At 59.3% G+C, this 47,055-nt stretch carries 49 protein-coding genes and 4 pseudogenes; 27 read left to right on the forward strand and 26 right to left on the reverse strand.

Annotation, left to right across the window (positions count from 1 at the left end):
• Positions 1-51 precede the first annotated feature (51 nt).
• The 12 genes and pseudogenes from NO900_RS13735 (at position 52) to NO900_RS13790 (ending at position 13,487) form a co-directional block, all read left to right on the forward strand.
• The gene (locus NO900_RS13735; protein ID WP_256409785.1) at positions 52-1,635 is read left to right on the forward strand and encodes a transposase; all 1,584 of its coding nucleotides are present in this window, start codon (positions 52-54) and stop codon (positions 1,633-1,635) included.
• Between the two features lie 489 nt (positions 1,636-2,124).
• Positions 2,125-2,307: pseudogene (locus NO900_RS13740) on the forward strand (DUF7342 family protein); the annotation flags it as partial.
• Between the two features lie 69 nt (positions 2,308-2,376).
• Entirely contained in the window at positions 2,377-2,688 is a 312-nt protein-coding gene (locus NO900_RS13745; protein ID WP_256409786.1) for a DUF8065 family protein, read from the forward strand.
• Entirely contained in the window at positions 2,689-3,294 is a 606-nt protein-coding gene (locus NO900_RS13750) for a hypothetical protein (RefSeq protein WP_256409787.1), read from the forward strand.
• A gap of 9 nt (positions 3,295-3,303) precedes the next feature.
• Positions 3,304-4,566, forward strand: coding sequence for a tyrosine-type recombinase/integrase (locus NO900_RS13755; RefSeq protein WP_256409788.1), 1,263 nt, complete (start codon positions 3,304-3,306; stop codon positions 4,564-4,566).
• A gap of 1,233 nt (positions 4,567-5,799) precedes the next feature.
• The gene (locus NO900_RS13760) at positions 5,800-7,458 is read left to right on the forward strand and encodes a COG1361 S-layer family protein (RefSeq protein WP_256409789.1); all 1,659 of its coding nucleotides are present in this window, start codon (positions 5,800-5,802) and stop codon (positions 7,456-7,458) included.
• Positions 7,459-9,804 carry an efflux RND transporter permease subunit gene (locus NO900_RS13765; protein ID WP_256409790.1) on the forward strand — a complete coding sequence of 782 codons (2,346 nt, stop codon included), beginning with the start codon at positions 7,459-7,461 and terminating at the stop codon, positions 9,802-9,804. It begins immediately after the preceding gene.
• 89 nt (positions 9,805-9,893) lie between these two features.
• Complete coding sequence (locus tag NO900_RS13770; protein WP_256409791.1) at positions 9,894-10,130, forward strand: sulfurtransferase TusA family protein; 237 nt, start codon at positions 9,894-9,896, stop codon at positions 10,128-10,130.
• Complete coding sequence (locus tag NO900_RS13775) at positions 10,127-11,269, forward strand: NAD(P)/FAD-dependent oxidoreductase (protein ID WP_256409792.1); 1,143 nt, start codon at positions 10,127-10,129, stop codon at positions 11,267-11,269. The genes NO900_RS13770 and NO900_RS13775 overlap by 4 nt, the downstream gene beginning before the upstream one ends.
• Before the next feature lie 2 nt (positions 11,270-11,271).
• A complete protein-coding gene (locus NO900_RS13780; protein ID WP_256409793.1) occupies positions 11,272-11,898 on the forward strand; it encodes a helical membrane plugin domain-containing protein in 627 nt (208 codons plus the stop codon).
• A 116-nt stretch (positions 11,899-12,014) separates the two neighbouring features.
• Complete coding sequence (locus NO900_RS13785; RefSeq protein WP_256409794.1) at positions 12,015-12,353, forward strand: thioredoxin family protein; 339 nt, start codon at positions 12,015-12,017, stop codon at positions 12,351-12,353.
• Between the two features lie 15 nt (positions 12,354-12,368).
• Entirely contained in the window at positions 12,369-13,487 is a 1,119-nt protein-coding gene (locus tag NO900_RS13790) for an aminotransferase class V-fold PLP-dependent enzyme (protein ID WP_256409795.1), read from the forward strand.
• On the opposite strand, the gene NO900_RS17630 is transcribed toward NO900_RS13790, so the two are convergent.
• The 3 genes from NO900_RS17630 to NO900_RS13800 are packed head-to-tail and all read right to left on the reverse strand — an operon-like array spanning position 13,429 to position 14,549.
• The gene (locus NO900_RS17630) at positions 13,429-13,695 is read right to left on the reverse strand and encodes a HalOD1 output domain-containing protein (RefSeq protein ID WP_379791880.1); all 267 of its coding nucleotides are present in this window, start codon (positions 13,693-13,695) and stop codon (positions 13,429-13,431) included. The two genes, NO900_RS13790 and NO900_RS17630, sit on opposite strands and share 59 nt — an antisense overlap.
• 6 nt (positions 13,696-13,701) lie before the next feature.
• Positions 13,702-14,301, reverse strand: coding sequence for a DsrE/DsrF/DrsH-like family protein (locus NO900_RS13795; RefSeq protein ID WP_256409796.1), 600 nt, complete (start codon positions 14,299-14,301; stop codon positions 13,702-13,704).
• Positions 14,302-14,303: 2 nt separating this feature from the next.
• On the reverse strand, positions 14,304-14,549 hold the full coding sequence (locus NO900_RS13800; protein ID WP_256409797.1) for a sulfurtransferase TusA family protein: 246 nt from the start codon (positions 14,547-14,549) through the stop codon (positions 14,304-14,306).
• A 247-nt stretch (positions 14,550-14,796) separates the two neighbouring features.
• Between NO900_RS13800 and NO900_RS13805 the strand changes: the two genes are divergently transcribed.
• Genes NO900_RS13805 through NO900_RS13820 form a run of 4 tightly spaced genes read left to right on the forward strand, consistent with a single transcriptional unit; the run spans position 14,797 to position 18,203 of the window.
• A complete protein-coding gene (locus NO900_RS13805) occupies positions 14,797-15,990 on the forward strand; it encodes an MBL fold metallo-hydrolase (RefSeq protein ID WP_256409798.1) in 1,194 nt (397 codons plus the stop codon).
• Positions 15,991-15,998: 8 nt separating this feature from the next.
• The gene (locus NO900_RS13810) at positions 15,999-16,556 is read left to right on the forward strand and encodes a YeeE/YedE family protein (protein ID WP_256409799.1); all 558 of its coding nucleotides are present in this window, start codon (positions 15,999-16,001) and stop codon (positions 16,554-16,556) included.
• Positions 16,557-17,015 carry a YeeE/YedE family protein gene (locus tag NO900_RS13815; RefSeq protein WP_256409800.1) on the forward strand — a complete coding sequence of 153 codons (459 nt, stop codon included), beginning with the start codon at positions 16,557-16,559 and terminating at the stop codon, positions 17,013-17,015.
• Between the two features lie 12 nt (positions 17,016-17,027).
• Positions 17,028-18,203, forward strand: coding sequence for an inorganic phosphate transporter (locus tag NO900_RS13820; RefSeq protein WP_256409801.1), 1,176 nt, complete (start codon positions 17,028-17,030; stop codon positions 18,201-18,203).
• Positions 18,204-18,390: 187 nt separating this feature from the next.
• Here the strand turns inward: NO900_RS13820 and NO900_RS13825 are convergent, their stop codons facing one another.
• The 8 genes and pseudogenes from NO900_RS13825 to NO900_RS17640 all read right to left on the reverse strand — a co-directional run.
• A complete protein-coding gene (locus tag NO900_RS13825) occupies positions 18,391-19,959 on the reverse strand; it encodes a Mur ligase (RefSeq protein ID WP_256409802.1) in 1,569 nt (522 codons plus the stop codon).
• Positions 19,956-21,125, reverse strand: coding sequence for a poly-gamma-glutamate biosynthesis protein PgsC/CapC (locus NO900_RS13830; protein WP_256409803.1), 1,170 nt, complete (start codon positions 21,123-21,125; stop codon positions 19,956-19,958). The genes NO900_RS13825 and NO900_RS13830 overlap by 4 nt, the downstream gene beginning before the upstream one ends.
• A gap of 394 nt (positions 21,126-21,519) precedes the next feature.
• Positions 21,520-22,566, reverse strand: a complete 1,047-nt coding sequence (locus NO900_RS13835) for an ATP-binding protein (RefSeq protein ID WP_256409804.1) — start codon at positions 22,564-22,566, stop codon at positions 21,520-21,522.
• A gap of 308 nt (positions 22,567-22,874) precedes the next feature.
• Positions 22,875-23,444 (reverse strand): hypothetical protein, encoded by a 570-nt coding sequence (locus NO900_RS13840; RefSeq protein WP_256409805.1) that lies wholly within the window; start codon positions 23,442-23,444, stop codon positions 22,875-22,877.
• Entirely contained in the window at positions 23,441-23,809 is a 369-nt protein-coding gene (locus NO900_RS13845) for a ribbon-helix-helix domain-containing protein (RefSeq protein WP_256409806.1), read from the reverse strand. Before NO900_RS13845 ends, NO900_RS13840 begins: the two co-directional genes overlap by 4 nt.
• Before the next feature lie 93 nt (positions 23,810-23,902).
• Positions 23,903-24,052: pseudogene (locus tag NO900_RS17710) on the reverse strand (DUF8158 family protein); the annotation flags it as partial.
• Between the two features lie 206 nt (positions 24,053-24,258).
• Positions 24,259-24,450: pseudogene (locus NO900_RS17635) on the reverse strand (DUF8158 family protein); the annotation flags it as partial.
• A 54-nt stretch (positions 24,451-24,504) separates the two neighbouring features.
• A pseudogene (locus tag NO900_RS17640) lies at positions 24,505-24,869 on the reverse strand (universal stress protein); the annotation flags it as partial.
• A gap of 257 nt (positions 24,870-25,126) precedes the next feature.
• Between NO900_RS17640 and NO900_RS13855 the strand changes: the two are divergent.
• The 3 genes from NO900_RS13855 to NO900_RS13865 all read left to right on the forward strand — a co-directional run bounded on the left by NO900_RS13855 (position 25,127) and on the right by NO900_RS13865 (position 26,962).
• Positions 25,127-25,291, forward strand: coding sequence for a DUF7512 family protein (locus NO900_RS13855; RefSeq protein WP_256409808.1), 165 nt, complete (start codon positions 25,127-25,129; stop codon positions 25,289-25,291).
• The gene (locus NO900_RS13860; protein WP_256409809.1) at positions 25,281-26,339 is read left to right on the forward strand and encodes a sulfite exporter TauE/SafE family protein; all 1,059 of its coding nucleotides are present in this window, start codon (positions 25,281-25,283) and stop codon (positions 26,337-26,339) included. The genes NO900_RS13855 and NO900_RS13860 overlap by 11 nt, the downstream gene beginning before the upstream one ends.
• 218 nt (positions 26,340-26,557) lie before the next feature.
• Positions 26,558-26,962 (forward strand): helix-turn-helix domain-containing protein, encoded by a 405-nt coding sequence (locus tag NO900_RS13865; RefSeq protein ID WP_092566358.1) that lies wholly within the window; start codon positions 26,558-26,560, stop codon positions 26,960-26,962.
• 26 nt (positions 26,963-26,988) lie between these two features.
• Here NO900_RS13865 and NO900_RS13870 read toward each other — a convergent pair whose 3' ends face one another.
• The 8 genes from NO900_RS13870 to NO900_RS13905 all read right to left on the reverse strand — a co-directional run bounded on the left by NO900_RS13870 (position 26,989) and on the right by NO900_RS13905 (position 33,214).
• The gene (locus tag NO900_RS13870; protein ID WP_256409810.1) at positions 26,989-27,204 is read right to left on the reverse strand and encodes a CbaC protein; all 216 of its coding nucleotides are present in this window, start codon (positions 27,202-27,204) and stop codon (positions 26,989-26,991) included.
• On the reverse strand, positions 27,204-28,991 hold the full coding sequence (locus NO900_RS13875; protein WP_256409811.1) for a b(o/a)3-type cytochrome-c oxidase subunit 1: 1,788 nt from the start codon (positions 28,989-28,991) through the stop codon (positions 27,204-27,206). Before NO900_RS13875 ends, NO900_RS13870 begins: the two co-directional genes overlap by 1 nt.
• A complete protein-coding gene (locus tag NO900_RS13880) occupies positions 28,988-29,503 on the reverse strand; it encodes a cytochrome c oxidase subunit II (RefSeq protein ID WP_256409812.1) in 516 nt (171 codons plus the stop codon). Before NO900_RS13880 ends, NO900_RS13875 begins: the two co-directional genes overlap by 4 nt.
• Before the next feature lie 6 nt (positions 29,504-29,509).
• The gene (locus tag NO900_RS13885; RefSeq protein WP_199242130.1) at positions 29,510-29,683 is read right to left on the reverse strand and encodes a hypothetical protein; all 174 of its coding nucleotides are present in this window, start codon (positions 29,681-29,683) and stop codon (positions 29,510-29,512) included.
• A 121-nt stretch (positions 29,684-29,804) separates the two neighbouring features.
• A complete protein-coding gene (locus tag NO900_RS13890) occupies positions 29,805-30,170 on the reverse strand; it encodes a winged helix-turn-helix domain-containing protein (RefSeq protein WP_256409813.1) in 366 nt (121 codons plus the stop codon).
• A 293-nt stretch (positions 30,171-30,463) separates the two neighbouring features.
• Complete coding sequence (locus tag NO900_RS13895; protein WP_256409814.1) at positions 30,464-31,366, reverse strand: ABC transporter substrate-binding protein; 903 nt, start codon at positions 31,364-31,366, stop codon at positions 30,464-30,466.
• 211 nt (positions 31,367-31,577) lie between these two features.
• Positions 31,578-32,498, reverse strand: coding sequence for a sulfurtransferase (locus NO900_RS13900; protein ID WP_256409815.1), 921 nt, complete (start codon positions 32,496-32,498; stop codon positions 31,578-31,580).
• Positions 32,495-33,214 carry a helix-turn-helix domain-containing protein gene (locus tag NO900_RS13905; RefSeq protein ID WP_256409816.1) on the reverse strand — a complete coding sequence of 240 codons (720 nt, stop codon included), beginning with the start codon at positions 33,212-33,214 and terminating at the stop codon, positions 32,495-32,497. The genes NO900_RS13900 and NO900_RS13905 overlap by 4 nt, the downstream gene beginning before the upstream one ends.
• 154 nt (positions 33,215-33,368) lie before the next feature.
• Here NO900_RS13905 and NO900_RS13910 point away from each other — a divergent pair, with 154 nt between their 5' ends.
• Positions 33,369-33,608 (forward strand): hypothetical protein, encoded by a 240-nt coding sequence (locus tag NO900_RS13910; protein WP_256409818.1) that lies wholly within the window; start codon positions 33,369-33,371, stop codon positions 33,606-33,608.
• A 118-nt stretch (positions 33,609-33,726) separates the two neighbouring features.
• Here the strand turns inward: NO900_RS13910 and NO900_RS13915 are convergent, their stop codons facing one another.
• From NO900_RS13915 to NO900_RS13925, 3 genes are read right to left on the reverse strand one after another with little or no spacing between them, the layout of a single operon-like run.
• A complete protein-coding gene (locus NO900_RS13915; RefSeq protein WP_256409819.1) occupies positions 33,727-33,972 on the reverse strand; it encodes a hypothetical protein in 246 nt (81 codons plus the stop codon).
• 1 nt (position 33,973) lies between these two features.
• Positions 33,974-34,981 carry a cytochrome d ubiquinol oxidase subunit II gene (locus tag NO900_RS13920; protein ID WP_256409820.1) on the reverse strand — a complete coding sequence of 336 codons (1,008 nt, stop codon included), beginning with the start codon at positions 34,979-34,981 and terminating at the stop codon, positions 33,974-33,976.
• Positions 34,974-36,398 (reverse strand): cytochrome ubiquinol oxidase subunit I, encoded by a 1,425-nt coding sequence (locus NO900_RS13925; RefSeq protein ID WP_256409821.1) that lies wholly within the window; start codon positions 36,396-36,398, stop codon positions 34,974-34,976. The genes NO900_RS13920 and NO900_RS13925 overlap by 8 nt, the downstream gene beginning before the upstream one ends.
• Positions 36,399-36,689: 291 nt before the next feature.
• Between NO900_RS13925 and NO900_RS13930 the strand changes: the two genes are divergently transcribed.
• Positions 36,690-36,869 carry a DUF8073 family membrane protein gene (locus NO900_RS13930; protein ID WP_256409822.1) on the forward strand — a complete coding sequence of 60 codons (180 nt, stop codon included), beginning with the start codon at positions 36,690-36,692 and terminating at the stop codon, positions 36,867-36,869.
• 353 nt (positions 36,870-37,222) lie between these two features.
• Here NO900_RS13930 and NO900_RS13935 read toward each other — a convergent pair whose 3' ends face one another.
• Complete coding sequence (locus NO900_RS13935) at positions 37,223-37,453, reverse strand: hypothetical protein (protein WP_256409823.1); 231 nt, start codon at positions 37,451-37,453, stop codon at positions 37,223-37,225.
• 299 nt (positions 37,454-37,752) lie between these two features.
• Here NO900_RS13935 and NO900_RS13940 point away from each other — a divergent pair, with 299 nt between their 5' ends.
• Positions 37,753-38,004: a hypothetical protein gene (locus tag NO900_RS13940; RefSeq protein WP_256409824.1), complete on the forward strand. Its 252-nt coding sequence runs from the start codon at positions 37,753-37,755 to the stop codon at positions 38,002-38,004.
• A 341-nt stretch (positions 38,005-38,345) separates the two neighbouring features.
• Here the strand turns inward: NO900_RS13940 and feoB are convergent, their stop codons facing one another.
• The 3 genes from feoB to NO900_RS13955 all read right to left on the reverse strand — a co-directional run bounded on the left by feoB (position 38,346) and on the right by NO900_RS13955 (position 41,613).
• Entirely contained in the window at positions 38,346-40,244 is a 1,899-nt protein-coding gene (feoB, locus tag NO900_RS13945; RefSeq protein WP_256409825.1) for a ferrous iron transport protein B, read from the reverse strand.
• Entirely contained in the window at positions 40,241-40,483 is a 243-nt protein-coding gene (locus NO900_RS13950) for a FeoA domain-containing protein (RefSeq protein ID WP_256409826.1), read from the reverse strand. Before NO900_RS13950 ends, feoB begins: the two co-directional genes overlap by 4 nt.
• A 209-nt stretch (positions 40,484-40,692) precedes the next feature.
• Positions 40,693-41,613, reverse strand: coding sequence for an NAD(P)/FAD-dependent oxidoreductase (locus tag NO900_RS13955; RefSeq protein WP_256409827.1), 921 nt, complete (start codon positions 41,611-41,613; stop codon positions 40,693-40,695).
• A gap of 273 nt (positions 41,614-41,886) precedes the next feature.
• On the opposite strand from NO900_RS13955, the gene trxA reads away from it, so the two are divergent.
• From trxA to NO900_RS13980, 5 genes are all read left to right on the forward strand, one after another.
• On the forward strand, positions 41,887-42,294 hold the full coding sequence (trxA, locus tag NO900_RS13960) for a thioredoxin (RefSeq protein WP_256409828.1): 408 nt from the start codon (positions 41,887-41,889) through the stop codon (positions 42,292-42,294).
• Positions 42,295-42,422: 128 nt separating this feature from the next.
• Entirely contained in the window at positions 42,423-44,522 is a 2,100-nt protein-coding gene (locus NO900_RS13965; RefSeq protein ID WP_256409829.1) for a NosD domain-containing protein, read from the forward strand.
• Positions 44,519-45,391: an ABC transporter ATP-binding protein gene (locus NO900_RS13970; RefSeq protein WP_256409830.1), complete on the forward strand. Its 873-nt coding sequence runs from the start codon at positions 44,519-44,521 to the stop codon at positions 45,389-45,391. The genes NO900_RS13965 and NO900_RS13970 overlap by 4 nt, the downstream gene beginning before the upstream one ends.
• A 14-nt stretch (positions 45,392-45,405) precedes the next feature.
• Positions 45,406-46,269 (forward strand): copper ABC transporter permease, encoded by an 864-nt coding sequence (locus tag NO900_RS13975; RefSeq protein WP_379792333.1) that lies wholly within the window; start codon positions 45,406-45,408, stop codon positions 46,267-46,269.
• Positions 46,270-46,404: 135 nt separating this feature from the next.
• Positions 46,405-46,941, forward strand: a complete 537-nt coding sequence (locus NO900_RS13980; RefSeq protein WP_256409833.1) for a nitrous oxide reductase accessory protein NosL — start codon at positions 46,405-46,407, stop codon at positions 46,939-46,941.
• The last annotated feature ends 114 nt before the right edge of the window (positions 46,942-47,055 follow it).

Here is a 47,055-nt window from a genome sequence, read left to right on the forward strand (position 1 = left end):
AGAAATCACATGCACTGTTCTGACGACTCAACTCGCGACGAGCGTCTGTGAATGCGCTCTCTGTGTGAAGCGTACCAACTGGGGATTACTATTCGGAACAAACTCAAAGAAACCGATCTCGTCACCGCGTTCGAGAAGCTCGATCATTCGATAGATGCTATCGAAGACGGGTATCCAGCGTGGCATCCTGCGCCGCTCTCCTTTCGCGCAATGGTTCTCTCGTTCGTGTTCATGGAGATAACGGGTGACTCATACGCCAACTTCACTCGACGACTCACCCGACAACCGGAAGTAGCGACTATCCTCGGCTTCAGTCGAGTGCCCGACGAATCAGCATTCTCTCGTGCGTGGCGAAATCGATTCGACGACGCGACCCACGAATACATCCACGCTGCCGCCCACTTCGTTGTCAAAGAAGTCCATGATCGCAGCATCTCAGCGCCGGAGGTGCGGTCTAAGGCAGAGATCGTCGACAATGAGCAAGAAGATACAGACTCAGTAGAAGACGAATCCTTCTCACAGGAGGGGATTGTTCAGACAACGCGCCTCGCGCGTGATCACGCCTTCGGACACTTCGACTCTGATCGGGCGCCGAACGCCTCGTACGAGGACACGCAATTTTTCGAGTTACAGACATTCATGGGAATGGTTCGGTGCGGAGCCACGCAGGGAGCTACTCGCTTTCAGTACCGGCGTGGCGAGGATTACAGCCCGCATGGCGATACCCACCTTCGCACCGTCAAGCAGTTCGATCCTGACGAGCTCGTCGACGGCTTCAACGAGACAACGGATCGCTTGCTTTCCGTGATTGCTTCTGAAGCATCGTTCCGCCGGCCAGTCACTGCCGCGATCGATATCACGACCATTCCCTACTACGGGGATGTCGAAGGGATGCCGATGGTCAGTGGAACGAAGGACAGAGACGGTCGAGCGTTTAAATTTGCGACCCTCTCGATCATCGGACAGAACATCCCGCTGGTCTTAGCTGTCGAGCCGGTTCGAGAGAGTTCTGAGTGGGATGAGAACCCGTCCAATCAGATCCATCGTACTGTTCGGCGACTCGTTCGACGAGCGAAAGAGCATGTTCCAATCGAGACAGTGCTGTGTGATCGGGAGTTCGATTCGATACGCGTGTTTCAGACGCTCTCAAACCTCGATGTGAACTACCTCATTCCGAAGCGAGTCTCCAGCTCTGAACGGGATGTACTCAAACAAATGGGGGAAGACGACCAAGAGGTGGCTGTTGAGTCGGCTTCTGTCCATGTGGAATCTGGATCGCATCCAATGCGGCTGCTGTACGTGCCGTCAACGAGTGGGGAGGGAACGGCCGTCTTCGCGACGAGTCTCCGAGTCGGTCCGGAGGAGGCCGAGACCTTTTGTCAGCGCTACAGCCGCCGGTGGCAGATCGAGAGTGAGTACAAATCGATCAAAGGTGACTTTCTCGCCAAGACCTCCTCGAAAGACTACCGCGTTCGCTTGTTCTACTTCGTGTTCGCGGTCCTCTTGTACAATATCTGGCGGCTGACCGACTTCCTGCTGAAAGCAGGTGTCGACGGAGAGATGGACTACGCACCCGTGTTGACTGCGGGTGAGTGTGTTGAGCTCGTTGCCTCGGCGTTGATCCCGCACGACTAATCGGCTGAGCTCTCGCTGGGTCCGCCGCTCAAGAGTGACAACCGTATTCAGCAGCGCCAAAATTCACGCAATTTCGTACGCTCGTCCGGTAGTTCGAGAGTAAGGATTCAAAATCGATCTCCGACCGCTGAGAATCACCACGACTTGATGCTAATTCGACCTGAAACTGGCCTATCCTCCGAAACTGTGGAACTACAGACCTGGAAAATTATATAGCGATATACAATTTATGATATATTCTATCGTAGGATCTCACCGCTAGAAGGTCCCACGCTGTCGAATACAGGAGTTGAGTTCCTCAAAGCAGTTGGTCGTGATTATCCTCGTAATCACGACCACTTTGAAGTACCCCGCCGCCGTCGGTGAACCACGAATGCTGCAACCGGCTCAGAAAGGCGCTTCCCCCAGGTAGAGCCGCCGAGACCGGGTTCCGTGTTTGCTCCGGCTCCGCTTGACTGTGTCAGTAGAGAGCGTAAGGTGGAGTTCAGTACACCGAACCAGCTTCGTGGGACACTTGCAGAGGAAGCCCTGGACGCTGACGAAGAAGACCGTCGCCGTGAGATCGTACGCGAGTGGGAGCACCTCCAGCGCCGTATCCGAATCATCGGATTCGTCATTCGCGAGTGGGACTTCTTGGCCCCAAAGACAGATTCCGTCGAGGTCAGCAGGTAGTTCACCCAATACCCCAATTGTTCACACATGGGGGAACAACTTATCCCCCTGGCACGCGTGGTACATGTTATGAGTCAGGAATCGCTCGACGATACGATCAAATTCCGCGCTGGTCCGCTCAAAGAGGCGGCGACCGAACTCGATTCCGTCCATCTTGGCGGAATCAACATCAGCGAACTCGCACGCGAGGGGCTCACCCAGATGCTACGGCGAACAATGACGGACGACGACAAGATCGCGATTTATGAACGCTATTCGGCGGGGGATCTCTCGGAGGACGCCGCTCGGGTGCTCCTCGGGGAGGAGTTCGATCTGCTTCAGGAGGACATTGACGCCTTCCGCGAGGCTGTTGAGGACGACACCAGCGACTACCTCGTCTAAATGGCCAGCGGCACCGAGCGGTATCCAATTCTGGTCGATACCGACGCGCTGATCGCCGCCGCGAACAGCTCCTTGTGGCCCCGAATCACCGAACACATTGGGCTCACGACGACGAACATCTGCAAACAGGAACTACAGCGGCACGTTGAGAACACGCGCGAGACAGCTCCGGAGGGAAGCCGGCCGTACCGGCTCCATCACGGGAGTGGTGCCGCGCTCGATGCACTCGAGGACTCCGAGACGCCGCTTACTCAGGTAACGAGCGTGCCCCGGCCCCACGGTGCAGACGCCGGCGAGGAATCGCTCCGCCAGGAAGTGATACAGAGTCCGGAGGCCGTCGACTACGTCATCTTGATGGACGCGGCCGGCCGCCGGTCGATTCGCCGCGCTGTCGACGACCGAGACGGCGATATCCAGGTCGTAGCACCGCCATTTCTGTTCTATATCCTCTATGACAACGACCTCATTTCGCGTCGTGAGTTCTGCGAAGCGTGCGGAGAGCTGTTGGAACGTGAGGGCTGGACCGGATACAACGCGGTTAAAGCTGCGTGGGAGGGGATTCCGATTGATTGTAGCGATATTCTGGACGACCACCTGCTCCCGTGACAAACCCGTATGAACCAGAACACCCCATCGGCACGTGATGGTACGACACCGCTCACAAGTTCCTTCGAGCGCTATCTCCAAGACAAGGGGAAGGGCCGCGGCGGCGACGGCGGGAACTACCGCAGGAACGCAGCCCGTGAGCTCGAGCGGTTCGCCGAGTGGGCTACTGGCGACCGCGGTGACGACGACTGGACCGGGATCGTCCCCGACGACGTCAACCGCGAGCCGACCTTCGACGATCTCGACGAACGCGTCTTCCGGGAGTACGCTCGGTATCTCGGAGGAGACCGGGGACTCAAGCAGAACACGGTACAAACCTATTACCGCTATATCTCTGCGTGGTGTGGCTGGTGTGTTAACGAGGGGTATCTCGAAGCGCATTACGCGCAGCGGGCGAGTGCGATGGCGCCGCTACCGGAGGACGACGGCCGCAAGCCCGGCGACCAGCAGGCCTGGACGTCCGAACAGCGCCATGCCCTCACCCGTCACGTCAGCGAGCAGGCGCGCGACGCCGTCGAGGCGTACACGACACTCCCGGAGGATAATGACCCCGTTGGTAGGCAGCGAGCACGCTACGCGGCGCTGAAGGCGGCTCGTGACCGGGCGCTGGTGTTCGTTCTCGCGTACACCGCCGTTCGGGTCGGGGAGCTACTCCGGGATCCGAACGACCCGCGCCGACGCGGCGTCCGCTGGGAGGACCTGTCGCTCAATGACGGGAGTATGGACGTCTACCGCAAGAAACAGCAGTGGGACGCCGCGAGCCTCCCCGACCCGGTGATCTCGCCGCTGCAGAGCTACCGCCAGCTGATGGACCCACCGACCGAGCGCTGGCCGGTGTTTCCAACGTTCGACCAACGGACACTCGCAGAGCTCGTTCAGGATGAGCTCGAAGACCGCGGAGAACCCCCGGAAGCAATCACCGAGCGCCGTGACGAATACGCTCGCGATCTACTACTGGCGCTTGATGAGGATATTCGGCCGCCGTCGATTACAACGGACGGCGCACGGTCGATTCTCCAACGGCTCTCGGAGGTCGCAGAGATCGATATCGACCATCCCAAACATGATTATCTTGCTCCACACGGTGGTCGACGTGGGATGGGGGAGGTACTTGTCCGCGCATTTGGGTATACGGTGGCTGCACGGTACCTTGACAATTCAGAGGAGATGGTTCGAGAGCGGTACTCACATATTGAGGCCGGGGAACTGGGTGATGTTGCAACGGAAGCACTCTCAGAGGTTGACGGCCCGGTAAACAACAGCCACATGTAGCCAACGAAAACAGGCTGTCGGATGTCATAGTACTGAAAAAACCTGGCTTCAGGCGCCCCAGATGAGGGCAATGCCGCCGTGGTGACGACCGCGAGCAGTACCTGAAGCAGACGGCCGACCCACAGAAAACCTGTGAACTTGTAGTTGTCAAACCGTATACCATGTGACTCGTCCGGTAGCTCCCGGCGTCGTGATCGATGTCCGAAATAAAACAGCACCGTGATCAGAAACGCAAGCTTGTTGGCGCTCAGCCGGACGGCCGCATCGACGTCAGCAGGGATCACCAGCAATGCCGCTGACTTAGGTGATGACGCTCGCCAGCACACCGGTGATGGTGTACAGCACGAACGGGACACCGACCGTTGGAAGGACGGCGTGGGTGGCGACGATGGACTCCCCGACGATGGCTGCGTCACCCGTGGACTAAAGAGCGATGCACAGCGGGATAACGCTCATCAGCAGGAAAATCACGTTCGTGAGACGGCGTCGCAGGCGTCAGCGGTTTGAGACAGCTCGCGACCACCATCGCGACGACGCTTCCGAGCGCTGCGATCACGATTGAGAAAATATTCAGTGAGATAAGGCTGACCACACTCGCGAGGATATCAACAGTGAGGAGTGTTTTTAGAGAGAAGAGATTGCCCTCGTTGATGTTTGTGTTACGTATATTCGCTGTCGCACTTGCCGTATCCTCTCCCCTCGCGAACCACACAAATGAACACAGGAGCACAATTTTATATTATACACAATATGGCTCTGACGAATCTTGGCTCACCGAGCGCATATATCCGTTTGTTTTGCCTGTTGAATCCGGTGATGCTATGGAGGTCATACTATTTGATGAAGCGATTTTTCCTCTCCGTTGTCGCTGTATTGGATCGATCTTTCTGGTGATTCCGGCCCCTCTCCTTCTGTGTAAAGGACCCTTCTCAAAACTGTTTTGACAGCGCCACTGAATGTAGCAGAGAAATCTGATACCGCCGATTTCTGCGGAGTTATCCGAGCAGTCGCTTGCTTCGTATCTGGCTATGGTTGCGATCCACTCAGAATCAAACTCCGAGGCATTTGTATTAGAAATTTAAGATATTCCATGAAAATGTGGCTATGCGCATGCCTACAATGCAGCATCGACTCCGAAGGCTGGTAAGCCGGAGATCTACCTCAATATAGCACTAACTATTGACAACCAGATCCAAACGCTTTTGAGATAGAATTGTGTAATTTGCACACGACATGAAATACAGTTCAGCTGGGTTGATTCGAAAGCTAGCCGTCGTGGGAATCGTACTGCTACTCATCAGCTCATTGGGAGTCGGTATCTCAGGAACTGCCGCAGAGCGATTCAGTGAGGAGTCCGTTCCAGAACTCGACGCGACAGTTGCTGGAAGTAACACCGTAACGCCGGGCGAGACCACGACGTTGACGATTGCAGTTCAGAACCGCCACGATGGAGTTACTGACTCCGATCGGGCGATAGAGGACGTCTCACGAGTCGTTCAGGCACACGGAGTCCAAATCGGAGCTGCGACTGGGACGACCGTTGCGTACGACGACGAGGGGATCCCCCTTGACCTGAAGATGGGAAAACAGAGTGTCGGAACGGTGCGAACTGGCAGTACCACGCGGGTTCCACTCACCATCGAGGTGGATGAGTCGGCTGAGCCGGGGACGTACACGGTGCCAATGGATCTCGAGTTTTCGTACATCCGTGATATCTTCGTCGACAGAGACGACTATACCGTCAACCGGAACACCGGAACTGAAGAGACAAGCGTTACAATTCGCGTTGAGCCGCACGGCCAACTGACGGTCGTCGATGTGCGCGGCGACGGCCTCTACAAAAATGCCGAGGGCGATGTTGCGGTGACTGTGCGTAATACCGGCAGCGAGGCGATGTCCGATGCGACGCTCTCGCTCGTCGGCTCACACCACTTCGAACCGCAGAGTAACCGGGCCGCACTCGGTACCGTCGCCCCCGGTGACACGCGCAACGCCACTTTCCAGACCGTAGTCCGTGGAGTTGAATCTGCCGGGTCGTACGCCGTCGGGTTCCGTGCGGCATACGAGGACGCGAATGGACAGCCAAGTGAATCCTCGATCCGATACGGGAGCGTCGGCGTGGCAGAGGGCCCGCAGTACAACGTGTCAGTCGAATCGCGTTCGCTCTACGTCGATTCGACCGGGGCAGCGCGCGTTACTGTGACGAATACGGGCGATGTCGCCGCGACGAACGCACGCGTGTTCGCCGAGCCGAATCAACCGTTTGCTCCGCTGTCGAATGGTGGACAGCTCGGGACGCTTGAACCCGGCGAGTCGGCGACTACCGAGGTCAAAATGGAGGTGTCTGACCGCGCACTCGCGCAGTCGTACTCGCTCCCGATTACCGTCGCGCACGATGACGACTACGGAAACACCATCCGCAGCGACCCGTTGACTGCAGATGTCTCGGTCGGCCCTGAGCGGCAGTTCACCGTGGTCGACACCGCCCAAATCGAGGCGGGCGCGACCGAGCGGATTGAATTAACCGTCGAGAATACTGGCGAGAGTGGCTTCAAAGATGCAGTCGTTCGAATCAACGCAGACTCACCGTTTGAGACCGATGACGATACGGCGTACATCGGCGAGCTGTCACCGGGCGAGCGGGCGACAGTCTCGTACACGCTCACGGCGGGTGAGGCGGCAACGCCGAAATCCTACACCCTTGATACCACGATCAAGTACGACAACCCGTTCGATGAGACGGTCGTCTCCGATATCCGGCCAGCTACGGTCGAAGTGACTGAGCCGAGCGGGCCCTCAACTCCACTCGTCCTGACAGCAATCGGCGTGCCGGTCCTGCTCGGGGCTGGGATCGTGTTCAAGCGCGACCGACTGCGGCAGTACCTCGGGTAAATGAACGCGGGAGAACGGATCCAAGATGGATTAGAACACGCGGGGCGGTACGCTGCGCGAAATCAGCTCAAGACGATCGTCGTCGTGCTTGTGACAGCGCTCATCGCGGTCAGTGTCGGGGTTGCGGGGATCCAGATGAGCATGGGAATGACCCTGTACGTTGAGGACGACTCCCAGACGGCAACCGACTGGGAGACGCTCAAAGAGGACTTCGAAACGGGCAACAACGTGTTCGTCATCGTGGAGTCCGGCGAGCTTCACGACCCCGAGACGATCCGAGCGATCAACAGGCTCGACAGGCGATACACCGAAAACATCGACGAGACGACCACGGTCACTTCATTGGCAGATGTCGTTCGTCAAGGGAACGGCGGCGAGATCCCACAGACCGAAGCGGGAGTCGAACGGGCGATCACGAGGGTGCGCGGACAGGGTCCAGAGTCGGCCGCAATGGTTGATCGGCTGGAGCCTGAGTCCGGCACGACGATCATCCTCGCGAGCTACGGTAATGTCGATACGTTCGACAGGGGTGCGTTCCTCCCACAGCGGGACTCTGACATCATTTACAACAGGGTACAGACAGAGACCGATCTCGCACCGTTACCGCCCGGCATGACGACCACTATCACCGGACAACCTGTCTTCGAGAACGCCGCGTTTGGACTCATGTTGCCTGAGATGATCACTCTGTTCGCCGGGGCGTTCGCGCTCATTTTCACTGTAGTCTACCTGGTGATGCGCGCGAAAGTGGAGCGGGGCTGGCATGTGTTCCTTCCACTTGGTACGGCGATGATCGCGCTGTTGTACATGATCGGTGCGATGGGTGTGTTCGGATTCAATTTCAACGCGATTATGCTCGGCGTTATGCCCATCGCGCTCGGGCTAGGAATCGACTATGGGCTGCAGATCCACTCGCGGTACGTCGAGGAGCGCGAGGCTGGGTGTTCGCCGGAAACTGCTGCAGCGGTCGCCACGCGAACTACAGGCCGTGCCCTACTTATTGCCATGGGTGCGACTGTAATCGGACTGGGGTCTCTCCTAGTGTCAAGCGTGCCTCCTGTCCGACAGTTTGGGATAACGAGCGCGACCGCTGTGTTGGCGTCAATGGCGCTGTCGGTTACGCTCCTCCCTGCGCTCCTCGTCCGCTTCGATCGCGATGGGTATTCTCAACAGAGCTCGGACGACGCGACCTCAACCTCGAACGATTGGCTAGAGACCGGCTCCGAACGGTTTACCAGCATCGTCACCGGGGGACGACCGCTTCTGACGCTGTTCGTCGCCCTCCTGTTGGTCACCGGTGGCGCGTATGCGTACCCACAGGTGGAACCGAACCAGGAGATGATGGACTTCTGGCCTCAGGACCTTGACGCGAAGAACGATATGGATCGGCTGTCTGACACCGTCGACAGTCCGAAGGTAATGTATGTCAGTATTAGTGCCGAGAAGGCATATTCACCGGAAACATTCCGTGAGTTGGCTAGATATCAACAGCTCATGCTGGCAAACAACCAGGTGAATGCGGTTCAAAGTCCAGTGTTGGCTGTCCAGATGGCCAATGATGGCTCGATCCCAAAAACTCGCAACCAACTCGACACGACGTTGGCACAACAAACTGGGTCGGGGATGATGGCCGTTCGAGATCCAACGGAGACGCCGTCACGCGTCCTCCTGACTTTCTACGTTGATGACGTGGAAGGCGAGGAGGTCCGAACGCTAATCGACGAGTTTGACGGGAATGCAGATCTTGCGCTGACCGGTGCCCATGACGTTCGCATCACTGGGAAACCAGTTCTTAATCGGAACGTAATCGAGAACGTTACGGCAGGTCTGACACCGATGACCATTATCTCGTTCGCGCTCGGATTCGTGTTCCTTTCGTTTGCGTTCCGGTCAGTTCGAGTGTCCGCGATCATTGTCATCAGTGTCGCTGGCAGTGCGGCGCTCCTTGTCGCCGGAGGAATGTACCTGCTCTCTGTCCCGTGGAATCCCCTCACTATCACGATGTCGTCACTCACGCTCGGAATCGGCGTGACATATGGAATCCACATTTACGAGCGGTTTGTCTTCGAAACGGAGACTCATGACCGACCGCCGCTTGGGGCTGCGGCCACATCGGTCGCCAAGCTCTCTAGGCCGATTATTGGGTCTAGTTTCACCACGATCTTTGGATTCGGTATCCTAATCGTCTCGCGATTCCCGGTGCTTGCAAACTTCGGGGTGACAACCGTGTTGGCGATTGGGCTGTCGCTCGCGACCGCCTTCGGTATCCTCCCCGCCGTATTGACGCTCAGATCGTCTGTCTCTGAGAATAAAGATGCCACCGAGCAAATTCCGACTGCCGAATAACCTATCTTAGCCGACCGTATTTTTAGAATCTTGGAATTTACACACAATATCAATACACAGTAGTTCCAAATACCACTTGTGAGACATCTATGACCAATATTGAGCTCGACTACGCCGTCGACGCGAGAGGTGCAGCATGTCCTGGCCCACTAATGGGCCTCATTGGTAAAATTCGGAATTCCGAGTTAGGAGACATGATCCGCTTGCTAAGTGACAGCAATCAGTCACTCACCGATGTCTCTGAGTGGATCGGTGAAACGGACAACGAGCTGTTGACTGTTGAAGAGCATGCTGACCACAATGCATTTTACGTGGAGAAAGCATGACGGACCGTATTGTCATTGTCGGCGGCGGAACCGGCGGATCGGTACTCGCGAACGATCTCGCTGATCGTCTCAAGCCCGAACTCGAGGCTGGGAATGTCCAGATCACTCTCGTCAACGACGGCCCTGAGCAGGTGTATAAGCCGGTCTGGCTATATGTCCCGTTTGGCCAGCGAGAGCCGGCTGATGGACGCCGTCGCCTCGACACCCTCGTTGACGGTACCATTGACATACAGATTGACCGCGTGACCGATATCGATACGGATTCCAAGCGGCTCAGGTTTGCAGATGGGTCGTCAACAGAGTACGACTATCTCGTGCTGGCGACCGGATCGACGATAGAGCCGGAACAGATTCCTGGCCTTGTGGAGGGAGGACACGACTACTACAGCGAGTCTGGCGCGATTAATCTCAGAGAGCAATTACTTTCATTCACACAGGGAGAACTTGTGCTGAGCGTCATCGGCACGCCGCACATGTGTCCGGCGGCACCACTAGAGTTCGTGTTCATGGCCGACGACTGGCTCCGCGAGCGCGGCCTCCGCGAAGACATCGATATCACGTATACGTATCCGATCCACCGCGTCCACGGCAACCCGCATATCGCCGAGTGGGCCCGTCCCATCATGGAGGAACGTGATATCAAGATGGAGACATCCTTCAACGCCGAGTCGATCGATCCCGGGGCGGAGACTATCACGTCGGTGGAAGGGGTTAAACTCGACTACGACCTCCTCGTGACGATCCCACCCCACGGCGGCGTCGACCTGATTAAGAAGGCGGGGCTCGGTGACGACGGCTGGGTTGAGGTCGACAAGCACACTCTAGAAGCCGAGGCCGCTGAGAACGTCTACGCACTCGGTGATACCGCCGACACCGGTGTCCCAAACGCGGGCAGCGTCGCCCACTACCAGGCCGGCGTCGTCGGGCAGCGCCTCGCTAGCGAGATCCGCGGCCGTCCGGCGACCGCAACCTACGACGGAAAGACGCTGTGTTTCATCGAGACGGGGATGGACGCGGCGTCGTTCGTCGAGTTCGATTACGAGAATCCGCCGGCACCGGCGCCGCCCTCGGAGAAACTCCACTGGTCGAAGCTGGCGTACAACGAGTCCTACTGGCTGACTGCACGAGGACTGCTCTGATTATGTCTGAACCACAGAACCCTGCACCGTCCGAGCTGGAAGCGGCAATTGAACGGAATCCCGAGGCCGTCGCCGAGTTAGTGGAGCACCTCGACGCCGTCAACGAGCTACTGGACGTGCTCTCGCTGGGCGAGAGCGCCCTTGACGACGAGATGGTCCGGGAGCTCTCGGCCACGGGGTCGATGCTGGCGGAATCCGCCGACGGGCTGGCGACCGACGAGACCGTGGCGCTGGCCGAAACGGTCGGGGAAAACGGTAATGAACTGCAGGAGGCACTCGACACGGTGCTCACGCTCCAGCGGAGCGGGACGCTCGACGAACTGGCTGAGCTCGCGGAAGTTGGTTCGCTGGTGACCGCAGCACTCGACGATGAGATGGTCACGTCGCTGGCCGGTACCGGCGCCGTGCTCGGCGAGTTCACGCAGGCGGCGTCCGATGACGACACCCGTGACGGCATTGAGACGCTACTAGAGAGTGTCGGTGAAGCGGAACGGGAATCGCCCGAGCAGGTCGGTGCTGTCGGCCTGGTTCGCGGATTGCGGAATCCGGATGTTCAATACGGGTTGGGCTATCTGCTGGCACTTGCAGGCGCGCTTGGCCGTGCGCAATCTACGGAGAAGTCACACTAACCGCTCTTCCCGAGTCGGGCCACTCTCTCAGTCGATGTAGACGGGGAGTGACCGCACTGTATTGTATTGTGTAGTAGACCCAAGAATATTAAACATCCGATGCGTAGAGTCTCGTAATGGCAACACAGACAGCGGAGACGGACCGCGTGATCTCGCTCGATGACGACGACCTCGAAACGGTCGTCGAAGACAGCAGCGTCGCGCTTGTGGAATTCTACACTGAGTGGTGTGGCACCTGCAAACGAATGAAGCCGGTCCTCAAAGCACTCGCCGAAGACACCGACGCAACGATCCTGACGATCAACATCGAATCGAATCTCGAAACGGCCATCGAGTTCGGTGCCCAGAGCACGCCCACGTTCGTCCTCTTTGTCGACGGGCAACCGGTGAAACAGCTTCGCGGTGGCCAGAACGAACAGACACTCCGGGATCTGATCGCCCAGTACCACGACTAACTCACCGACAACGAGATGAACCCGAGAGAACTTCGCGCCGACACGCCCGCCCTGCATGAGGACGTCTACCTGAACTTCGGTGCCCACGGGCCGAGTCCACAGTACGTCGTCGAGGCTGCTGACGAGTTCGTACGGTCACACGAGTACGAAACGAGCACGCGAAACGACCCGTATGAGGTGGCGTTCGACACCTATGATCGCATGCGGGAGCGCGTCGCCACCTTCGTCGGTGCGGACGACGATGAGATTGCGCTCACGGAGAGCACGACTGCGGGCATCAACGCTGTCGCGACCGCCATCGACTGGGAGCCCGGGGATACCGTGGTTCGAACCGACCTTGAGCACCCGGCCGGGACGCTTCCGTGGCAACGCTTGGAACAGCAGGGCGTCGAGGTTCGCGTCGTCGAGACGGAGAGCGGTCGTGTCGATCTCGACGCATTCGCCGAGGCTGTCGCCGACGCGCGCCTGGCCTGTTTCAGTGCTGTGACGTGGACGCACGGCACCCAGTTGCCCGTCGCCGACCTCGTCGATATCGCTCGCGAGGCCGGCGCGTTCACACTTGTTGACGCTGTCCAAGTGCCTGGACAACTCCCGATGAACGTCGGCGACTGGGGGGCAGACGCCGTCGCGGCGGCCGGCCACAAGTGGCTCCTCGGGCTGTGGGGCGGCGGCTTCCTCTATGTTGACCGGACAGCTGCTGACTCCCTCCTACCCACCACAGTTGGGTACCGAAGCGTCGAGACGCCGACTGCAGATTCCTACGAGTTCGCAGCTGGCGCCCACCGATTCGAGGTCGGCTCGGCGAACCCGGCTCCACACGTCGCCTTGGCGGAAGCCATCGAGGCGATCAACGAAGTTGGAGTCGACCGTATCGCTGCCCGAATTCAGGAATTGGCCGGCCAGTTGGCCAATGAAGTTCCCAACGACCGCCTTCTCAGTCCTGCAGACCCCGAGTCAGGACTCGTGACAATCGACGTGGACGATCCCGAAGCGACCGTCGCTCGACTCGCGTCGGAGGGAATTGTCGTTCGTGCCGTGCCGACGCCGGACGCCGTCCGCGCATCGGTCCACGCGGTTAACACCCATGCTGAGGTCGGGCGGTTGCTGGACGCACTCGAATCGGAGTGGACCTGACGCGACCGCTGTCGTCAACGACTACGTCGTGACCACGATACGCGAATCGAATTTCGAGGTCAGACGCCGTTGAATTCTCGACTAACCGTTCTACTGCATCCGGATCGATGACCTCGGCTAGCGGGGGATCGAGTGTGACCGGCTCGACGCCCTCTGTCTCCGCGACGGCATCAATAATCTGGGGAATTGGACTCCTGAGTTTGTTCATTAGAGTTTAGACGAGGAGCTGGATGTCGGCGTCGGCCATGTCCTGCAGGGCGGTGGCGGCGCCGACGCCGGTCGTGACGCCGTCATAGAAGTCGTCCTCGTTGTAGTCCATCAGGTCGATGGTCATCTGACAGGCCTGGAACTCCACGCCCATGTCGAGGCTCGTCTCGAGGAGCTCCTCGATCGTGGCGGTGTCGTTGTCTGCGATCCGCTTTTCCATCAGCCGCGTCGTCACACGGTCCATTCCGGGGAGCGCGGCGATGGCGTTGGGAACGGGCATGTTGGGGTTGCCGACGGAGCTGAGCTTGAGGTTCTTCGAGCGCTTCTCGTGGAGGATATCGAGCCCCCAGAACGTGTGGAAGACAGTCACCTCGTAGCCGAACGCGGCCGCGGTGCTGGCGAGGATGAGCGGCGGGTACGCCATGTCGAGCGTCCCCTTCGTGGCGATGATGCTCATCTTCTTGCCGCCGTCCTCGTCGGTGGCCTCGGCGAGCGCGTCCTCGAGCTCGTCGACACGCGCGGCCAGCTCTGCGCGGGAGGGGGCGTCGTCGGCCGGCACGTCCTCGGGTGACGTCTCCGCGGCCACGTCGGATGTGTCCGTACCCATCGTTACTCGGTCTTGCGGACGTAGTGTTTGTACACGTCGTCGCCTTCCGTCTGGTCGACGAGCTCGACCCCCGCGGTGCCGTCTGCCCAGCCGTCGATGTCGCTCACGCTGCCGGGATCGGTCGCCAGCACTTCGAGGATCTCACCCGCGTCGAGGCCGTCGATGGCGGACTTCGTCTTCACCACTGGCATGGGACACGATGCGCCTTTCACGTCGAGTGTCTCCGCGATGTCGAATTTGGAACTCATTGTGTATCTGCTCCGGTCGTGTGTATTGGAGCTATCGCACAATACCCTCCAGCAAGATAAAAGATTGTTGGTTCTTGTGAAGGGCGCCAACTACCATATAACGCAAAACGTATTCAGGCACGCTATAAACCGAATAAGATACAGTAGGAGAGTATCTGACACCCACAGCCGACAGTAGTATTGTTTAGAAGAGGAAATACTATGAAAATGCTTTTGTGCGTCGACCCGGTAGAAACGACTGCGAAATATGAATGCCGACGACTTTCCGACTCCGGACGTCGACGTCGACTCCGTCGACCCGGACTCGCTCAACCATCGAATCGACGCCGGTGAGGACGTGACGATCCTCGACGCGCGTATGCAGTCGGACTACGAGGAGTGGCGCATCGACGGCGAGAACGTCACGTCGATCAACGTCCCGTACTTCGAGTTCCTCGACGACGAGATCGACGACGACGTCCTCGATCGGATCCCCGACGACCGCGAGGTGACCGTCCTCTGCGCGAAGGGCGGCGCCAGCGAGTACGTCGCGGGCGCGCTCGCGGAGCGCGGCTACGACGTCGACCACCTCGAAGACGGGATGAACGGCTGGGCAAGCATCTACGAGGCCGTCGAGGTCGAGCGCTACGACGGCGCCGGCACGCTCCTCCAGTACCAGCGCCCCTCCTCGGGCTGCCTCGGCTACCTCCTCTACGATGGCGGCGAGGCCGCGATCATCGACCCGCTGCGCGTGTTCACCGACCGGTACCTCGACGACGCGGACGACTTCGGCGTCGACCTGACGTACGCCATCGACACGCACGTCCACGCCGACCACATCTCGGGCGTGCGCGACCTTGACGAGAAAGGCGTCGAAGGCGTCATCCCCGAGGCCGCCGTCGACCGGGGCGTCACCTACGCCGACGAGCTGACCACGGCTGAAGACGGCGACGCGTTCGAAGTCGGCGACGCCACCATCGAGGCCGTCTACACCCCCGGCCACACGACCGGAATGACATCCTACCTCGTCGACGAGAGCCTGCTCGCGACCGGCGACGGGCTGTTCGTCGAGAGCGTCGCCCGCCCCGACCTCGAAGAGGGCGATGAGGGCGCCCCCGACGCGGCGCGCATGCTGTACGAGTCGCTCCAAGAGCGCGTGCTGACGCTACCCGACGACACCCTGATCGGCGGCGCGCACTTCAGCGACGCGGCTGAACCCGCCACCGACGGCACCTACACGGCACCGGTCGGCGAGCTCGTCGCGGAGATGGACGCACTCACGACCGACGAACAGGAGTTCGTCGACCTGATTCTCTCGGACATGCCGCCGCGACCGGCCAACTACGAGGACATCATCGCGACGAACCTCGGGCAGCACGCCGTCGACGACGAGGAGGCGTTCACCTTAGAGCTCGGGCCGAACAACTGCGCCGCCAGTCAGGACTCGCTCGCGGGTGACTGACGACGCACATGGTTGCTGACCCAGTACTGCTACAGGCTGTCGCCGAACTGTTCCCCAACGGTATCAGCCGGTACGCCGTTGGCGGACTCCTCGTCGGGCTCGGCACCGTCCTGATCTACGTCGGGACGGGAATCCCGGCCGGAGCGAGCACGTTCTTAGAGTCGACGCTGTCGTACGTCTCCGATCAATCCCGCTTCCAGCGGTACGTCGGCTCGCGAGATTGGCGGGTCGTGTTCACGGCCGGGATCGTCCTGGGTGCGCTCGCGTTCGCGGCGACGGTCCAGTCCGGCGTGGTCACGACCTCGCTGTACGAGCCCGGAACGACCGGCCGGCTCTACGAGGTCGCCGGCGTGACGCTGTGGACGACGGAGATCCAGCCGTGGCGGCTGTTCCTCGGCGGTATCCTCGTCGGTATTGGGACCCGCGTCGGGAAGGGGTGTACGTCTGGACACGGCGTCTGTGGTGTCGGTTCGGCGTCGAAGACGTCGCTGGTCGGCGTCGCGACGTTCCTGACCGTGGCGATCGGGACCGCGCAGGTCGTCGCCGCGCTGGGGGTGAGTCCGTAGATGGCGGACCGACATCCCCTGTTCAAGCCGCTGGTGTTCGTCGGGGGGCTGATCTTTGGGTTCGGGCTCGGGTTCAGCCACATGGCGCGGCCGGAGGTCGTGGTGAACTTCCTCCTGTTCGACGACCTCGGCCTCCCGTTCGTCATGTTCGGGGCTGCGATCGTCTCCGGGATCGCGTTCGCGCTGCTGCCCCGGATCCGGGACGCCGCGCCCCTCACGGGGAGCCCGTACGAGCGCCGGCTGAAGCCGTTCGACCGGAACGTCCTCGTCGGCGGTGCCGTCTTCGGCGTCGGCTGGGGGCTCTCCGGCATCTGTCCGGGTGCCGCGTACGCCAGCCTCGGCGTCGGCAACGTCGCGATCCTCTGGGCGCTCGGCGGCATGTTCGTCGGCGCGTACGCGCAGGGGTACTGGCGGAGCCGGAGCCGGGCCCCCAACGCCGCCCCGGCGGGCGCGGACTGACACGCCCGCCGTATGGACCCCGCTCTCCTCGTCCTCTTCGTCGGCGCGGCGCTCGCCAGCCTGTTCATGGCGTGGGTCATCGGCGCCGGATCGAGCGGCGCGACGCCGTTCGCCCCCGCCGTCGGCGCGAACGCCATCGGGACGATGCGCGCCGCCCTGCTGGTGGGCGTCTTCGGCTTCGCCGGCGCCGTCACGCAGGGCGGCAACGTCTCGGAGGCCGTCGGAAGCGGCCTCGTGGGCGGTATCGACCTCCCCGTCGCCGGCGTGATCCTCGTCCTCGTCCTCGGCGCGGGGCTCATGGCGGTCGGTATCACGACCGGGATCCCGATCGCGACCGCGTTCACCGTGACCGGCGCCGTCATCGGCGTCGGCCTGGCGCTCGGCGGGACGCCGGTCTGGCCGAAGTACCGACAGGTCGCCGCGGTCTGGCTGTTGACGCCGGTGGTCGGCGGCGGCGTCGCGTTCGGGATCGCGAGCGTGCTCCCGCGTCCCGACGCGCCGGAGCGGTGCTGCGTTCCGGCGCTCGCCGGACTCGTCGCCGCCGTCCTCGCGAACGTTGAGTTCGGCTTCCTCGGCGCCGGGAGCGCGCCGGGCACCCTCCGCGGTCTCGCACAGCGCGCGCTGGGGGTCGACGGCGTCGCGTGGGGGGTCGCCGTCACCGCCGCCGCGGGGCTGGCGATCGCGGCCGTCGTCTGGTGGGACGTGGGACGCGACGAGGAGCGGGGTCTGCGGCGCGTGCTGCTCGCGCTCGGGTCGCTGGTGGCGTTCTCCGCGGGCGGGAGTCAGGTCGGGCTCGCCGTCGGACCGCTGCTCCCGCTGATCGACGAGCTGCGGGCGGTCTCGGCGTTCGCCGTCCTCGTCGGCGGCGGGCTGGGGATGCTCGTCGGGTCGTGGACGGGCGCGCCGCGCATGATTAAGTCGCTCGCCCAAGACTACTCGTCGCTCGGGCCGCGGCGCTCCATTTCTGCGCTCGTCCCGTCGTTCCTGATCGCCCAGCTGGCGGTGCTGCTCGGCGTGCCGGTCTCGTTCAACGAGATCGTCGTCAGCGCGATCATCGGGAGCGGCGCCGCGGTGGGCGGGCGGGACGCGGTCGACGCGCGGAAGATCCTCGTGACGGTCGGGGCGTGGGCCGGGTCGTTCGGCCTGTCGTTCGCGCTCGCGTACGCCGTCGCGGTCGGGCTCTTATAGCGGCTCATGAGAGGCGCGGTCTCATGTACCCGTCTGTTTAAATTCTCAGGCTGTCGTGTGAACTCTGTACTGGACCTTATTATATTGGAAATTGACTGACATCGATACTACAGCTATTCGCTCCGGTCTGTGACACTCAGTAGCTCATACGTTACCCGAGGATGCAGAACAGGAGTCTCGGAAACGCTCAGTCAGCTTCCTTAATGGCGACTTTCTTCGCTCGCGTCACTATCTGGTCCTCTAAATCACGCATAAAGTCATCAACCGTATTCCCCATCGTCAACACCGGATACCCCTCCTCAAGCATATCGTCGAGCACGTCGCCGGCGTCTTCGTCGCGACTGTGTTCGGTCACGGGGACATCAACATTCGAAGCAAACACGCCAGTGAACGCGCCACCAGCACGCGCTCGTTCGATCAGGTCGCGTTCGGCCAGTGTATTCAGATACTTGGCGAACGAGGCGGTGCGGCTCCGACGGTCGGCACGAAGGTAGACGAACGGCAGGACGTGGCTATCGCCAGCCAGTGACTGTCGAATCGCCTCCGTACTCTCGATGTCGTTGATTTCAGCCCCGTTAAAAATGCGGCCGTTTGGGAGGCGAATCCAGCGTGGCTGGATCGCATCCAGATACGCGTTCAGCTGTTCCTCTGGTACTGGGTCCATATCCAACCACCGCAACACGTCGTTGACTGCGTAGACGGTTTCGGCTCCGATCCGGCCCTGCTGATCGTCCGGGATCGTCACCTGCCGCATCTCACCACCCTGCTGTTCGATCTCGTCGCGCATGTACTCGGCGAGGACGGGATTCTGTTCGCCGTTGACAACCTTCGTTCCGGGTGGGATTGTCCGTGCGAACGCCCGCGCGAGGTCTCGGATGGTCTTGCCCAGCGTGTCCTGATGATCCTGTCGTACGTTCGCGATGACGACGACGTGGGGCTTGATGAACCGCTTGTTGATCAGCCGCGTCGTATACTCAGTGATCCCCTGATTCTCGAAGATGCCGACATCCTCTGGCGTGTACGACTCCAGTTGCGGGCCGAACTCCTGTAAGACGTTGATATTCTCGTACAACGTCGTGTACGCCCCCGTCCGTTCGATTGGGATGACGTTCCCGTTGCGGATCAACAGTGGATGGTTGCCAGTAATCTTCGTTAGGGTGTCGTAGCCTCGCCGCCGGAACACGTCATCGAGACGCTTGACCGTCGACGACTTCCCGCGGATGCCCGACACCACGATCCGCGTGTCGATATTCTGGAGGAACTGACGGTGTTGTCGTCCGCGAGTTAATAATGAGGACGCACCACGGATGGTTGACATCCCGACCTCGAACGGGTCATGTTCGACAGCGTCGTCTTCCGTGCCGACGAAATACACCGGAATCGCTCCCGTTGCGAGATGCCGGAACCGCCGCATCGCTTCGCGAGCGTTCGCTCGCTCGGTGTAGGTGAAGTTCGGAACGGCGAGTGTCTCGCCATCGGCTTCAAGCGTCCAGTCGAAGATCTCGAGTGACTCGTCACCTCGAACCCGAAGCGTCGGTCCCCCGTCGGCCGACGGTGTATCGACGTATTCGAACTCGTCGGTGTCGAGCGATTCGAGTTCTGCCGCCGCGTCGCGAACCCGATCGATTCGCTGCCGTGCCGCTCGTGACATGTCATATCGGTCTGTTCCGATCGCTAAACACACTTCGGCGTCACTAAGCCGCCAGTGCCATCCTTCCTCACTCCGCACCACTTCGAACATCCCCTGTTCGTTCATTCTTGATCACCGCCCGAGAGGATCGACGACTCGAACACGTCGTCGTGCGACGGCTGGTAGACTGTGTAATACTCGACGATCGCCAGACAGACGACTGCGACGAACACACTCGCAGCGAGTTGTGGAACCCCAAACCGCTGAGGGAATCCCCGTGGAAGGATGCGACCCGTCGCTCGGGCGAGCGGCAACATTACGGCGAAGGTGCCGAGCTGTAACGGGATGAAGAGCCTGCGTTTCGGCCCCGGAGCTGTGTGCCAATTATACGCGCCAATGCCCGCGAGAATCGCAACGAAGTACGCTGATAGCCCACGTGTGATCGGGAGCAGCAGCGTGATGGGGATCGCTGCGATGAGCGCGAACGCCGTGGTGGTCGAAATCAGGACACGTCCGTACAGGAGCGTGACGTAATGGACAAGCGAGAGGAAACCGAACGAGAGGCCAAGCATCACTACGTACAGCAGGACAAGCCATTTGCTCGCAAGTGCATAGATCGCTAGGAGTGGGAGAGCGATCAGGCCCATCCGGAGCCCGTAGCGCCCGCGGACGCGTTCAGAAACGAAGAGCCCGAGCACAAAAAGCCCCACCGCAACCGGTCGAGCCAGGATTGTCGGCTCAAGCTCGGTCTGGAGGGCTGCATTCTTGTACACCGCCACGTCGGTCGTCGTTGTGTAGAGCGCTGGCGGTGTCACCTCCCCTACTGTCGTCGCCAGCTCGGGCGTGATGAGCAGCCAGCCACAGGCCACCAGCCCAGCGTAGAGTCCAGCTGCCGTGAGCAGATCGTGGATTCGGTACTCTGGTTTGAGTTGGTGGTAGTTGTACGCTGCAAGGCCGGGCAAAATACTCCCGATGAACACAACCGACCGGAGTGACTCCGGGAACAACGATCCGAACCCCACGAGCAGTAGTAGTGGAACGCCGCTTCCGATCCCCATCGCGACGAGCAGTTCATCCCGACCGTAAAGTAGCGTTCGTTGCTTTACGATCCGCAGACCGAGGTACGCGAGGATGGTACTCAGTACAAAGATCGGAAGCATCCAGGCGTTTTTGAGGGTATAGACTGCCAGCACGGGAATGGCGATCGTGCCGCCCAGTCGGTACCCGAACAGCTGAGAGATGACTCCGACTAACAGGAGCCCAAAGGCAGTGATCCCGGCTGCAACTAACACGGATCACACCTCAGTTCCCGAGTCCCATGATACACACATCTAGATGAGAATTGGAATGTAATATGACTACTCTTTTGAATTACCTTACGGAGACGCGTTCACCGAGTAGTTGTCTTCTATCGCCTTGACTCACACGTGTGTTGCTGAATCCGCTCTAGGATGCCAACTTTCCCACAGACGGGACACTCCCGCAGGGGGTCGGCGGCAGAACGGTCCAGGCGTCCAGCGCAGCCTCTAACTGTGCTTCCTTGAGAGCTACAGACGATACAAACGGATATCGGTAGCAAATCCCAACACCCTGCGCCGACGGCAGCACTAACACGAGCTGTCGAGGCCGCTTGTTCAGTAGTTTCCAAGAACAATCCGTCGTACCGATTGTGTCGTGTAGATGGAGTTACGCTGCGAGTGGGAGTTGGACAACGAAGACGGTACCAGTCGGCTCGTTGTCTTCCACCCAGATTATACCCCCGTATTCAGTGACAAGCGTGTCAACGAGATAGAGCCCGATTCCCGTGCCGGGACTTCCGAGCCCCCGTTCCCCTTTGCCGAACACAGTATCTTTGTGATCGTCTGAGATTCCGGGCCCGTTGTCGGCGATGCGAACTTCAACTTCGTCGCCGAGGACCGCACACGAGATCTCGATCCGAGGGGAATCCGCGTCGTTGTGTTGGACAGCGTTGTTGAGGAGATTCCGAAAGACCGAATTGAGCATACTGTTCGCAGTGACCTCAACATCAGGCGGGGGGTTCTCTAGTATGAACTCTGCCTCCGGGAAGGACTCCTCGCGAAGCGACAGCTCGGTTTCTAGGACCGAACGCAGCGGCACGGGTTCTATGGTGACCGACTCATCCGAGACGACCGTTTCCACGTACTCACGCGCAACCTCGGTCAGTTCAACGACGTGTTCACCGCTGGTAAGGATCTTCTGCAGGTATTCGCGCCCCTCGTCGTCGACGTGGTTGTCGAGCATTTTTGCCCAGCCCAGCACGACCGCCATATCGTTCCGAATATCGTGTCGAACGATCCGATTCAACAGTTCAAGCTCTTGCTCGCGGCGTTTCTGATCCGTGATATCCGTGGAGATGCCGACGATTTCCGAGACATCCCCCGCCTCATCCCGGAGGATAACCTGCCGATTGAGCGTCCACCGGACCGAACCATCCGGACGAACGATGCGTCCCTCATACTCCGTATCACGGAGTTCGCGGGTTGACTCCTCGATGTTTGCGCGAACACGCTCTCGATCGTCGGGATGAATCGTTTCAATCAGTTTTCCGATGTCGTCTTTGATTTCCTCGGGTGAGATTCCCCAGATATCTTCGAAGCCAGCACTGATGTACTCGAATTCCCCCGGTTCGGACGCTGTCCAGAGAGCGATGCCGTCGAGTTCATCAAATAGCGACCGAAAATCACGACGCTCCCCCAGCGATCCGTTGCTCATACGGCTTCCAGAAGACTAAATCGTATAAATTCTGGTTTATAACTCTCGGCTCGCCGAATTCTCCTCAGCTAGTCGTGGCGAGCGGGGCGGGCCGTCACGGACACACCTGTCCAGCCGGCTGTGACACTCAGCGACCCAGTTACCGCCTTGGCGGACTCAGAAAGGGCGAGGCTGTCTCGGCCGTCCCCCGACCCCGCAAGCACCGCAGGCACGAGGCACGCAGCGGCGGTCGTGGGATGCCGAGCGGCCGAGGGCTTTCGGATGTCGTCGCCGGCGCTGGCTGTTCGGCGTCACCACCCGGAGACTGGTTACTCTTCGAGACGGTGGAGTAATTGTGTGACGTACGGACTATTCTCCCAGCTCCGATGTGGGCTGATCGTCGTGATCAGCGTTCGAGCCTTTTCGTGGCTCAGATGCCCGTTTCGAGCGTAGTCGACGATGAGCCGCGGCGTCGGGACGATCCGCGGGCCCTGTAGCACGGCGTGGATGAGCGGGAAGTTCGTTCCGCCGAAATCGTCGGTGAGAAACCCATCGACGTCGAGCGCGTTCGCAAGGACAATCCCGTCGGTTTCGCCGTCGTCGAGCCCGAACGTCGGCCGCGAGTCTGGTGTATCCTCGCGCTCGTAGAGGTCCGCGACCGTGTAGTAGCTGCGGGCCGCGAGGACGTTGTTCGCAGCCGCGGCGTGGATGTCTTGGTACTGCGTGATGTCACGGAGTTCGGCGACCACTTCTGGCGGCACGAACACGTCACACGAGGTGAGCAGATACTGGAACGGGTCCGGAGTGTTAGTGTCGACGGCCGCGTCGGCGCGGGGAACCGTGAGACTGACGAGCGCACTAGTGTCGGCGACGACCGTACGCAGTCGCCGGCCGCTCATCGCTCGTCGTCGGCTGCGGTCTCGACCGCCGTCGCGTCGCCATCGTAGACGTCGACGTCGTTGGGGGCAGCAAGATCGAGTGGTTCATCCTCGAGATCCGCTTTGAGAAGACGGAGGCGTTGGGCAGTCTCGGCGCCGACCAACTGCTTGACCGTCCCGAACTCAAGCTGGTCGTCGTAGTACTTCGTCGCGACCAACTCCTGAAACGTCTCGCTGTCGGCTGTGTCTTCGATGTACTCCCGAATCGCCTCGACAAGCAGATCCGTCCGATCCTTGTCGAAGAGCTCCGCGATCGCATCCAGCCGGTCGACGAGATACTCTGGTGACTGGAAATGGACCCGTCGCGGATCGTCGCTTGAGCTCATTCTATGTGCAAGTTCTGCACATAGAGTGATAACCGTTTCGGCGTTTGTACAGGGCTTGCACATCAGGGGCCTGACGGGCCTGTCCCGCCAGTCTCAGCCGTTGTCCTGTGCGTTCAGCTCCTCGAGGCACCAGCTGGCGGCGGTTCCGATCCGAACGCCGTCGACGTTGCGCATCTCAAGGCCGTACGTGGCGGTCCGAAACGGCTCGTCGTCGACGAGGATGCGGTGGATAATTGCCCGGACCGATTTGCTCTGTTGAATCCGATGACTACACGGGGATCACGATCTCTGAAGAGGAGATTATCTCACTCATCGTCGTCGGGGAGTTGGATTGATCCACCCAGTGGCCTTGGTCCTCACTCTCTGCCAAGATTCCATCTCTGAATTCTCTCGACAGCGCTCTAAAACCGAGTACAGAGTGATCCGTTCCCGGCGCCTTCTGCGGATTCAACAGAGCAGACCGATTCCGTTCCGTACCTGTCGACGAGAGCCGCGATCGCCGTATCGAAATGCGCATCCTCGTGCTCGGCTCGCGGGTTCTGCGCCCGGTGGATCACGAGGTCGACCACATCGTCGACCGATACGTGCTCGGGATTCCTGGTTTGCTCACGAACGTCATAGAGAGGCTCAGCATCAGGCATTGCGAGTCACTCCGTGGCGTCGTCCGTATCGGTGGTCGCCGGGTTGGTTGCTCGTTGCTGGCGGATGTCTGGCCCGTCGACCGCCCGCTCGGCGCGGTTGACTAACAACGGAACGCCGGTAGTCCGCGCGAGGTTGCGCGTGGTTGAGCCGATCACTCGGTTCTCCAGCGGGCTCTGCCCACACGAACTCACAATCAACAGGCTGGGATAATCGATCTCAGTGATACCGTTCAGGCACCAGCGCGGGGCCCTGGACAACATGTGTCTTGACATCGAACCCTGCCGCCTCGATTACCGCTCGATACCTGATCGAGCGCGCGTTGGTGGCGCTTCTTGAATTCGACGCTAGGCATCCCGGCGTGGATGTTTGCTGAGACGACAGTGGCGAGGCGGGTCATTCGGACACCGATGCAGCCTAGGTAAACGGGTTCGCGAGTTGATGACAACTCAACTCATTTGAGAGACAACAGGTCAGGCGGTGACGGCGCAGAGCAACTGGTTGTCGAGGGCACGGCCCGTATCTTCGTCATAAGTTATCGGTACTCTGACCGAGGTTACCGGAATATAGTATTGTGTAGATATCCCAAAACCATTATACGCACGAGGTGGGTAGGAGAAACCGAGCAGAAATGTGTGAAAAGCAAAATACCGAATGCGGAGATCAGAGGGTGAACCGATGGCAGGACTAGAGATACCCACTTGGGATCCACAGACAGCGATGCTTATCGGCGCAATCCTACTAGAGGCGTTCGTGCTGTACGCCGGCTACGGCGGTCTTGAACGACTTGTCGGATCCTACCTCATGAACCTCTTGATAGGGGGTGAATCGAATGCTCAATAGTCTTCTCAGCGGCCCCGGCGTGTTCGGGACAGGCCCAGAGATGCTCGCGCTGTTCGTCGGATTCGGACTTGTCGTCGGGGTCTTGTTCGGCTTCTTCGGCATGGGTGGGTCGTTCCTCGTCACTCCTGCGCTGTTGATGTTGGACTACCCGGCGCCTGTCGCGGTCGGAAGCGGAATGGCGTTTGTATTCGGAACGGCGGTCATCGCGACCCTGAAACATCATGACCTCGGGCAAGTAGATTATAAGCTCGGCGCCATCATGATCACCGGAACGACCATTGGCATCGAAGCAGGGCGTGCCACTGTCTATTATCTTGAATCAATAGGATTAGCCGGTGGAGTCATCAGCGTCGCGTATGTTATTCTGCTCGGCGGCGTCGGCGCGATGGTTACCCGTGATGCTTTGCATGCTGACGGCGGAGGTGGTGTTGATCACAAGCCAGGTAACAAGGATCTTGACGAGTACGAAATCCCCGAGATCGCGAAGAGTATCCAAGAGACCATCCGAATTCCACCGATGGTGACACTCCGCGGCGATGTCCGCGTTTCTGTATGGGTTATTACGGTCGTCGCCTTCGCGACCGGTCTCTTGTCCGGCTTGCTCGGCGTCGGTGGCGGGTTCATCCGAATGCCAGCGATGATCTACGCTATTGGAGTCCCGGTGCCCGTCGCTGTCGGTACTGACCTGTTTGAGATCGTCTTCTCTGGTGGTCTTGGAAGTTACCTCTACGGACAGGGCGGCGGCGTAAACCTTGGCATCGTCGCCCCGCTGTTGTTCGGGAGCGCGCTCGGTGCGCGAATCGGTTCAGCCGCGACCGCCGTTGTCGACGCTGACGGTATCAAGATCTACTTCGGCGGGATGCTCCTGATCGGTGCCGTCGCAGTGGGTATCGGCGAAATCGGATCTTATCTCGGAAACTCGACGCTTGAGCTGCTCGGACTAGTACTGGTTATCGGCGCGGCGGTTGTCGTCGCCTTCGCGATTCTCTACACGACAATTTCGACGCTCCGTCAGACGCATGGTCAGGGAGTCACAATCGCCGACTAATCCGTTTTGTGCTAACCCGCTGCCAGCCGAGCTAACTGTTTTTTACTCTCAGATACCTCGAGCGACGAGTAGCTCCTCACGTCGTATTTATACAAAACCCGAAACTCCCACCGTTCGGGGTTCGATTGCGTTTACTCACCTCCCTCAGTTCGCCGCAAAATTGTGCGAACTATACAAAAGTCTTTTAATATCTCAGTACCAATATAGTCTCGATAACAATGCCAGACTCGATGTCTGAACAGCTCCGCCGGGACATGGAATGCGAGGGGCTACTAGAATGCTTCCACGGCCTCAAAGAACTCGACAAGGAGTGCTTCCAGGCGCTTGTTGAGACCGAAGAACCGTTAACTGTCGACGAGATCGCCGACGCAGTCGATCGTGAGCGATCCACGGCTTACCGTGCTGTCCAACGGCTGCTACAGACCGGCTTCATCGAAAAGGACCAGATCAACTACGATCAGGGTGGCTACTATCACGTCTACTCGCCGTCTGACCCCTCCAAAATCGCCGATGACATGCAGCGTCTGCTCAACGACTGGTATGCGAAGATGGGCCAGCTTATTCAAGAGTTTGAGAATAAGTACGAACAGTCAGAAACTGCGGCCCCTCCCGCCGAAAGCTAGCTGTCGTCTTTTTTATTGCCAGATCTCTACGTAGGGTCCGTCCTCTCATCATCTGTTTGCCATCCTCCTTTGAGAGTAATGATCCATAATAGGACGCCGGCGAGCGCGAAGACAGCGATCATGTAGGGAATAAGCGGGAGTTTGACGCCAACGAAATCGAGGACTGTCCGCAACTCGTAGATGATCACGCCGAAGATCGCAAGTGTCACCAGGAGTCCACCGCGGCTCACGTCCACGGTCATCAGGCCACCTCGACGAGCGCGGAGATCCCGTCGCCGACGGCGCTGATGATGGGTGTCGCGGCGCCGATGATCGCGTCGTATAACGGGATGAGCCACGCCGGATACGTGCCCACGCCGGGACCGAGCAGCCCGCCGCGCCGAACGATCGCCGCCAGCGGGAGGGCGTACGCGAGGACGACGAGGGTCAGCGCGATCCCGACCCAGAGCCGGAGGTCGTCGAGTACGCGCGGGGCATCGTCTGGCCCGGACAGCGCCGGCGGCAGCGACTCGGCGAGCCCGGTGACCCGCGGGTTCCCCATCGTGAGCACGAGGTTCCCGATGAACAGCACCGTCGAGACGAACAGCAGCGTCCCGCCGATCGCGATCTGGACGTTGAGCTCCTCGAACCCGCCGAACATCGTCGGGTAGTCGAAGCCGCTGTACTCGGGCTCTGCGGTCCGGCGCGGCACGCCCATGATCCCCTGGGCGTGCATCGCGTTCGACATCAGCGCCATGCCGACGAACCAGAGGACGACCTGGAACAGCCCGATCGGCCGGCTGTAGATCGGTTTGTTGGAGATCTGTGGCCAGATCCAGTAGGTCGCGGCCATGAACGTGAGCGCGACGGCGGTGCCGACGGTGAGGTGGAAGTGTCCCGGCACCCAGATCGTGTTGTGGATCATGTAGTTGATGTTCATGCCCGCGTTCACCATCCCGGAGAAGCCGCCGGCGGCGAACATCAGCCCCGCGAGCATCATCCCGGTGAACTCGGGCTTCCGCCACGGGAGGTCGGTGAGCCAGCCCAAGAGGCCGGTCCCGCCGCGCTGCCGGGCGCCGTACTCGACGCTCGCGACGACCGTGAACGCCGTGAGCAGGCTCGGCAACAGCAGGAACATCGTGTTCGTCATCGAGATGAACTTGAACCCCTCCGCGATCCCCGGGTCGAGGTACTGGTGGTGGATCCCGACCGGGGTCGACAGCAGGAGGAACAGCACGAAGACGACGCGCGCGAGCGGGTCGCTGAACAGCCGCCCGCCGGCGATCTTCGGGAGGACAGTGTACCACAGCAGGTACGCCGGCATCAGCCAGAAGTACACCACCGGGTGGCCGAAGAACCAGAACAGCGTCCGGGTGAGCGTCGGGTTCACCTGGTCGATGAAGCCGAGCGACCACGGTAAAAGAAAGAGGAGCACCGACGCCGCGACCGCCGACGAGGCGATGTACCACATCGCCATCGTCGTCAGCACCATGAACGTCTGCAGCGGGATTCGTTCGTCGGGGTGGTCGCGCCGCCACGCGAGGAACGTCCGGAACCAGTCGGCGCCGGCGATCCACGAGCCGACGATGAAGACGGCGAGGCCGGCGTAGAACAGGGGATGCGCCTGCAACGGGGCGTAGAAGGTGAACAGGACGTCCGCGCTCATGTCGAGCGCGGGGAAAAAGCCGGCGAGGATCGAGACGCCGGTCATCGTCATCCCGACCGCCATGATCGCGTACCACGTCCACGTGATCCGGATGTCGATGAGTGGTCGGTTGAGGCTGCGCGTCACCGCCCACGTGAATAGCCCGACGAGGAAGAAGATCGTGAAACTGATCACCATGAAGACGCCGTGGGCGGTCAGTACGGTGTAGTAGTCGGTCGACGGAATGATCCGCGCCACGTCAGTCCGGTGGAGCGTCTGGACGATCCCGAAGACCGCGCCGAGCGTCAGCGCGAAGAAGGAACTGAGGAGGGCGGCGCGGACGACGCGCGCCTCGTCGGGGAACTCGTCGACAAAGGAGCGCTCGGCCTCGATAGCCTCGCTCACGCGCCGTCACCCCCGTCGTTCCGCTCGTCGAACTCGGCCTGGCTGACGACGTTCACCTTCCCCTCCATCACGTGGTGGCCGGCGCCGCAGTACTCGTTACAGATGAGCCCGTACTCCTCGGCGCCGTCGACCTCGACGGTGAGCTCGGAGACCTCGCCGGGCACGACCATCGTGTTCGCGTTCGTGCCGACGACCTCGAACCCGTGGATCACGTCTCTGGAAGTGACGTAGAAGGTGACGGTGCTGTCCTCGGGCACGACGATCGGGCTCGGCTCGAACCCGAACTGGTAGGCGACGACGTACGCCGCGTACTCGTTCTCGCCGACCCGCTCGACACGCGGCTCGGAGAACCGCTCGTCCTCGTCGAGCGCCTGGGCGTCGACCGTCGGCTCGTCGGCGGCGACCATCGCGACGCCGGGACCCACGGCGCCGTACGTGACCGAGCCAATGAGCAGCAGTATCAGCAGGATCGACGCCGCGAGCCAGAGCTTCTCGTAGGCGTGAATGTGCATTCGTGGTCACCCCACGACGACGAGGTCCCGCCCGAGGAACTCGATGTAGTAGATGTACACCCACGCCAGCAGCAGGATGACGAAGTAGATCCCGATGAGCGTAAGTGTCCCGATTGGATCAAACTCTTTGTCAGATCCAATGGTCTCTGTGACCCCGTTCTCAACCTCATTTTGGGCCATGAACTCGCTATCACATATGAGGGTAAATATTGTAGATATGTTTGCAGCTAGTGGGAATATTAGTGCTACCTGACATAACTCAAGAAGAACAATTTTCGAAGTGTTCTGTTTAACACACTGCTTACTTCTCATATGGTCTCCATGTTTTCTTTTTATTTTCTCCTCCGCTTGCTTGTTTCACTTGAATCGTAATTCGACCATCACCACTCAGAGAAACCGAAACACGTTCGATATTTCGCTCATATTGACTACACCGTCCATTTTCAGAGTCAACCGCAAGGTGTTCTTTTACCAGACCCGAATTACTGAGTCGGTCTAATTTCCGGTACACGGTTGAGGTTGAGAGATCGCATTCATCAACGAGTTCGGCGGCGGTCATTGGCTTATTGAGCGCAGATAAGATCTTCCGGTTCGTTTCGACGCTCAGTGCGTTGAGGATCTGCTCAATCGACTGTGAGTCTTCAGACTCAGCGTCGAAACTGCTCATTTTGTCCATCTCAACGTGTGTGTGCCAACATCTGTCCTTCCGCTCGCGTCATTACCCCAGTGGCAGGTGTTTCGCATCAACATAAGTTGCGAGCCAATCGGCTAATGTGTCTACTTGTCGTAGGACAACTATCTACCCCGACCCTCCAGACGAAATCTATTATGGCCTGTGACCGAAGTCCAAAACTGTCTCAATCAGATGGCTCTGGCTCTGTTGGAACCCTATTTCTCAGACCGATTTACACCTGAAACAGCCAGTGGATAAGAGCTGCGTACTGTGCAATAAGGATTTGATTATTGAGCGCCGGGTGCTTGCCAGCCACTCGGAACGTACTGTTCAAAACCGGGAGTGTGCGACGGTCCAAATGGTCGGAAAACTCGTTCGTTCGCTATTCTATACCCATCGATAACGTTCTGCCCCGGCCCAGTGACGTAGCCGACAAAGGCCATTGCCAGCGCATATTCAGTATCGTGGCGGGCGGGATTCACGGGGATGATACCGTATTCGTTTCGGAGCAACAGTGGAGGGTCCTCGATACCATAGGAGACGTGGGGCACTAGCGTATCCTTGGCGACATTAAGGAAGGTTCCACGTTCAGTCAACGTGTACGCTCCCGTCTGTCCGGCCATGATGAGTGTGCTTCCCATCCCTTGACCAGTTTCGCTATACCATGTCCCCTCGGGGTCGATTCCCGCTTCGTTCCACAGCTGGCGTTCGCGGAGATGGGTCCCAGAGCGATCACCTCGTGACAAGAACGTGGCCTCGGAATTAGCGATAGCTTCGAACGCCTCAATCGGTCCGTTTCCGGCGATGTTGGCAGGGTCCTCAGCTGGTCCAACGACCAGAAAGTCGTTCATCATAACCGAACGCCGGTTGATACCGTGTCCTTCGCGAAGGAATGTGTCCTCCAGCTGACGAGCGTGAACAAAGACGAGATCACAATCTCCATTTTCGGCGGTTCGAAGCGCTCCGCCGGTACCTTGGACGATTGGTTCGACAGTTGTCCCGAACTGTTCTTCGAACCCCGGGAGTAGCGCATCGATCAATCCGCTATCGTATGTTGTCGTCGTCGTTGCAAGCGTCAACGGTGCTTCGGGCAGGGATTCCCCACTGGGTGACGATACACTCCCGACGCAGCCAGTAAGAGAAAGAGTTCCACCGCCACCGAATAGCTGGATATATCGACGACGGTCCACGGAATATGATACTATCTCAAATTACAAAAATACCTGTGTGTAACTTGTTCTAGTTTCTTTTGGGAGAGTACTGTTTTACCACTGGGATGCGCGATTGGTATCTTGAACTGTCCGAGATTGAGTCAGAATATATCACTTGCTGAGGATTTCAATGGAGCTATGGCTCTTTAAAAACTCTGCAGTGAGTAGCATAGAGAACATTCCCCCTAACTCAGTCTCCAACCTCGATCGGGACCCCAATCATATTCCCCCATTCAGTCCACGAACCATCATAGTTCTGCACGTGCTCATACCCAAGCAGTTCTTCCAGCACGAACCACGTAACTGATGATCGTTCACCAATCCGACAGTAGACGATCACCTCGTCATCAGGATAGATTCCGTGCGACTCGTACACGTTTCTGAGTTCGCTGGGGGGTTTGAATCGGCCATCAGGGCGGATGTTCTTAGCCCAAAAGATGTTCGTTGCTCCAGGAATGTGGCCGCCACGCATTGCCCCCTCGTTAATTCCGGGTGGTTTTGTAATGTCGCCGCGGAATTCCTCTGGTAGACGCACGTCGATAAATGCGGTTTCGGTATTGAGTGCGTCTCGTACCTCTTCACGATAGGCTCGAATTTTTGGATTGGTCGGTGGATTAAGAGTCCTGCCGTACTCCACAGGTGGTGGATCGACCGGCTCTGTTGTGGTTGGATAATCGTAATCTATCCAGTACTCGCGGCCACCATCCATAATTCGAACGTCTGGATGGCCGTAGTAGGAGAGTTGCCAGTAGAGGTGGGTTGCGAACCAGTTCGAGTTATCACCGTAGACGACGATAGTCGTTTCTTCAGTAATCCCGTGTGATCCGAGGAATGAACGCATCTCATCGGGACCGAGAATATCATGTGACTCCGCTGATCGGAGGTCGGTTTGCCAGTCAATGCCAACGGCACCCGGTGCATGGCCCGTGTCGTAGAACGCAGTATTAACATCGACTTCGAGCAGCCGGAGGTCAGAATCGGTAGCACCAAACTGATCGAGTCGTGCGTCAACCCAGTCAGGGCTGACTAGCACGTCTGTTGGGTACTGTGTCGCCGTCGATGCGTCGGTCTGCGTGTGCTCACCGCTCTCTGATGGGTTTTCAGGCGTCATGGTTGCTGCTCTGCGAATCGCTTCGCCAGTTCTGCGGTCGCTCGTCGGAGCCGATACGACACGGTGGATCGGGGCAACCCGAGCTCGTCGGCGAGTTCGTCGAGTGTCACTTCCCGCGGCGTCTCGAAGTAGCCACGCTCGACGGCCACGTTCAGAATCTCCCGCTGTTCCGCGCGGATGTCCGCTCGTGAGAGGAGCCCGCTCTCCCAGTGGTCGACCTCAGTCAAGTGCTTGAATGAAAACGATAACCCCTCGCCGAGCTTCGCGGACAGTGTGTCATACAGGAGTCCAATCTTCGAATCGTCCTGTACTAACACGCGCCAACGAACCCTGTCGTCGGTTCGAATCTGCTCGAAGAGGACACCGCCATCGATGTACTTCGCCGCGATGAGCGGGACGGATTCGCAGTAGTCCACGTTCGAGATGTATGTATACGCGACTCTCCGTCGTTGCTCTTCGGTCAACAGGCTTGTCGTTCGGGTCGAGTTACACGCCCGGGCGCTGATCGACTCTCGGTCGACAGACTCGTCTAAGAGGAGCTCATCGACGGCCGCAAGGTCGGTCGGATCGCCCGTCACTGACTCGAGCGTCCACAGCTCCGTCGGATCAAGACACGAGTAGACAGCCTCCGATCGGAGGGACTCGCGATCGATGAACAGGTCGACGTACTCGTCGGCGCCGACGTCATACGTTATCTCGAAGGTGAAATCGTGCATCTGGCAGTGAACTCGGTTGGTAGGGACAGCATCGGTTTGGGACGGCCGCGATATCGGTGACGGAGGGGGTACGTCGTGTCGCGCATCGGTGCTCGATTCGGTTGTCTCTCGACAACACGTCTGATATGGTCTCAACGTACTTACATCGTCTTGTATGGTTCTCTCACTCTCGCCCCGCGAGACGCTGGGTGCGCTCAGAAGCCACCTGCTCATTCCGGCAGTCGTCGCGCTCCTCGCCGGGCTCGGCGGAATCGCCTTCGGGCTTATCCGTAACGACGTCGTCACCGCGCTGGGGGCGCTGTTATTTCTCCCGAGCGCGGTGCTGCTGTTCGGTATTGTCGCCAAACGCCGCGGAGTCGGGCCGTTCGCGCCCTCCACTGAACGAACGGACTGAGACCCGCTGATCCGCCGTCCCGTCGACTGCCGTCCATTTGGCTCATCTCCGCCGAACGCCCGGATATCGCCCGGCAGCGAACGCTGAGACGCGGTGGCGGCCACGCGTACTTCACTGGTCATGTCGCACCTCGGATCCGGACGGTGACAAGTCGGTCGACGTTGTACATGACCACCGCGACCGACGCCAAGATCGTCGCAAAGTAGACGATGAGCTGCGGCGGACCAGACGCGGCCCCACCGAGCGCGGCCCCTACGAAGCCGACGACGAGCAGCTCTGCCCACGTGACCAACACGCGCGAGATCAACAGCGTCCCGACCGTCGACGTCCGCGCCGGTGTTCCGGTCTGCGAGTCATCGCTCATGTCAGTACGCCTCGCCGGCTGTGACCGGCCCACTAAACGCCGAGTACAGGACGGCGAAGTACGTCGCGATCAGCGGAAGTAACAGTGCCGCCCCGATCGACATGAGGTTCAGTGGCAGCATTGAGACGATGGCCCCTCTAATAGTCAGCCCCGCTGCCGGATCGATACTTGGATACATGAGGACCGCGACAACCGCAATCAGCCCGTACGTCAGTCCTGCGGCCGCCACAAGTGCGACCATGTTTGACCCGAGTCGGAGTGCGACACCGTAGCCGACTCCGAGCGCGACAGACGCGGCGACCAATGCGAGTACCGGTGCCGACAGCACCGCGTCAACGCCGGCTGGGAGTTGGACCGCCAAGACTCCAAGGGTCACGATGACCCCGAGGAGATACGCACCGATGGCCCCGAGCCCGATCCACATCACCGTCTTGGGAAGCGCGTCTTGGGTTTTTAATCGGAGAAATGCGGCGCCAGACACGACAGTTAAGGCCGTGACCGTGATCCCGACGACAACTCCGACGACCGTGAACGACCGGGAAGTCCCAACGAGCCAATTCCCCGCGAACGCACCCAGGAGGAACGGCGCTAGGATGCTGCCAGCGACGAAAGATCGCCCCCACCATCGCTGCCAGCGTTCGTCGTGTCGCTGTTCGTACATTTCCGGGGCGAGCCCGCGGAGGATGAGTGCTCCGAGAATGCCGAACATCAGCAGGTAGTGGCGACTGAATAGCCCGGCGTATACCGCCGGAAACGCGGCGAACAGCGCACCGCCAAAGACGACGAGCCACACTTCGTTGCCGTCCCAAAACGGCCCGATTGCCGACAGTACCGCCTCGCGTGCGTCGTCGTCTGTGAGTGTCGCGAAGATCGCACCGGCCCCGAAGTCGAATCCATCGAGGAACAGAAACGTTCCCAACAAGCCGAACACGAGTACGAACCACAGTTCTGGCAGCGGCAGACCGAACAGCGGCCCCGAGGCGAGTGCCTCGACGCTCGTGCTAGTCATCGCCGGGCACCCCCGCAGGCGGAGCGTCGTGATCGCCCGCGGACTCTAGTGTGTCCATGTCTGGCGGGCCACCGCGGATTATGCGGATGACGACGTAGCTGTACAGCGCCAAGATCGCCGTGTAGACGCCGACAAACCCAACGAGCGTGATCAACGCCTCACTTCCGGTAAGCCCGGGCGAGACACCTTCGCTCGTCTTCAGGATGCCTTGGATCACCCACGGCTGGCGGCCCACCTCGGTAACGACCCACCCGAGTTCGACCGCGACGAAACCGAGGAGGCTGGAAGTCATCAGCGCCTTGTGGAGCAGTCCGTCCTCGAATAGCTCACCGGTGTACCACCGGTAGCCGCCCCAGAACGCAAGCAGAATAAACCAAAAGCCCATCCCGACCATCGCGCGGAACGACCAGAAGACGATGGCGACCGGCGGCGCTTCCGTGTCGAACGTGTTCAGACCGCGGATCTCCGCGGTCGCGTCCCCCCCGCTGGCAAGCCACGACGCGCCGCCGGGAATGCCGACCCCGAACAGCTCCTTCGCGCGCGGGTTTGTGAGCTGACTCAGATCCGTCGGGATAGCGAAGATGTATTCGGGAACGTACGACTCGGTGTTCCAGACCGCCTCCATGGCGGCAAACTTCTGCGGCTGTGTCTCATATACATGGCGCGCGTACAGATCACCTTGGAGTACCTGCAGGGGTGCCGTAATCAGTAATGCGACCAGTGCGATCTTGAGCGTCTTGTGCCAAAAGACAATGTTCTTCGTCTTGTTCCCCCAGACATGATGCCGATATATGTAGTACGCTGCGACGCCGGCCATAAATAGGGCCACCGACTCCACCGCAGCGTTCTGCATGTGGACGTACATGTATCCGAAACGCGGATTCAAGTACGCCGCAACTGGGTCAACGAGGTGTACCACCTGTTGGCCATCTTCAGTAACGAGTTCGTAACCGCGCGGCATCTGCATCCACGAGTTCGCGATGAGGATCCAGACAGCTGACAGCCATGTTCCGACTCCGACAGCCAGACTCGAGATCATGTAAAGCCGGTCAGAGACCCGCTCACGGCCGAATACAAAAATACCGAGGAACGTCGCCTCCAGCATGAATGCCATCATCCCCTCAATGGCGAGTGGACCACCGAATAGCTCTCCGGCAGTCGTCGAGAACGCGGCGAAGTTCGTTCCGAACTCGAACTCAAGCACAATTCCAGTTACTGTTCCGACGACGAACGAGACGGCGAAGATCTTGGTCCAGAAGCGACGGAGTTGTTCGTACACCGGATCACCGCCCCGGATATCCTTCCACGTGAAGTAGATGAGGAAGGGAGCTAGTCCCATGCTCATCACCGGAAAAATGATGTGAACGATCGTCGTCAGAGCGAACTGGAACCGGCTTGCGAGTACTGGGTCGATCATTTAGTACGTGGTGATGAGTAGTGTGTTCGTCGCGTTTTTTGAGCCGCTCGGCAGTCGATGTTTCTTATCGCTCTTATGGACTGCTCCCGCATAACGTCGGAGTTGTCATAGGACAAGTCGGAATCGACATCCGGTTTCACACGACAGCGAATTAAGACTGCACGCCCCCCCACGCCGGTTCGATACCGCTACCGGCATCGATCCCAGTATTGACTTTTCACGTGACAGCAGTCGCGTTGATTGTCTTGTGCCAACCGATCCTTTTGGTCCACGAGGTGGGTGGGTTCACATATGGAGACACATCACGCCGTGCTCGCGCTCGTCGTGCTTGTCTCGCTCGTGATGACGGTCCGAGCGGTTATCGCCGGTCTCAGCGGTGACTTCGGAACGGTGGGTCGACAAGTCGGAGTCGGTGGGGTCATCTTTGCGTTCGGCGTGGCGCTGTACCGTAACTGGGACTCTGTCGGCTGAGGTGCAACAGTTGGTTGACGCTCAGCTCCGTTGATATCAGGACTCATCTGCTTCACTTGGTGGCTGCGGAGTCTCAGTAGTAGCACGGTCGTACCGAATTGTGATCAACCACGTCAGACCCTCAACTGGAACAATCCTTTCGACGTGTTTCCTGCGTACTCTGCTGATACGGGTTCAATTCTTTGTGCCGTCTGCCGTCGCAGACTCGTAGTGGTAGTAACCGCCGGTCAGGGTGCGAGCAGGTATCCCGTGCTCTGCCAGCACCCGCGTTGCCATGCAGGAACTCTTCTCGAGCTTGCCGTACACGGGCAGCTCACCGTTTGGGTCCGCGTTAGATAGCGTACACGAGCAGATCAGTCCTCCAGCCCGAAATCCGCGAGCGAATGAGTGTGGTGCCATGCCGCAACGATTTCGTCCGTATCAAACGTGAGGACACCGTCTGTTAGTTCAATTCTAACTGTCCCATCTTCGATGTCCGTATCGTGGAGATGTATCTCTAGCGGCTCTTCAAACTCCGAAACAGCCAGCATTAGTTCACCTTTCTCTCCGAGCTTCGATCGTAGGTCGTCGCTTTCAACTGCCATTACAAATACTTCTTACATTTCGATATTATAAAATCCATTTACTATTTTCACAAACCTATTTTTTAGACAGATTTTTGTCCTTGTTATATTCTCATATAACTAAGTGGCTGTTGTGTATATCTGCCGTCAATTTGCTGCTGTGCTGTGTATGTGCCGGGTTGTCTATTAGACTGCGAGTGTATTAATATTACCAGACTGTAGTTGCACCATCGTGATTAGCACACAACACGCGACTTGATTGGCGCTTTCGCCGTGTTTATTTGTGTGTAATATGTACTATACTCTAACAGAATATACCAATGAGTTCGAATAAGAATTCTACCGAAGAGTCGCCCTCTCTTGCGGGGGTCGTCGTCGGTGCGTTCAGTGTCATCGTCCTGCTTGCCTCTATCGCTTACACCGTTATTTTGAGCGTTGTGAACTGGGCAGCGATCAACCTGCTCGCCTATCCCGTGAACGCAGTCGCTCCCTTTGCGGTGATCAGCGGAGCAATACTAACAATCGCAATTATCGTCCCGACCACGTTAGTTACTGTCAACAAAACTAACTAAAGGTCGATAGTAAATGCACAGCAAGTCGAGAGCACTACCCTTATCGCGCACAGAATACTTCGCGGAGAGTCGAAATCCTCAGTAACGCCTTGACGAGACCTTCGTGTGGTCTCGTGCCGATTCCGTCTAGAACTCCTTCGTGGACTCGTTTCCGGTGTCTTCGTCGTTGTTCTCTCTCTCGCCGTTGAATCGCTCCATGACTGTACATCGGAGGCGGTCAACGAGACCCGAACAGGCACCACACTCTGCGCACGACACCTCCGAACAGGACAGTGACGCGCCACAGCGTGGACACGCCAACCCACGGGCAGGATCGAACTCATACCCACAAGTCGGACAGATCACAGGATCACCTCCAGAGCGGCCGCGGCGAGTCCACCGACGGTGATCGCTGTCACCCAAGAGCCGGCCCACATCAGGAGTGCACTCCGCGCGTCGTGTTCCTTGAGAATCATCGTCATAGTAAGTATACAAGGAACGAACAGCGTGATGACGACCAGCCCGACAAAAGTCTGTGGTGCTCCCAGCGTCAAGTCTGTCATTCCTGCGGCGGCGAAGTCACGTCGAATTAGTCCCAGAACGAGTACCTGTCCGAATGACGCCGGTAACCCTAGTGCGGCGGTCAGCGGCCGGAGCGCTGCTATGATCGCGTCGAGCACGCCAGCGTAGTCAAGCGCCGATACCACCACCGCAGTGCCCGCGAACAAGGGCGCCGCCTCCCTAAGGAACGCGAGCGTCCGATTCGACACTTTACGAGCGACGTTTCGGGGGCGCGGGGCGCGCAAACGTGGGAGTTGCTCGATTAATGCCTCTTGATCGCCGGGGAGTACCCGGTCAAGAAAGACGCCGGCAACCCCGAGGACACCGAGCAGTACAAGCAGATAGCTAGCCCACCAGACGAATCCAAGCCCAGCAAGTAACCCCATAATAACGCCGATCTGTGCAGAACAGGGGATAGCAAGACCCAGTAATGCTGTTGTGATGAGTCGCTCTCGGCGCGACCCGACCATCTGAGTGGAGATGACTGCCATCGTCACACATCCCATACCGACGATCAACGGGACGACCGCGCGACCGTTGAGCCCGATCCGGTTAAGCCCTCTATCGGTCAACACAGCAAGTCGGGGCAGGATGCCGGCGTCTTCAAGAATGCCGATCACGAGGTAGAACGCAGCCACGAGCGGTACTAACACGCCGAGAATGTACTGGACGGTGATCGTCAGCAATCCTAGGTTATCGTTGATAAGCAAGAACTCAACATGAGCGGCCCATTCGGTTGGCGGGAGGATATCCTCGACAACTGTCTTAACAGCGGGATTATAGTATCGGCCGAAGAGTATTTTCTCCGTGTAGCCGACAACCGTCTGTGCAACCACTACTCCCATAAAATAGAAGATCGCGATGAGGAGTCCGGACACAATCGGAATACCCGTCGCCGGCCGCATAAGCAGGTTCTCAAGCCATTTCATAGGGGGTCCCCCAGATGTGGTGGCATGCTCGACCGTCTCAACGATCGATCGAACCCGGGTGCGACGCTCCCGATAGACCGTTTCTCGTTTCTCGATAGCGGCGGGAGAGGTGTCACCCCCATCAGCTACTAGGTTACGGGTGTCGACGCGGCGGGCTGTTGGTTCGTCGCCTTCGATGAGTAGCGTCTTCTCTGCGCGGGTGGCCTTGATGTCGTCAGGAAGCACGTCGTAGTACGAAGCGATGGGCGTTGATGGGGGCGCTGATGCTTCTGAGAGGCGATTCTGCAGTTCGTTAACGCCCGAACCGGTAATGGCGACGGTCGGGATGACCGGGACACCAAGCGCAGTTTCCAGCGCGTCAATATCAAGCTCAAGATTGTCGGCCGCGACCTCGTCCATCATATTCAGCGCGACAACAGTTGGAACACCCATGTCTAACAGTTGTAACGTCAAGAACAGATCTCGGTCTAATTGTGTGGCGTCGACGACGTTTATGACCGCATCTGCGTCGAGAATAACCTCTCTCGTGACTCGCTCCTCTTCGGAAAACGACGAGACGCCGTTGATCCCCGGAGTGTCAGTCAACTCTGTCGACCCCACCGTCACCGAGGTCGTCTTGAGCGTGGTGCCGGGGTAGTTTGAGACATCAACGTACTCTTCTGTGAGCCTTTTGAACAGCGCGCTCTTGCCTGCGTTGGGTGCGCCGACTAGCGCTACAGACGTCTCGGTATTACCAGAGGTGAGGCCCCGCATAAGGCCTTCTCCCGTCATCGCGGTCCCCGGTCACCGTCTGCTCGCTCAACAGTAATTTCCTCGGCGAGCGGTCGGCCGAGCGCCACTTCCATCCCGTGACGCCGAATGACGACCGGGCCATTACGGATCTGTCTATGACACTTGACACGACCGTCGAGAAGGCCCAGTCGCAGCAACCGAGCTCGCGTCTCGTCGTCCGGCACGTCAATCAGGTCAATCCATTCTTCCGAAGGAACGTCCACCAGCGCAGCCGTCATTTAGGTTTACCTAAAATGAGGTGTGCATTGAAGAGTACGGCGAATAATGTAGCATTATATACGTCTACCGGCTACTTCTCAATCGAGAAGTGTACACTCCCGAGTCTTCTTCTGCGACAACAAAAGGAGTCGACGGTGAATATCAATTGGAGCAGCCTGAGATCGAATCCACCACGCACCAACCGGAACCTCGCCGCCGATCGAATCAGTCAGGCCGGTTGCGAATCCAACTTTTTGTAGTCGATGTAGTCTGCCCCACGGAGGTCTTCAAGCAAGTTGATGGCTGCGCGGGCACCCTCTCCGACTGAAGTCGCGATCTGCTGGTGGCCACCAGTGACATCGCCTGCCGCGTACACTCGATCAATTGGCGTCGACTGATCGGGGTCGGTGATGATATCGTCACCATCAACAGGGACACCGAGCATCTCCGCGAGGTCGGTGCCGCCGGCAGTACCTAGTGCGACAAACAGTCCGTCTACTGGCACCTCCTCTCCATTCTGAGTGATGACGGCTTCAAGTACCTCCTCGCCTGTAAGCCTATCCAGGTTGTCAGTAATGACCGGAATGTTTGCCTCAACGACACGCTCTTGGAGGTCTTTATCGGCCTCAAACGGCGATCCGTTGGTGAGGATTCGAACATCATCGGTGTAGTCAAGCAACATCAACGCTTCTGTCGCGGCGTAGTTGTCGTTACCAACGACTGCGACTGGACTGTCGCGATAAAAGTACGCGTCACACTCGACACAGTAGGAGACGCCGTGACCTTCGTATGATTCGACGTCCGCGATTGCTGGCCGTTCGTAGTCCGCTCCGGTCGCGATGATCACACCGTCGACGGTGTACTTGTCAACTGTCGTCTCGACGCAGTATTGCTCCTCATCTGGTTCTATCCGAACCACTTCCTCTTCAACAATTTTAGCACCGTATTTTTGTGCGTGCTTTTGACCCAAATCGACGAGCTCCGGGCCGGTAACGCCTTCTGGGAATCCGAAGACGTTTTCCATGGTGTCTACATCACGGGTCGTTCCGCCACCGTCGTCAAACACGAGCGTTCGCTTGTCGGCACGGGCCGTGTAGATTGCTGCGTTCAACCCAGTCGGTCCACCACCAATAATGGCTACACCGGACATTTGTATTGTAAGATAGTCACTATACTAACTTATACATTCCGGCCCTATACTTATCACATTGTGCGTGGGATCCTGATGTCAAAGAGAACTACTTAGTAGGTATGTTGGCAGAAAGGATGCTTCAACCGGTTTTGACGAACTGAGTTTCGACTAATATAATAATTCATCTAAAAATGCTATCTATAGCTACGGCGACAATCTACTCACTCTCCCGAGCTATCTTGTATATTAGCCGCAAAACTATTATTACGATCCAGCCACAAATTGTGCGTGATGAGCGATCGAGACCAGATCCGACAGGAAAAGATCGAAGAACTACGGAAGCAGGTAGCGAACGACGACAGCACAGCGACTGTTGATGATCGAAATGAACCCATCCACGTTGAGAGCGCAGATCAGTTCAACGACCTCCTCGCAGAAGACGGAGTTGTTCTAGCCGACTTTTATGCCGACTGGTGCGGTCCGTGTCAGATGCTCGAACCGATCGTTGAGGAGCTGGCTGCCGAAACTGACGCTACTGTGGCTAAAATCGATGTCGACCAGTTCCAACAACTAGCACAACAATACCGTGTTCAAGGGGTCCCAACAATGTATCTTTTCGATGGTGGCGAACAGGTTGAACAGATGGTCGGTGTCCGACAGAAAGACGAACTGCGCTCGTTGATCAACCAGTACGCCTGAGCTGACGGGGACTTGAGGATGCACCGCCTCATACATCAATCAGTATGTAAATACTCCCATTACTAACAGACGCTCGTATTCGAGAATCGAACCAGATCAGATATATCTCGACGACGGGTACCAGTTCTGTGGCGATTTTCGACCCGTACAGCGACCGATCGCGGGCTGTGCTTGCCTGGGTTGTCGTATTCGCGGCTATCGTCGGATTCGTCGTTGCCGGAGCGTTCCTTTCCGACCCTGCGGCGACCGCGCCTGACCCCGTCGCGTACGAGGATATCGTCGAACTCGGGCTGTCTACGGAGACGGATTCGCTAATGTCTGATTCCGGCCGAATTCCGCGCGTTCAGGTGTTTTACTCGCAGCTCCAGTACGTCATTGGATACAACGGCGTCGAATCCTTTGTCGATCGACTCGACGAAGGCTACACCGAACGTCGGTTCGGCTATCCGCTCATCGCGTATGTCGAAACTTTTGATGGGACCAAGCCGGGGACGACTGAAACGGGGTTGTTCACAGCAGCCGAATCGAGACCATCGTCGTGGACACCTGCCGAAGAAGCGGTCTACGTTGTCAACAGTGAGGCTCGGACGCCAGCCGGCGAGACGGTTATCCCGTTTTCCTCTCGGGACGCGGCAACAGCGTTCACCGGAAGTCACGGCGGGAAAATCGTTGATTGGGCGGAGCTTCGGACGCGATCGTTCGACGTTGACTCCGGGGCGGTCGCGCGGGCGATGGCACCGGAACGCTGGGAAATGGCAGATAAACGGGTCACATCTGCAGAGCAAACCGCCGACCGCCCTGTCTCGGTCACCGTCGGTGAGGATGCCGGAACAATTTCGGCTGCGGTCGACGCAGCCCCACCGAACACGACTGTCGTCGTGCCGTCTGGATCCTACGAGGAGCAGATCAATGTCACGAAACCCCTCACGATCGCCGGCGAAGGCGCACACGTCAGCGGTGGCGGAAACGGTTCGGTGATCACCGTTCGGGCGCCGAACGTCGCGATCACGGGACTGACGATCGACGGCACCGGTAATCGGACCCGGGATCCCGAAGCGGCTCAACGGCGGGCCAAAGAGGCCGCGCAAGGAAATGAGACGGAGTCGTGGGACACGAACATCCAACTGGGATACGGCTACGGCGACGCCGGGATCCGCGGACTCGGCGCGCCAGGGCTGTTCATAGACGACGTGATGATCGACACGAACGCGAGCGGTGTTCTCCTGCGGGACGGATCAGACGCGGTGCTCCGTGATATCGAGGTCAATGGAACGGCTGAGTGGGATGACGGCTTCATGGGAATCACCGGAATGGAATCGCAAGTAACGGTCACCAACGGGACGTTCACGAACGGTCGTGACGGGATATATCTCCACCGTGCCGACGGGTCAATCGTCAGGAACTCGACGTTCAGACAGAACCGTTACGGTGTCCATCTCATGTACACCGGCGACGCCTTAATCGCGGACAACTCGTTCCGAGACGAGATTTTCGCGGGGATCACGGTAATGACTCGGCCAGCCCGTAACGCGATCGTCGGCAACGACGTGCGTGGCTCAGCGGCCGGGATACAAGCGTCCGGGACGCTAACGTACGTCGGCTACAACACGCTCGCACACAACGATCTGGGCTTTTCCACCAGTTCACGCGGATCATTATACGAGCACAACGTTGTCGTGGAAAATGAAGAGGGCGCGCGAGCGACGACGGTCGTGCCTGCGAGCCGCGTGGTCGCAAACGATTTCGTGGGGAACTACCGCCACGCCGGGGCTGGAGCAGGACCGCTACGCGTGTGGGCCGACGGCGATCGCGGTAACTACTGGGAGGGAGCGAACGCGGGGCTCCACGAGCCGGGCGGGCGTGCCTACCGCCCGACATCGCCGATCGACGCTGCCCTCCACCGGGAACCGGCCGTCGTCACGCTCCGCGAGTCGCCAGCGAACGAACTTCTCGAACGCCTCCGCGGCACCGTCGCGGGGGCGCGTTCTGGCAGTATCATTGATCCGGCACCGGCACCGGAGCCGTACGCTCCCGATCGGGTCGCAGCGGCTACGGACCCAAATGTAACGGCGATTCACACCGATTGGCGGGCGCAGATCAATGACCGCGGCCATGCTGTTCGGCAACTTGACAACCAACCAATGACCGCGGACGACCGAAACGTAACGCGACCGAACTGGGGTACCGAGCCGAACGAGCATGCGGCGGTCGTGGAGGCGTCTCTATGACCGAGCGCTCACCGGCGGAGGGGACGCCCGACTCCGAGTCACCGGTTGAAGGCGCCAAACCCGACCGCGTGGTTGTCGACGACTTCACTCGGACGTATGGCGGCGTGCCGGTGCTCAATTCGGTGTCGCTCGTGTTCGAGCCGGGGCTCACGGCGGTAATCGGGCCGAACGGCTCCGGAAAGTCGACGCTGCTCGGTGCGCTCGCAGGAACTGTTCTCCCGACCACCGGGCAGGTCCAACCGCCGATCGCCGAGGACGGGGGCAGGAAGTCGATCGGTTACCTCCCGCAGCAGGTTCCGTTCCGTGAGGGGTTCACCGCTCGGGAAACGCTCGCGTTCTACGCGCGACTGGTTGATGGAGATCCCGACGCCGCGCTCGCGTCGGTCGGACTGTCGGACGCCGCCGACAAACCGGTTGAGGATCTCTCCGGTGGGATGCAGCGACTTCTCGGTATCGCACAGGCGATGCTGGGCGATCCGCCACTCGTCGTGCTTGACGAACCGGCCAGCGGGCTTGACCCTGGAATGCGTGAGCGGGCGTTCCGGACTGCGGCCACCAACGTGACCGACGGCAAGACGGTCGTTGTGAGTACACACAATCTCGATCTCGTTGATGCCCACGCTGATCGCGTTGTCATGCTCGTCCGCGGACGGGTTGCAGTTGCCGGCGACCTCGACGCCCTCCGCGACGAGTACGACGTCGACACGACCGCGGCGCTGTACGAGGCTGCGGGACGCGACATTACGCTCTTTAGAACCGACGACGACGCGGACCCAGCGAGAAGCGGTGCGGCGGCCGAAGACGAGCGAAACGGGCCCGGGGACGATGGCGACCGCGATGTCCATGTGACGGGGGTGTCCGAACGATGACCGGGGATCTGGGCGTGACTGACGCGTTTGCCGGCGCAGGGACCGTATTCCGACGAGAGCTCGCAACAATCCTGCGCACGTCCGGCTACGGCGTCCTAGGGGTCGGCTTATTTGGTGTGCTCTGGCTTCTGGTCGCCGTCGGCGGCGGTGGCGCGACAGGATTCGTTCCGGCGGTTGTCGACCTCCTCTTGCCGGCCGAGTTGCTGGTGCCGCTACTCGCGGTCGTGCTGGGGTATCGGGCGCTGTTGGCGGACGCGGTCAGCGGGGAATTCGCCGTGATCCGGACGTATCCGATTGGCGTCGTGGGCTACGTCGTCGGTGTCCTGCTTGCACGGCTGGTGGCGTTGGTTGCGGTCGTCGGCCTCCCATTCGCCGTGATCGGCGGCTACGTCTGGTTGACTGCCGCCCCTGACACCGGAATCTTCGCGACCCACGCGGGCGTCGACTCGCCGCTGCTGTACGTCCGCTTTCTCGCACTGATCACGCTGTTCGGGGCGGCGTTCCTCGCGCTGTCGATGTGGGTGTCGGCAGCAGCGACGAGCCGGCGGGGCGCGGCCGCGCTCGCGGTCCTCGCGTTCCTCGTTGGAACGCTCGGCGGCGACCTCGCGCTCATTCAGTCACTGATGGCTGGTGCCGACCCGTCGGCGGTCGCCGGACGAGCCGCGCTCACACCGAATGGAGCCTTCCGCGGACTCGTCTTCGAGACCGTGATTGGGGTTTCGTTCGCGCAGGAGGGGAACGTCGTCGACGTCGGCCGGGCGGTCGGCTCGCTTGCGGGGTGGACGCTCTTCGGAAGCCTCGCTTCGGTCGGAACGCTCGCCTTCCGAGAGCGCATAAGTATCGTAATCGAACGGAGCCGATTCCGGTTCGCGGAGTGAGGACTCCGGTCGCGCGATCGTATTGGCATTCGATTCGTACATTTCTTTCACAGCATCAACGCACCCAATCTTTGTGTGAGGCGAATTCGACGTTCCCACCAGAACGGATATGATCGGGTGAGCGTAAGCATGGATATGAACCGACGCCGCGTCATCGCTGCCGGGATCGGCGGTGCAGTCATCGGACTCGCGGGCTGTCTCAGCGGGAGCGCCTCCGAGGAAGCCCTCCCCGATCCGGTCAATCTTGAGGGAGAGTTCGACACCGACCACGGGATGGCGATCGGGCCCCACGGCGGCGCGAACGGGCAGATCTTCTATCGAGACGCCGAACCGCGAGACGAGGGTAACCCGGCGTGGTTCCACACCCTCGTCCACAGCCTGTTTCCCTACCACTTCGATCGGCTAGACCGCGGCTGGGAGCCGGTCGTCGTCTACGTGACCGACTTCTCGCGCGTCGACTACACCGTGCGGCAGCGTGACGGTGCGCCGCGAATGCCGTCGCCGACGGCACCGGAGACGTTCGCCGACGCGACCGGCCTCGTCTACGTCGCCGAAAGCGACGTGATGGGTGGAATGGGCCCGGCGCTACACCCGTTCTCGGATCAAGAGGAAGCCCAATCGTTTATCGACACCTACGGCGGCCAGATGTTTGACTATGAGGGGCTGTGTTGAATCGCCATACAGCAGCGAGGTAGGCCACTAAATCAAAGGAGTTGAAGCGGGAAGATTCGGTTGCCTATGACACAAATCTCCCGCTTCATCGGGGAGGTTGTGCCGGTTGCTCAA

The organism is Halorubrum rutilum, from assembly GCF_024494565.1.

Coding starts and splice junctions, on each gene's coding strand:
- NO900_RS13940 (WP_256409824.1), top strand. CDS start 37,753: ATGAGTTCGAATAAGAATTCTACCGAAGAGTCGCCCTCTCTTGCGGGG.
- NO900_RS13825 (WP_256409802.1), bottom strand. CDS start 19,959: ATGAACGAACAGGGGATGTTCGAAGTGGTGCGGAGTGAGGAAGGATGG.
- NO900_RS13910 (WP_256409818.1), top strand. CDS start 33,369: ATGGTTCTCTCACTCTCGCCCCGCGAGACGCTGGGTGCGCTCAGAAGC.
- NO900_RS13770 (WP_256409791.1), top strand. CDS start 9,894: ATGACCAATATTGAGCTCGACTACGCCGTCGACGCGAGAGGTGCAGCA.
- NO900_RS13780 (WP_256409793.1), top strand. CDS start 11,272: ATGTCTGAACCACAGAACCCTGCACCGTCCGAGCTGGAAGCGGCAATT.
- NO900_RS13855 (WP_256409808.1), top strand. CDS start 25,127: ATGGCAGGACTAGAGATACCCACTTGGGATCCACAGACAGCGATGCTT.
- NO900_RS13765 (WP_256409790.1), top strand. CDS start 7,459: ATGAACGCGGGAGAACGGATCCAAGATGGATTAGAACACGCGGGGCGG.
- NO900_RS13870 (WP_256409810.1), bottom strand. CDS start 27,204: ATGACCGTGGACGTGAGCCGCGGTGGACTCCTGGTGACACTTGCGATC.
- NO900_RS13760 (WP_256409789.1), top strand. CDS start 5,800: ATGAAATACAGTTCAGCTGGGTTGATTCGAAAGCTAGCCGTCGTGGGA.
- NO900_RS13745 (WP_256409786.1), top strand. CDS start 2,377: ATGAGTCAGGAATCGCTCGACGATACGATCAAATTCCGCGCTGGTCCG.
- NO900_RS13755 (WP_256409788.1), top strand. CDS start 3,304: ATGAACCAGAACACCCCATCGGCACGTGATGGTACGACACCGCTCACA.
- NO900_RS13840 (WP_256409805.1), bottom strand. CDS start 23,444: ATGAGCGGCCGGCGACTGCGTACGGTCGTCGCCGACACTAGTGCGCTC.
- NO900_RS13880 (WP_256409812.1), bottom strand. CDS start 29,503: ATGCACATTCACGCCTACGAGAAGCTCTGGCTCGCGGCGTCGATCCTG.
- NO900_RS13955 (WP_256409827.1), bottom strand. CDS start 41,613: ATGTCCGGTGTAGCCATTATTGGTGGTGGACCGACTGGGTTGAACGCA.
- NO900_RS13950 (WP_256409826.1), bottom strand. CDS start 40,483: ATGACGGCTGCGCTGGTGGACGTTCCTTCGGAAGAATGGATTGACCTG.
- NO900_RS13750 (WP_256409787.1), top strand. CDS start 2,689: ATGGCCAGCGGCACCGAGCGGTATCCAATTCTGGTCGATACCGACGCG.
- NO900_RS13885 (WP_199242130.1), bottom strand. CDS start 29,683: ATGGCCCAAAATGAGGTTGAGAACGGGGTCACAGAGACCATTGGATCT.
- NO900_RS13930 (WP_256409822.1), top strand. CDS start 36,690: ATGGAGACACATCACGCCGTGCTCGCGCTCGTCGTGCTTGTCTCGCTC.
- NO900_RS13925 (WP_256409821.1), bottom strand. CDS start 36,398: ATGATCGACCCAGTACTCGCAAGCCGGTTCCAGTTCGCTCTGACGACG.
- NO900_RS13775 (WP_256409792.1), top strand. CDS start 10,127: ATGACGGACCGTATTGTCATTGTCGGCGGCGGAACCGGCGGATCGGTA.
- NO900_RS13890 (WP_256409813.1), bottom strand. CDS start 30,170: ATGAGCAGTTTCGACGCTGAGTCTGAAGACTCACAGTCGATTGAGCAG.
- NO900_RS13915 (WP_256409819.1), bottom strand. CDS start 33,972: ATGAGCGATGACTCGCAGACCGGAACACCGGCGCGGACGTCGACGGTC.
- NO900_RS17630 (WP_379791880.1), bottom strand. CDS start 13,695: ATGAACAAACTCAGGAGTCCAATTCCCCAGATTATTGATGCCGTCGCG.
- NO900_RS13800 (WP_256409797.1), bottom strand. CDS start 14,549: ATGAGTTCCAAATTCGACATCGCGGAGACACTCGACGTGAAAGGCGCA.
- NO900_RS13865 (WP_092566358.1), top strand. CDS start 26,558: ATGCCAGACTCGATGTCTGAACAGCTCCGCCGGGACATGGAATGCGAG.
- NO900_RS13820 (WP_256409801.1), top strand. CDS start 17,028: ATGGACCCCGCTCTCCTCGTCCTCTTCGTCGGCGCGGCGCTCGCCAGC.
- NO900_RS13970 (WP_256409830.1), top strand. CDS start 44,519: ATGACCGAGCGCTCACCGGCGGAGGGGACGCCCGACTCCGAGTCACCG.
- NO900_RS13810 (WP_256409799.1), top strand. CDS start 15,999: ATGGTTGCTGACCCAGTACTGCTACAGGCTGTCGCCGAACTGTTCCCC.
- NO900_RS13900 (WP_256409815.1), bottom strand. CDS start 32,498: ATGACGCCTGAAAACCCATCAGAGAGCGGTGAGCACACGCAGACCGAC.
- feoB (WP_256409825.1), bottom strand. CDS start 40,244: ATGACGGGAGAAGGCCTTATGCGGGGCCTCACCTCTGGTAATACCGAG.
- trxA (WP_256409828.1), top strand. CDS start 41,887: ATGAGCGATCGAGACCAGATCCGACAGGAAAAGATCGAAGAACTACGG.
- NO900_RS13815 (WP_256409800.1), top strand. CDS start 16,557: ATGGCGGACCGACATCCCCTGTTCAAGCCGCTGGTGTTCGTCGGGGGG.
- NO900_RS13805 (WP_256409798.1), top strand. CDS start 14,797: ATGAATGCCGACGACTTTCCGACTCCGGACGTCGACGTCGACTCCGTC.
- NO900_RS13935 (WP_256409823.1), bottom strand. CDS start 37,453: ATGGCAGTTGAAAGCGACGACCTACGATCGAAGCTCGGAGAGAAAGGT.
- NO900_RS13920 (WP_256409820.1), bottom strand. CDS start 34,981: ATGACTAGCACGAGCGTCGAGGCACTCGCCTCGGGGCCGCTGTTCGGT.
- NO900_RS13860 (WP_256409809.1), top strand. CDS start 25,281: ATGCTCAATAGTCTTCTCAGCGGCCCCGGCGTGTTCGGGACAGGCCCA.
- NO900_RS13785 (WP_256409794.1), top strand. CDS start 12,015: ATGGCAACACAGACAGCGGAGACGGACCGCGTGATCTCGCTCGATGAC.
- NO900_RS13835 (WP_256409804.1), bottom strand. CDS start 22,566: ATGAGCAACGGATCGCTGGGGGAGCGTCGTGATTTTCGGTCGCTATTT.
- NO900_RS13905 (WP_256409816.1), bottom strand. CDS start 33,214: ATGCACGATTTCACCTTCGAGATAACGTATGACGTCGGCGCCGACGAG.
- NO900_RS13845 (WP_256409806.1), bottom strand. CDS start 23,809: ATGAGCTCAAGCGACGATCCGCGACGGGTCCATTTCCAGTCACCAGAG.
- NO900_RS13795 (WP_256409796.1), bottom strand. CDS start 14,301: ATGGGTACGGACACATCCGACGTGGCCGCGGAGACGTCACCCGAGGAC.
- NO900_RS13735 (WP_256409785.1), top strand. CDS start 52: ATGCGCTCTCTGTGTGAAGCGTACCAACTGGGGATTACTATTCGGAAC.
- NO900_RS13790 (WP_256409795.1), top strand. CDS start 12,369: ATGAACCCGAGAGAACTTCGCGCCGACACGCCCGCCCTGCATGAGGAC.
- NO900_RS13980 (WP_256409833.1), top strand. CDS start 46,405: ATGAACCGACGCCGCGTCATCGCTGCCGGGATCGGCGGTGCAGTCATC.